Here is a 56,390-nt window from a genome sequence, read left to right on the forward strand (position 1 = left end):
CGTGGTAGGCGGCCTCCGTGTCCGGGCCCCACAGCCCGTCGGCGGTGACGCCGACCTTCTGCTGCAGCCAGCGCACCCCCGCGTCCGTCTTCGGTCCCCAGATCCCGTCCGCCTCCAGCGCCGGGGAGTAGCCGAGTTCGTTGACCGCGCGCTGCTGGGCGGCCACCGACCGCACCGAGGTCATCCCGCCACCCGACCCTCCGCCGGTGCCGTCGGCGACGGGAACGTCGTCGCCGGCCATGCCGCCCTGCACCCAGGCGCGCAGTGAGGATCCCGGGCACGAGGTCGCCTGGCCGGACAGGCCCCCGTGCCAGGTCTTGGCCAGGGTCTTGCCCGTCAGCTTGTTGGCGTGCAGGTAGAGCGCGCGGATGGCCCGTAGGGTGGCGGGGGTGGCCTCGCCGTCGCGTCCGATGAAGCACGCTCCGATGTGCGTGATGTTGTGGCCGGTGGCGTGGGCGCCCTGCACGTTCCAGCCGCGTCCCTCGTAGACGCGGCCGGCCCTGTCGACGAGGAAGTTGTAGCCGATGTCGTCCCAGCCGTTGGAATCCATGTGGTAGTTCTGGATCTGCCGCGGGGTCTGGGTGGGTGGCCCGGCGGAGTAGTGGACGGTGAAGCCGGTCCTGGCGCTCGGCTGCACCGGGGAGACCGCCCGGGCGGGACGCGCGCCCCACTGGGCGCGGGGAACGATCTCGATCTGAGGAGGGGGAGGCGACGGCACCGGACCACCGGGCTCGAGCGAGCCGGACGTGACGTAGCGGTACAGCCGTCCGGGACACTCGGTGGTGGCCACGTCCATGTGTCCTCCGATACCGGGGCCCGCCTTCTCGTACTGTCTGACGTGCGCGATGATCTCGCGGATGCCCTGAAGCATCGCCGATGAAGGTTCGTCGCCCTCCTCGATCATCCCCATGACGGCGAACCAGTTCTGGTTGGCGCCCGTTGTCTCATCGTCGTTGGCGGCCGAGCGTATTTTCCCGCCCCGGCCCTCGAAGACCCAGCCGTGGGTGCACACCAGGTAGTTGTAGGCGATGTCGTCCCACACCCTGCGTTCTATGTGGTCGAGCTGGATCACCCGCACCTGCTCGTAGCACCCCTGGTGGTCCTGATAGGGATAACCGCTGCCCGGCCCCTTGTGGTGGACGATGACACCGCCCTCCCAGGGGGTCCAGGGGTCATCGGTGTGCTTTCTGGGCGCTCGGGCGTTCCAGGCCGAACGCGGGACGATGTAGACCATTGCCAGCTCCTCCGCTGCGGAAACCCGGTCGTACCGGTCTCAGGGCGTCGTGACGCGGCCGCCGTCGAGCCGCCGGAGGGCGACGGTGGCCGAGCGCGGCCGTCCGGACGGGTCGTGGTCGGGCCAGTTGCCGACGGCTCTCGGGTCACCGGGAGTCGGCGCGCCCCACCCCGGGGTGCGCTCTCCGGGGTGCTGGACGTTGACGAACACGGTCCGGCCGTCCGGAGTGCCCGCGACGCCGGTGAGTTCGGCACCGTGCGGCCCGGTGGCCACCCGGGTCACCTCGCCGGTCGCCGGGTCGGCGAGCAGCAGCGCGTTGTTGCCCAGCACCGTGCGGTCCTCCCCGGTGTGGCCGGTGGTGATCCACAGCCGTCCGCCACGGTCGAAGCACAGGCCCTTGGGCGAGCCGAACGCGGCGGACGAGGAACCGGCCACCCGGTGGGGCGTGTACCCGCCCCATGCGAAGAAGCCCCATCCGAACGTGCCGGACCGCGCGTCGTCCCCGGTCTCCTGCCAGCGCAGGATGTGCCCGCACCGGTTGCCCGCCCACGGACTGGCCGGGCGTGGGCCCGGCGGATCCGGCGCGCAGCCCGCCTCGACGGCCCCGGCTCCGGTGCCGTTGGCCAGGGCGATGTAGCGGTGCGCGGTCCGGGGGTGGACGGCGGTCTGCTGGGGCCGGTCCAGGGGGGTGGCCCGCAGTGCGTCGGCGGCCTGCCGGGCGCGCAGCAGCACGTCGGCCTGGTCGCGCCAGCCGTTCCGGGCCGTCAGCGGACCGTTGCCGTGGACGAGTGGGAGCCAGCGGCCGAAGCCGTCGTCCTCGAAACGCGCCACGTACAGCGTTCCGTGGTCCAGCGGGCTGTGTCCCCGGCCGAGCAGGCTCCGCCAGGCGGCGGCGCCGACGAACTTGTACAGGTAGCCGCCGTCCTCGTCGTCCCCGCTGTAGACGACGGCTCTTCCGCGCGACTCGGTGACGGTGGCGCCGGTGTGTCCGAACCGGCCGAGGGCCGTTCGCTTGACCGGCGGCGCGGCGGGGTCCATCGGGTCGATCTCGACGACCCAGCCGTACCGGTTCGCCTCGCCGGGATGAGCCGCCAGGTCGAACCGTTCGTCCGCCCGGTGCCATTGGTGGCCGTACCCGAAGGCGTTCAAGCCGTAGCGTCGCTGGGCCTCGTCGGGCGTCCAACCGGGGTGGTCGGTGCCGAAGAAGCGGTGGAAGTTCTCCTCGCACACCAGCTGGGTTCCCCACGGCGTCGTTCCGCCGAAGCCGGCCGCCAGGACGCCGCGCGGCGGGTGCGGGGTCCGCAGCCGCGGATGGCCTGCGGTGACCGGCCCGGAGAACACGACGGGGGTGGCACCGGTCACCCGCCGGTTGCGGCGCGACAGGACCGTGCGCCAGCCGTCGCCGGTGCGCCGGACCTCGACGACGGTGACGCCCACCGCCGCGAGCGCCTTGGCGTGGCCCGAGGGCGTGGTGCTCGTGCGGCCGCCGTCCGCGAGGAGCAGCGTCTCGTCCGGGTACTCGTGGCCGATCACCAGCAGTCCCCGCTCGGCTCGGCGGCCGGCGGGGGTGAGCGGCCGGTACTGCAGTCCGCTGTGGTGCGTGCCGATCTGCCGCGCCTGCTGCTCCGCTCCGGCGGAGGCCGTGCCGTCCCAGTCGGGCACACCGCTCTCCAGCGGGCTGCCCCATGGTGCCAGCACGTCGGCGGTGTGGGGACGGCCGGTCCTGAAGGCGTCGGTCGCGCCCGCCGGGACCGGCGTGTCCCGCAGCGGCCGTGCTGCCGCCGGGGTCGTGGTGGTGCACAGGGCCACCGCCGACACGACGGCGCCGGCGACGACGCCGCGGCGGCTCGGCTCGGACAGGGACTGTGGACCGGGTCGTTCGGGCATGGGGGTCACCTCGTGATCGGCGGGTGGATCACCCGGGGGCGGGCCGTCCGGGAGCTTCGCCGAGGCCGGACGGGGAGGGTGCCGTCACCGCTCCGCCGTACGGTCCGGCCGTGGGGAACCGTGGGCCGGTGCCACCGGGACGGAGGGCGGACGGCCGCCGGGACGGGGACGGGACGACTCGGCGGACGCCGGTGGCGCGGCAGGGTGTTCGCGCGCCCGACCGGAATCGCACGGCCCCCGTCGGGGTCACCGGGACAGCCGGCGGGAGCGGTTCCGCCCGCCCGTGGCGTTTCGTCGGCTCACCAGGAGAAGCCGGTGGTGTCGTACAACAGGACGCAGCGGTCCGTGCTGGTCAGAGGCGCGGTGGTGCCCAGGCACACATAGGCGGCGGCATAGTCGACATAGCCGGACCACGCCCACGAAGTGGCCCCGGAGGTGCTGACCGTGTCCGTGGCACGCAGGATCTGACGGTTGACGCTCTCACCGGGGTACTCGTAGACCACCCACATCCGGGCGGCCACGCCGTCACCGTTGACCAGGTCCTTGACCCAGTTCTGTCCCGTGTTGGTCTCGAAGTAGCCGGTGGCGTCGTCGTAGCAGAAGCTGGCCCGCCCGGACGCGCCGTTCGCGCCCGAGGAGTTCTGCACGTAGTCGACCTCGTCGTAGCAGATCGTCCTGGCGCTGGCCTGTGGTGCCGTCAGCATCAGAGAAGCGCCGGCCATCAGTACGGCGGCGGACGCCGCCACCTTCGTCCGCCGGCGTATTGCGAGTTTCCTCATCGGTTTCTCCCCTTCTCTCCCTCAGCAACGGTTTTCGCTGTCGTGTCGCTGTGCCGGACGCCCTCCCCCACGGCGCCCGACGTCTTCCCCTCGCCGCCCTCCACGCCCGGTCAGGTCCGCACGACGGTCCACTCGGAACAGGTGTCCGGGGATATCACGTTGGACGGGTACGACCCGGAGCAGGCCCTGAAGTGGAGCGTCCTGCGCAGTACGCCCGGCTGGTCCTCCGGGAAGGACTTGTTCATGTGAAGCCAGCCGGCCGCCTCTCCGGACGTGTTCCAGATCGTCCCTTCGCGCGCGGGGTACGCGAGGCTCACGGCGTCGTCGTAGAAGTCCCACTGGATGACGACGGGAAGGCTGTCGACCCGGGTGTCCCTGATCCTGAACCACTCGCCCAGCGGAGCGAAGCACGCCTGGGCGTTCGCGCTCCCGTACGTGCAGGTCCACGAGACGGATCCGCTCGGGCCGGCGGGGTCGGTCGCCCGTTGTTTCCCGTCGGCGGCGTTCGCCGTGCCGGAACTCATCAGTGCCAGCAGTCCGGCGGCGGCGACGGCCAGAACCTTGGAGCGGTGCGACACTCCTCGATCACGCATTCTCTCCTCAGCCTCCCATTCGGTACGGGTCCACTTTCCTGTCCGAGGACGTGCTGCTCACGGTGCCGGGGCCGCCGTCGGCAAACCTTCGGAAAAGCTTGAATCCGCCTAGGACCGCAGGTCGGTGGCGCCCAGAGTGGGGCGTAGGGACAGGCGGGGGACGCAGGGGGTGTGATGGCCACGTGTTTCGGGATCCTGGGGACCGTCGAGGTGTGGCGGGACGGGGTCGCGGTCGATGTGGGGCACGGGATGCAGCGGCGCGTGCTGGGGGCGTTGCTCGTCGACGCGGACCGGGCGGTGTCGGCCGACGCGCTGGTGGACCGGGTGTGGGGGGACGCCGAACCGGCGTACGGCCGACGGAAGTTGTACGGATACATCTCCCGGCTGCGGCACGTGCTCGCGGCCGACGGCACGGCCCTCACACGGGAGCGGGGCGGCGGTTACCGGCTGGTGGTCGAACCCTCGGCGGTGGACGCGCACCGCTTCCGCGATCTGTCGGGACGGGCCCGGAAGGCGGGCGGTGACGAGCAGGCGGAGGCACTGTGGCGGGAGGCCCTGGCGCTGTGGCGGGGCAGCGCGTTCGCCGGGGTGGACACCCCCTGGTTCAACGCGCGGCGCCACCTCCTCGACAGCGAGCGGCTGGCCGCCCGGCTGGAACTGGTCGATGTGCGGCTGCGCCTGGCGCAGCACGAGGGGTTGGTGAGCGAACTGGCCGCCCGGGCCGAGGAGTATCCGCTCGACGAACGGGTGATCGGGCAACTGGTCCTGGCCCTGTACCGGTGCGGACGGCAGGCCGAGGCGCTGGGGGCGTACGAGCGCGCCCGGCGGCGACTCGCCGACGAGCTGGGCGTCGACCCCGGCCCGGCGCTGCGGCGGCTGTACGAACGGATCCTCGCCGGTGCGGTGGAGCCGGCCGCGCCCCGCTCCGCCGCACCGGCCGACAGGAGCGGCACGGTGGTGAACCCGCCGATGGCACGCCAGCTCGTCCCCCGGCTCCTTCCGGCGGACCGGTCACTCTTCGTCGGCCGGAAGGACGAGGTGGACGAGGCCCGCCGACTGCTCGGCGAGGAACGGCCCGGTCCGGTGACGCTGCTGATCACCGGACCCGCCGGAGTGGGCAAGACCGCCCTGGCCGTACGTACGGGGCACCTGCTCGCCCCCCGCTTCCCGGACGGTCAACTCCATGCGGACCTAAGGGGCTTCGACGACGAGCCGGCCGAACCGTTCACGGTCCTCGGCACCTTCCTCCGTGCGCTCGGCGTCCCCGGCGGTACCGTGCCCGCGGAGCTGACCGGCCGTGTCCATCTCTACCGCACCCTGCTGGCGGGACGGCAGATGCTCGTCGTCCTGGACAACGCCGCCAGTACCCGGCAGGTGAGTGACCTCCTGCCCAGCGGCGTGCGCTGCGCCACCGTCATCACCAGCCGGACCACCATGGCGGACCTGAGCGGCCGCCGGCTCCCCCTGGACGTCCTGGACCCCGCCACGGGGCTCGACCTGCTGCGCGGGATGCTGGGCCGGGACCGGACGGACGCGGAGTCCGGATCGGCCCGCTCCATCGTGGAGACCTGCGGCGGCCTTCCCCTGGCGGTATGGGTCGCCGGCGCGCGGCTGGCCGCCCGACCGCACTGGACCCTGGCCAAGGTGGCGCGCGCCCTCGCCGACGAGCAGCGCAAGCTCGACGAGTTGGCCGTCGGCCACATCGCCGTACGGGCCAGCCTCGAACTGACCTATCAGCAGATGGCCACGGCGACGCGGCACGCTCTGCACATGATCGCCCTGCTGCCCGGAACGGGCTTCGCCGCCTGGGCGTTGGCCGCGCTGCTGGACGCGGACCTGTCCGAGGCGGAGGCGGTCCTCGACGACCTGGTCGAGGTGCACCTGGTGCAGATCGGTTCGGCGGACACCACCGGAATCCGTTATCAACTGCACGACCTGGTACTGCTGTTCGCCAGGGAACGCGCGGAGCAGGGCGTCCCGGAACGGGAGCGCGCGGCCGCGCTCACCCGGTTGCTCGGGGCGAGCCTGCACCTCGCCGACCTCGCCGCGGACACCCTCAAGGTCGACTTCCAGGGCATCCCCCAGCGGGACCTGGCCTCCTGGCGGCTGTCCGAGGCCGAGGCCGGTCACCTGCTCACCGATCCGCTGGCCTGGTTCAACGACGAACGCCAGTTCCTCATCGATGTGGCGGAGCAGGCGCTGGACGGAGCGGAGGGCGTCGCCCCCGCCGCCGGGCTGGCCACCGCCCTCACAGCCCTCTTCCAGGTCGGCAGCCACTTCGACGACTGGGAGAGGCTCCAGAACCGGGCGCTCAAGGCAGCCCTGAGCAACGGCGACCGGCACAGCGCCGCGAAGGTCCACCGTTGTCTCGGCGAACTCACCACCGTCCTCGACCGCTATCCGGAAGCACTGGACCACTTCGAGCAGGCCCTGCTGCACTCCGAGGGGCAGGGACCCGCGTACCGGGCCGGTGCCACGGCCGGGCTGGCCTATGTGCACCGGCTCCTCGGCCAGTACTCCTCCGCCGTGCTCCACTTCGAAGAGGCCGCCGAACTCGCCGAATCGGCAGGCAACGTCAACTGTCTCGTCTACGCGACCAACGGCCTCGGTGTCATCGACCTCGAGCAGGGCCGTGTCGAGGCCGCCGTCACGCGGTTCACGAAGTGCCTGCGGGTCAGCCGGGCCGCGGGCTACCGGCCGGGGGAGGCCCAGGCCCTGCGATGTCTGGGCCAGAGCCACCGCGCACTCGGCGCCTACCCGGCCGCCGCCGACGCCTATCGGCAGGCCGTCACAATCAGTGAGGAGCTCGGCGACCGCCTCAGCGCCACACACGCCACCTGCTGGCTCGGGGACGTCCTGGTCCGGCACGGCGAACATCGGGAGGGGCGCCGCCTGCTGGCCCGGAGCCTGTGGACCTACAGGGAGTTCGGCAACCTCTGGGGCGAGGCGGCGACACTGTACGCGCTCGCCGAGGCCCAGCTCGCGGTGGGCCGCCCGGCACCCGCCCGCAGACGCGCCGAAGCCGCCGTCAGGCTCTGGAGACAGATCGGCTCCAGCAGATGGCTGGCCATCGGCCTCGACACCCTGGCCGAGGCACACACCCTGGCCGGCGACCACACGGCCGCGGCTCTCACCCGCGCCGAGGCCGAAGAGGTCCGGACGGTTTGACCACGCGTCCGCCCCCGCTGCTCACGGGACGAGCGGCCGGCCACGGCGATCCCCTCGTGCGCGTGTGATCGGCGATCGGTTTCAGCACACGAGGAACCGTCTCGCGCTCTCAGTGGACCGCGCCGCACGCGCATGCCCCGTGGAGGGTGGTGGGAAGACGAACCGGCGGTGAAGGCGCCGCCGTTGCCGATCGCCCCGAACCTCTTGGATCCCGTCACCATGATCCGGTGTTGAACTCGCGCTCGCCGGCGAAGGAACCGCCGCCCCGGATGCTGCCGCTGATCCGCTCGACGAGGTCGAGGGCGTGCGCCAGAGCGCGCCGCTCCTCCTCGTCCAGCGCTTCCTCCAGCGCGTCGGCGAGGACGCCGACGCGCTGACGGCGGTCCGCGTCAAGCGTCTTCTTCCCCTCCCCCGTCAGAGTGAGGACCTTCCTGCGGGCATCACTCGGGTCGGGGCGTACGGCCAGGAAGCCGGCGTCGGTCAGTTCTCTGACGGTCGCGGCCATCGTCTGGTGGCGCACTCCCCGGGTCGCCGCCAGGTCGGCCGTGGTCATCGGCCCACCCGTGTCGAGGAGGCCGAGCACCGCCGCCGGGACGGACGCGAGCCGATCGACGGTACGGGCACTGCGGACCAGGGTGCCGACAACCGCCCTGAGGCGGGCGGCCAACTCGTCCGGAAGGGGAGCCGGTTCGTTCGAGGTCGCGTTGTTCACATCCGTCAGCCTAGCAAGGTCATACAGGGCGCCCTGTATGACAGGGCACCCTGTATATATTGTGCAGTGAACCCTGCACATCAAGCCGACAGGAGCCGGCAGTGAAGCTGATCAAGCACGCCCACGCATGTGTGTCGCTGGTCAAGGACGGTGGGCGGATCGCCGTCGACCCGGGCACGTTCACCCCCGACGCGAAGGAGGTGGTGGCCGCCGCCGACGCCGTCCTGATCACGCACGAACACTTCGACCACTTCGACGAGGACCTGATCGCCCGGGCCCTGGACGCCCGCCCCGACCTGCGGGTCTACGGACCGGCCGGTGTGGTCGAACGCTGGTCGGACCGACGCGCCCAGGTCACCGCGGTCGCCGCCGGTGACCGTGTCGATGTCGCCGGCTTCGACATAGCGGTCTCCGGCGACCTGCACGCCACGATCCACCGCGACATCCCCCGCGTCGCCAACGTCGGCTACCTCGTCGACGGCCGGGTCTTCCACCCCGGCGACGCGTACCAGGTACCGCCCGCACCGGTCGACACGCTGCTACTGCCCACCAGCGGCCCCTGGACCCACCTCGGCCGGGCGGCGGACTACGTGCGCGAGGTCGAGCCCAGCCGTCTCGTCCAGATCCACGAGATCATGCTCAGCCGGACCGGCCAGGAGTCGACGGCCCGTTTCCTGAGCCCCGCGGCACTGACCGAGGTGCCCCTGACCATCGTCCCGGAGGGGGACGCGATCACCGTGTGACCCCCGGCCGCCGCACATCACGGTCACCGTGGACCTGGAAGGTCAGCGCTGCAGGGTGAGGACACCCGGCCGCCACGGCAGCGCGTTGTAGTCCCCGCCCGCGTTCGGGGACTTGCCCTGGTAGAGGAACTGCAGGTTGCAGGGGTCGATGGTCATGGTCTGGTCGGGGTTGTCGCGGACCAGGTCACCGTGGCTGATGTCGTTGGTCCAGGTGGCGCCGCTGTTGGCCTTGCCCGCGAAGGGGTTGCCCTCACTGGCGGCCTGCGGGGTCCACGCCCCGTTCAGGCCGGCGGCAGTGAAGGAGCGGAAGTAGCGCCCGTTCGCACCCATCGCCTCGACGATCATGAGGTACTGGTTCCGGCCCTGGACCTTGTAGACCTGTACGCCCTCGAACAGGTTGGCCTTCGTGTCGCTCATGATCGTCGTGTACGAGGAGCCGAAGCTGCCCGGGAAGTTCCCGATCGGCATGCTCGCCCGGTAGATCCTGCCGTTGTCACCGGCGAAGAACAGGTACATGTTCTGACCGTCGGCGATCAGGGTCTGGTCGATCGGACCGGTGTCGGAGCCGGAGATGCTCCCGGTGAACAGCGGCTGCGCGGAGGACCAGCCGTTGGGGTCGGCGGGGTCGCTCGACGTGCGGTACATGAAGGCCGCCGAACCCCACTGGTAGGCCAGCACCCAGATGTTCTTGGGCGCGAAGTAGAACAGCGTGGGCGCCACCGCGGCCTGGCTCATCGCGTTCTGGCCGGCCGACGCCATGCCCGACCAGTCGGTGAAGGGGCTGAACACCATCGAGCCGTACGACGACCCCGACGAGGTCGACCCGTAGACCAGGCGCCTGCCGTTGTGCGTCACCGCGGTGAAGTCCTTCAGCGCGACCCACCCGCTCCTCGGCTGCGCCAGGACACCCGTCGAGGACCACCGGTACGTCGACGGAAGAGAACACGTGCCGTCCGTCGGCGGCGTCCCGGTCGGACCGGTCCACTTCTGGTTGCTGCCGCCGTTGCACGTCCAGAGCTGCACCGCCGTGCCGTTGGCCGTACCGTTGTCCTTCACGTCCAGGCACAGCCCGGACTCCACGCCGACGACCGTGCCGTCGGAGTTCACCCGCCACTGCTGGTTCGCGGCACCGCTGCAGCCCCAGATCTGCACCCGGGTGCCGGCCGTGGTGGCGTGGCCCGGAACATCCAGGCACTTGTCGCCGTACACGGTCAACTGGTCGGCATCCGTCAGCGTCCACTGCTGGTTGGTCCCGTTCCAGCAGTCGTAGATCTGCAGGTACGTGCCGTCGGCCTGACCGGCGCCCGACACATCGAGACACCGGTTCGAACCGACACCTCGTAAGGAGCCGCTGGCGGCCGCCTGGGCCGGGGTGGCGACGAGCATCGCCGCCAACGCGGCCAGGGCCGCGACCACGGCGGCGAGCACCGCGGACGGATGCCTGCGGCTGAAACTTCGTCTACGCATGGCGACTTCCCCAAACTCGAGTGGACGGGTTGTGGTCGACACCCAGCGATCGCGTTCGACATATCGAACCAGCGTCGCAGTGTCGAGCAGACTGAACGATAGAGAGCCGTCGGGCGGCGTCAATACCCCTCGCATGTATCGCCAGTGGGACCGAAACATTCTCCGGAACACCTGCGCGAAACACCGCACGTCACGCGGGTCGATGGTCGTGCGATCCGGAACGGGGTCATCGATGCGCGATCGAAGTCCGCAGGAAAACTCCGCCAATCACACCATCAACGACGCTTCGAAAATTTCGAACAAGGTGCAGAAACTTTTTTCGTCAGGACTGTTGACGGGGCCTCGTCAACGCCTCGATCATTCCTGTCTGAGAAACCGGCCCCGGCTCGACATTTCGAACAGCGTCGACCTCGGGCAATCCGTGTCGCCCTCCGCTCCGCCCCCTCTGTCCACCTTGGAGGCACAGTCATGGGCTCATACGCCCTCCCCGGACCCGTGATCCGCCGGAAGATCCGCGGCCTACTGCTGGCGCTGGCCGTCGGCACCCTGGGTGCGGCCACGGCACTGGCCGCGCCGCCGCCGGCCGCGCATGCCGCCGAGAGCACGCTCGGTGCCGCGGCGGCGCAGAGCGGCCGCTACTTCGGCGTCGCCATCGCCTCGGGCAAGCTGGGCGACTCGGCCTACACGTCGATCGCGAACCGAGAGTTCAACTCGGTGACGGCCGAGAACGAGATGAAGATCGACGCCACCGAACCGCAGCGGGGCCAGTTCAGCTTCACCGCCGCCGACCGCGTCTACAACTGGGCGGTGCAGAACGGCAAGCAGGTGCGCGGCCACACCCTGGCCTGGCACTCCCAGCAGCCCGGCTGGATGCAGAACCTCAGCGGCAGCGATCTGCGCCAGGCGATGATCGGCCACATCAACGGCGTGATGGCCCACTACAAGGGCAAGATCGCCCAGTGGGACGTCGTGAACGAGGCCTTCGCCGACGGCAGTTCGGGAGCCCGGCGGGACTCCAACCTGCAGCGCACCGGCAACGACTGGATCGAGGTCGCCTTCCGCACCGCGCGCGCCGCCGACCCGTCCGCCAAGCTCTGCTACAACGACTACAACGTCGAGAACTGGACCTGGGCCAAGACCCAGGCCATGTACAACATGGTGCGGGACTTCAAGTCGCGCGGCGTGCCGATCGACTGCGTCGGCTTCCAGTCGCACTTCAACAGCGGCAGCCCCTACAACAGCAACTTCCGCACCACCCTGCAGAACTTCGCCGCCCTCGGCGTCGACGTGGCCGTCACCGAACTCGACATCCAGGGCGCCTCGTCCACGACCTACGCCAACGTGGTCAACGACTGCCTGGCCGTCTCGCGCTGCCTCGGCGTCACCGTCTGGGGCGTGCGGGACAGCGACTCCTGGCGGTCGGGGGACACGCCGCTGCTGTTCAACAACGACGGCAGCAAGAAGCCCGCCTACACCGCCGTCCTCAACGCGCTCAACGGCGGCTCCACCACGCCTCCTCCGACCGACGGCGGACAGATCAAGGGCGTCGGCTCGGGCCGCTGCCTGGACGTGCCCAGCGCCAGTACCACCGACGGCACCCAGCTCCAGCTGTGGGACTGCCACAGCAACAGCAACCAGCAGTGGACGTACACCGACGCCGGTGAACTCCGGGTCTACGGCAACAAGTGCCTGGACGCCGCCGGCACCGGCAACGGCGCCAAGGTCCAGATCTACGGCTGCTGGGGCGGCGACAACCAGAAGTGGCGCCTGAACTCCGACGGATCCGTCGTCGGAGTCCAGTCCGGCCTCTGCCTCGACGCCGCCGGATCCGCCAACGGCACCCCGATCCAGCTCTACTCCTGCTCGAACGGCAGCAACCAACGCTGGACCCGTACCTGACAAGGCCTGCCAAGCGGAGTTCGCCGATGTCCGCGAGGGTCGCCGCCGTGACGGCGGTGACCCTCGCGGTCGGTCACGCCGCCGTCATGACGGACGCGATGCCACGGTGCCGGGCGACACCGTGTGCGAAACCGGGTACGCGTGACGTGCCCTCCCACAGGTCTTCCAGGAACTGCCGGCAGGCGTGGGCGACCGCGTAGGCCGACGCGTCGGCTCGGGGTGCCGGTCGCGGGACGCGAACGGACGACCACCGCCGGCGCGGCACGAGTACGAGCGCCCGCTCGCCCGGTGTACCGGCCTTCGTCGGCGCAGGAGTCTCGTCCATGCCCGGCGGATCCCGTACGGACGTGAGACAAGTCCGGCTCCTGGTGGACGCTTTTCGGACAACTGGGGTGCGGCAGGGTGAGCGGAGCCAACCCGGAGGGTGTCCGGCTCCCTCTCATGGTCCGAACACAGCAGCCCCACAGGTCAGTTGGGGCCGCACTGTTCATCCAGATCCCATGACGCACTCCACAGCCGGAAGCACGAGGACCGATGACCAGACTCCCGCAGGACCGCCCCCGCCGCCTGACCCGCCCCTCCCTCGCCGTCGCCGCGGCCGTCGCCGTGACCGCGGGCGTCGTCGCCGCCGCGCCCGACGCGAAGACCGCGGAGCCGACGCCGAAGCTCAGCCTGATCGCCGCATCCACCTCGGTCACGCTCGACTCGTGGACGGAGGACCCGGGGGTCTACCTCGACCTCGGGACGTACCTCACCTCCGAGAACGGCGCCTTCGAGCTCAAGGTGACCCGCAAGTCCTATAAGGACCCGGTCGTCGCCGAGCAGGTCCTCCGGAACGGGAAGAAGACCCGGACCAAGGCACTCCCCGCCGGGCTCGTGAACGACTTCGCCGGGCTGCCGGACTTCACGCGGATCACCCTCACCGACGCGGCCGGCTCGACGGTGCTGGAGAAGACCGAGGCGTTCTGCCCCAACAACGCCTCCGGGCGGATCCGGCCGGACGCCCCCGCCAACTCGAAGTATCCGGAGAGCTGCCCGACGAACCCCTTCACCCTCGGCTCGGTATGGGGCGTCGAAAACGGCTGGGCGTCCAACACCTACTCGGGGTTCTACACCGAGCCGGTCCAGCTGGCCGCCGGCACCTACACCGCCGAGATCAACGTGACCGAGAAGTACCGCGACCTCTTCGGCATCGCCGACCAGCCGCAGACCGTCAAGGTGGTCGTACGCGAACGCAGCTGGGAGGAGTCCGCGGGCTCCGCCTCCGGCGGCTCGGCGAAGACCACCGCCTCCGGGCACGGTGCGCACGCACAGCACGGGTCCCACGCGGAGCACAGCACGCACGCGGAGCACGGGGCCGGCGCGGACACCCCGGCCCCCGGCGCCGCGACGAGCGGCGCCGGCCCCTCGTACAACGCCGGCCACGGCCCCTACCCGTCGGCTCCGCCCGCCCTGCCGTGGGCGCTGAAGAGGAAGTCCCTGGGGAAGCAGGCCGTCACCGCCGCCGAGACCGGTGACGGTTCCGGGCAGACCGACGGTTCGCGGCAGGCGCCGGGCGACCGGCCCAACGCGAAGCGGCCCAGCGGCAAGGCGTCCGTGCCCGACGTCCCGAAGCCCGACCTGCGCTCGCTGCCCGCGTTCGGCATCACCGTCAACGACGGCTACGAGGAGGCGCCCGGCAAGGACTACCTCGCCTTCAGCGCCAACGTGTGGAACGCGGGCCCGGCCAAGCTGGTGGTGGACGGCTTCCGTTCCCCGGGCAAGGAGGTGATGGACGCCTACCAGTACTTCTACGACGCCGACGGCAACCAGGTCGGGTACACCCCGACCGGCGGCATGGAATGGGATCCGCGTCCCGGCCACGAGCACTGGCACTTCCTGGACTTCGCCAGTTACCGGCTGCTGACGGCCGACCAGAAGGAGACGGTGCGCAGCGGCAAGGAGGCGTTCTGCCTGGCCAACACCGACGCCGTCGACTACACCGTGAAGAACGCCAACTGGCACCCGGACAACACGGACCTGTCCACCGCGTGCGGCTCCGAGAACTCCATCTCCGTCCGCGAGGTGCTCGACGTCGGCTCCGGTGACACCTACACCCAGGACCTGCCCGGCCAGTCCTTCGACATCACGGACCTGCCGAACGGCACGTACTACATCCAGGTCCTCGCCAACCCGGAGAACCGGCTCAAGGAGACCGACCACAGCAACAACAGCGCGCTGCGGGAAGTCGTCCTGGGTGGCGAGAAGGGCGCCCGTACGGTGACGGTCCCCCCGCACCACCTGGTGGACGCCAACTGACCCGCCCGTGAGGGCAGGGGCGGCTCCGGCCCTCGAAACGGACCGGAGCCGCTCCGGCGCGGGACCACCGGCGTCCGCCGCCCGCCTCCCGTACAGATGGACACGCGAGCCGGCAGCGCCCTCACACGCCCGGGGCAGGTGACCGTTCCGCCCGTCGGGCCGACCGAGGAAAGTCGGCCCGACCCGCCCGCAGCCCGAGGAATCAGAGAAACAGCGGGTCAGGCACCCTTGCCAGCCGGCTCCAGGATCGCCACGCACTCCACGTGATGCGTCATCGGAAAGATGTCGACCTGAGCGCGTCGCAGAAAGGCCAGGTCAGAGGCGCTTTCGGTTGCGTCCAGGGAAGTGGTTTACGGGTTCGACCTGATCCGGGGGTTTGCTCCGGCATCGGGGTGGTGCCCGCATAGATGAACGGCCACCGGCTGATCTTCGAGATGTCGAAGCTCGAAGGAGATCAGCACGATGACCGCACCAGACAGTCTGCCCCTGCACGCCCTCGCCGAGGACGGCCGCCGGGGCGGGGCCGTCCTCCCTCCGTCGCAGCGTTGCGTCTACGCGTCGGCGTCTTCCACGATGAGGACTCGCGGAAGTGAAGCACCGCCTGGTACTGCTCGCTGTGGCACCAGGCGAGGCTGTCTCCCTGGTAGGGAAAGCGCTTGATCGGCACTCCCTCGACCGAGGTCCTTCGATCATGTCGATCCGGCCGTAGGCGGCGAGCGAGGTGATGCCGTGTCCGGCGCGCGGCGCGGGTTCCCGTTGTGCAGAGCCTCAGTCCCGCGGCGTGATCGTCCTGACCCGCGCGGCAACGACGCGGGGCGGAGAACGGCTCATGTCGCGGGAGCCGCCACCTGCCGCCTGCCGCGATCTCACAGGCCCTTGACAGGAACAGCTTACGAAGAAATAAGAAGCTTCGGCGAGTGTCACACCCATGCAAGCACACCGACCCCGTACCCCCGCCACCGAGCGCACCCGCCGCTGGTTCATGAACCGCTCCCTGCTGCTCGGCGGTGCCGCAGCCGTGGCGACCATGACCGGCTGTTCCGCCGGATCGTCCGACACCACCGGCTCCGCGTCCAGCAGCACCCGGAACGGGATGCCGTCCGGTGGGCCCGGTGGCGCCGGAGGCATGGGTCCCGGCGCCACCGAGGTGAAGTACGCCGACTTCAAGGGGGTCACCACTGACGGGAAGGTCGTCGACGACCTGTTCTCGATCCACTCCACCGGTGTCTCGACGGACGCCGTGGTGAAGGCCGCCCAGGCGTTCCTGGACGGGCTCAGCGCCAAGGTACGCCGGGCGTCCGTGTTCGACGTGGACGACGACGAGTGGCTGGCCTGGAGCAACGTCGACGGCTACGAGCGCGAGGGCGCCCGCATGGGCGACCTGACCGACAAGCAGCGCGACCTCGGCTACGTGCTGCTCGGCAAGGCCCTGTCGGCCGACGGGCTGACCCAGACGCGCAACATCATGAAGCTCAACGCGTTCCTGGGCGACTACAGCGGCGGCGGCAGGGAGACGCTGACCGAGGGGCACTACTACTTCACCTTCATGGGCACCCCGTCGACGACCAAGCCCTGGGGCTTCCAGTACGAGGGCCACCACGTGGCCATCAACTACTTCGTCCTGGGCGACCAGGTCGTCATGTCCCCCACCTTCATGGGCTCGGAACCGACCTCGGCCACGTACAACGGTGAGAAGATCACCCTTTTCAAGCCGGAGACCAAGGCCGGTCTGGCGCTGCTGCGGTCCTTGACCTCGGCGCAGCGCAAGAAGGTGATCTCCGCCGACGAGAAGGCCGGCACCGACATGGTGGCCGGGGCCGGCCAGGACAACCTGGAACTGGCGTACCGGGGCCTCGCCGCCAGGGAGTTCACCTCCGCCCAGCGCCAGAAGCTGCTCGACCTGGTCGGCGTCTACGTCGGCTACATGGACGACGGTCACGCCGCGGTGAAGATGAAGGAGGTGGAGGACCACCTCGACGACACGTATTTCTACTGGATCGGCGCGACCAAGGACTCCTCCGCGTTCTACTACCGGGTGCACAGCCCCGTCGTACTCATCGAGTACGACGCCCAGTCCCCGCTGGCCTACGGCGAGAACGCCCAGATGGGCGGTGGTGCCCCCAGCGGCCAGGCGTCCGGCATGCCGAGCGGGCAGCCCACCGGCATGCCCAGCGGCGGCCCGGGCGGTGGCGGCATGGGCGGTGGAACCCCCACCCAGCAGCACATCCACACCATCATCCGCACGCCCAACGGGGGAGACTACGGCGTCGACCTCCTCAAACTCCACCTGGAGACCGACCACTGACACGCGGCGCCCCCCGCCTCTGCATACTTGAGATCACACCCTCACTGCCTCTTGGGTGACGTGCGCTTGTCACGCATCCGGACGGTCCTCGACGGAATCGTGCGAAACGGAAGAGGAACAGCATGACGAGGAACGACGACGACCCGGTACTCGACGACCCGGTAGGTCAGTCGCTCGGCGGCCGGCACGCGCATCTCGCCCGAAGGCTCGGCCGGGCCGCCACCTATCTCACCGAAGTGGCGACCTTCTCCTCCGTGTCCGCCGACCCGGACGCGGAGGACTGGAGCGACCTGGCCCGGCTGCTCGGTCCGGGCGCCTTCGCCGACATGTTCAGCTGTCCGGCCGTTCCGCCGTCGAGTTGGGAGCCGGTCTTCAGCCTTGAGGGCCGTCAGATGATCTGGCCCGGTGACGGTGACGGCCGCCCCGGCCGACCGGGCTCCGAGTCCGACACCGATGTGGTCGAGCTGGGCGCGGACAGCGTGCCCGAGATGCTGGATCTCGCCGCGCGGACCGAGCCGGGGCCGTTCTGGCCCCGTACCCATGAACTCGGCACCTACCTGGGTGTCCGGGTCGACGGCACCCTGGTGGCGATGGCCGGTGAACGCCTGCGTCCTCCGGGCTGGACCGAGATCAGCGCCGTCTGCACCGCTCCCGGGGCGCGCGGGCAGGGCCATGCCGCCCGCCTCGTCCGCGCTCTCACCGAGCGCATCGTGGCGCGCGGTGATCGTCCCTTCCTGCATGTGGCCGAGGCGAACACCGGTGCGGTCACCCTGTATGAACGGCTCGGCTTCAAGACCCGCAGGCCGGTCACCTTCCGGGGTTTCCGGACGCCGTGACGTTCCGCGTCCGCGGTCCGCCCGAAACGGCCGGCCGACGGAGATGCGTCACCGGCTCCGGGGCCGCTCCTGCCGGCGCCGGAGCGGGTGCCAGGGAGCGTCGGGGCTGGTGGCGCGCGCGCCGGCGGTGAGCCTCAGGGCGTACACCGGTCGTTCGCCGGGGACGGGACCGAGGTAGGTGTGGCCGGTCATGTGGCACCAGGCGGGCAGGTCGAGCGGTGCCGCGGGGTCGGTGGCGATGACGTGGACGACGGTGCCCGGCGGCGCGTCGGCGATCCGATCGCGCAGGCGGAGCAGGAGGGTGACGCAGAGCAGGCCGGTGCCGTCGACGGTCAGGTCGGGTTCGGCGGGCGGGGGCGTGGTCATCGGACGGTGGATGTCGATGCGACCGCGGGCGCTGCGGTCCCGTCCGGCGGCAGGTCCAGACCCCGGGAGGCGACCGTCCGGACACTGCCCTCGGCCAGGCGGTAGGTCAGGCCGACGACCGCGGTACGTCCGGAGGCGACCCGGTCTGCCAGTTCCTGTGAGCGGTCCATGAGCAGGTCGACGGTGTGGCGGACGTGCGTGGCGATGAAGCCGTCGTCCTCGCTCACGCCGGCGGCCTGGGCGGCCAGCACACTGGGAGTCACCCGCTCCATGACATCCCGCAGGTACCCGCGTGCGGTCGTACCGTCCTGCACGGCGGCCCGGGTCGCCGCGACGGCGCCGCAGGAGTCGTGCCCGAGGACCACGACGAGCGGACAGCCCAGCACGCTCACCCCGTACTCGATGCTGCCGAGGACCTCCGCCCCCACGGCGTGGCCGGCGGTGCGCACGACGAACAGGTCCCCCAGCCCCTGGTCGAAGATGATCTCCGCGGCCAACCGGGAGTCGGAGCATCCGAGCACCACGGCGTAGGGGTGCTGGGCGACCGCCGTGCCGGCGCGGCGGGCGGCGTCCTGGTTGGGGTGGCGGGGTGCACCGGCGGCGAAACGCAGGTTGCCGGTGGTGAGCAGGTCGAAGGCTTCGCGTGGGGTGGCGGGGATGTCCCGGGTGGCGTCACTCATGGGCCGCAGGTTACGTCCGCAGCCGCCTCGTCATGGTGCGGGGGTGTACTGACCTGGCTGAACGGATCGTGCTCATGCGCGGTGAACAGGTGGCGCCCCGCCCTCCCGCGAGGGTCGCTCGGGCAGGGGCCGTGGGTGGACCGCGTGTTTCATCACGATGGTCGAGTTGAGGCTGCGCACCCCCGGCAAGTGGATGAGCACGGACTCGTAGAGCTGCTGGTACGACGGCAGGTCGGCCGTGACCACGCGGATCAAGTAGTCCGGTTCGCCGAAAAGACGCTGGGCCTCGATCACCTCGGGGACGTCAGCGAGTGCCAGGTCGAATTCGGTGACCGCGTCGGGGCGACTGAGCGTGGCGAAGACCAGGACCTCGAACCCGAATCCCACAGCCGCGGCATCGACGACCGCGCGGTAGCCGCGGATGACTCCGGCCGCCTCCAGCTCGCGGACACGTCGCTGGCACCGGGAGACGCTGAGCCGGACCTTATCGGCCAGATCAGTGAGCGTCATCCGCCCCTCAGCTTGGAGAAGGGCAAGTATTTTGCGGTCTGTCACGTCCATGCGCGAGATTCTAGCTCGCGAACGCAGCTACCTGGCAAAGTTCACGAACACTTTGCTCGCTGTCATGACTAGCATCCAGCCATGGCAACCGACCCCCTCTGCGCCGACCGGATACGACAGGCCGCCCCCGCCGGAACCACCGGATCAGCCTTCGACACCGTCATCGACCGCAAGAACAGCAACTCGATGAAATGGGCCTCCGCCCAGCAGTTCCTCACCGCCGACGAGGTCGCGGCCGACCCGCTGCCGATGTGGGTCGCCGACACCGACTTCAAGGCTCCCCAGGTCGTCATCGACGCCCTCCACCAGGCCGTGGAGCACGGTGTCTTCGGATACCCCGGCGGCGCGACGGACAGTTACGTCGACGCCGTGACCGGCTGGCAGGCCAGGCGGTTCGGCTGGGAGGTCCCCAATGAGTGGGTGATGCAGACCGCCGGCATCATCACCACGCTCAAGACGGCCGTTCAGGCGTTCTCCGCGCCGGGTGACTCGGTCCTGATCCAGCCGCCGGTCTACGCCCACTTCCACGACGACGTCCTGCTCAACGGCCGCCACCTCGCGTTGGCGCCGCTCGTGCGGACCGACGACGGCTACCGGTTCGACGCCCGGACGTTCGAGGCCGCCATCCGCCCCGACACCAAGCTGTTCATCCTCAGCCATCCCCACAACCCCACCGGGAATGTCTGGACCGAGGACGAGCTGCGGACCATGGGCGAGATCTGCGCCCGCCACGGCGTCCTGGTCGTCTCCGACGAGATCCACCAGGACCTCGTCATCAACCCGAACCGCAAGCACATCCCGTTCGCCTCGCTCGGCGAGGAGTTCGCCCGCAACAGCATCACCTGCACCGCCCCCAGCAAGACGTTCAACCTGCCAGGACTGCAGAGCGCCAACGTCTTCGTTCCCGACCCGCGGCTGCGGGCGGAACTGGCCCGCCAGTACGACCGCAACATGTTCCCGCTGGTCAACGTGCTCGGCATGGTCGCCGCCGAGGCCGCCTACGCGTACGGCGAGCCGTGGCTGGAGGAGATGCTCACCTACCTGCGCGGCAACCACGCCCACTTCGCCCAGTCGGTCAACTCCGCCACCTCCAAGGTGCGGGTCCTGCCTGCCGACTCCCTCTACCTGGCGTGGATGGACTGCCGGGAACTGGGGATGGACGCCGCGTCGCTCGACAAGTTCATGCTCACCAAGGCACGGCTGTGGCTGGACAAGGGCCAGAAGTTCGGCGTCGAGGGCCACGGCTACATGCGGGTGAACCTGGGCTGTCCCCGCTCCACGGTCGACGAGGCCATCGACCGGCTGCTCACGGCCGTCGAGAACCTCTGAACAGCGCACGGACAACAAGCACGGCACCTACCGGAGGACACCCATGACATCCGCCGTCGAAACCCGCCTGGCCGAACTCGGCGTGCCACTGCCGGAGCCGGCCCGGTCCGTCGCCAACTACCTGCCCTGGACCCGGTCGGGCAACCTGCTGCGCACCTCCGGTCAGCTCCCGCTTCGGGACGGTGCCCTGGTCGCCACCGGACTGCTCGGACGGAACCTGGACGTCGCCACCGGACAGCTCGCCGCCCGCTGGTGCGCGGCGAACGTCCTGGCCCAGGCCAAGGCCGCCCTGGGCGACCTCGGCCAGATCCGCCGGTTGCTGAAGATCACCGTGTTCGTCGCGGGCGTTCCCGAGTTCGCCGAACACCACCTGGTCGCCAATGGTGCCTCCGACTTGTTCGTCGAGGCGTTGGGTGAGGCGGGCAAGCACGCCCGCTCCGCCGTCGGAGTCGCCGCCCTGCCGATGCGGGCCCCGGTCGAGATCGAAGCGGTCATCGCCACCGTCTGACACCGCCTCTGCGCACCCGCGTTCCTTACGCGCCCGTGGCCGGCCACGGGCGCGCGCCGCAGCGCCCTCGCTGCGGCTTTCGCGTACCTGCACGTCCCTTCGTCAGAGCACCACCCTCTTCGTCCAGGGAGCAGTGACATGACCGCAAGAGCCGCGAAGGACTACGAAAAAGAAGACCTCAAACGGGACCTCAAGAGCCGGCACATCCAGATGATCGCCATCGGCGGTGCCATCGGAACCGGCCTGTTCTACGGTTCCGGATCGGCGGTCGCCACCGCCGGCCCCGCCATCATCATCACCTACGTGGTCGCCTCCGTGGCGATCTATTTCGTGATGCGGGCCCTGGGCGAGATGTCGGTGGCCGAACCGGTGTCCGGGGCCTACATCTCCTACGCCAACCGCTACATCCACCGGTTCGCCGGCTTCCTGAACGGGTGGAACGCGTTCATCTTCCTCCTCGCCACCACCGCGGCCGAACTCAACGCCCTCGGACGCTACGTTCAGTACTGGTTCCCCGCTGTGCCGATCTGGGCGACGGCGGCGGTGGCGGTCACCGTGATGTTCGTCGTCAACGTCGTCGGGGTGAAGTTCTACGGTGAGGCGGAGTTCTGGTTCGCGATCATCAAAGTGGTGGCGATCATCGCGCTGATCCTCTTCGGCTTCGCCATGGTCGTCTTCGGTGTCGGCAACGGGGGACACGCCATCGGCCTCGGCCATCTCCACGAGCACGGAGGCTTCTTCCCCAACGGCGTCAGCGGCGCGTTCCTCGCCATCGTCATGGTCGCCTTCTCCTTCGGCGGCGTGGAGAACCTGGGCATCGCGGCAGGTGAGACCAAGGACGTCGCCACGACCATGCCGAAGGCCGTCAACGCGACCTTCTGGCGACTGATGATCTTTTACGTCGGTGCCATCACCGTCCTGGTCACCGTCTTCCCCTGGACCTCGCTGAACGGCTCGGGCAGCCCTTTCGTCACCGTCTTCGCCAAGATCGGCGTACCGGCCGCGGCAACGGTCATGAACGTCGTCGTCGTCACCGCCGTCCTCTCCGCCGTGAACTCGGCCGTCTTCACCAACAGCCGCACCTTCTACAACCTCTCGCTCCAGGGCAACGCGCCGAAGTTCCTCGGCACCGTCAACGACAGGAACGTTCCGTCGAAGGCGGTCACGGCGGTGTTCGTGACGATGGCCGCCGGTGTGCTGCTCAACCTGCTGATGCCCGATCAGGTCTTCACGGTCTTCTCGTCCGTCACCGTCTTCGGCCTGATCTGCGCCTGGGGATCGATCGTGATCAGCCACCTCAGGTTCCGCAAGATCAAGGTCCAGAGCGGTCAGGTGGACAGCATCCGGTACAGGATGCCGCTCTACCCGTACAGCAACTACCTCGCCCTGGCGTTCATCGCGGTCGTCCTCGCCTGCGTCGCGATCCTCCCGGACACCCGTGTGTCGCTGATCGTCTCCGGCGTCTGGGTCCTGGTGGTACTCGCCGCTTATACCTTCTACACCAAGGGCCAGAAGCGGCACTCGGCCGGTGATCAGCCGGTTCAAGAGCCCAGCTCGCCGGGGCCGGCGGAGCCGCTCCACCGCGCCGTGCCCGGCGTGGGCCATACAGAGCAGTGATGAGGGCATTCGGCTTCGTCTCCTACCGGCTCGTGCTGCGGCTCTCTACAGTGGCGGCGGTCCGCCGCCACCAGCCGCGCCGTCCGAAGAGCGCGGAGCCCTCGCTCGTGACCTGGGCCCACAGACCGGACCGGACATCTGAAGGAGAGCCGTGCACGAACTGCAGGCGCTGTTGAGCGAGTACGACCGTGCCCGCCGGTACACCGACGAGCTGTGGCGGGACCTCGCGCCCGACGAGGTGATATGGCGACCGCGCGAGGACTTCAGCGCCATCGGCTGGCACCTGGGGCACCAGGCACACGTCGCCCACTTCATGATCCGCAATCTCACGGCCGCCGAGCCCAGCCCGGACCCGGAACTGGACGCACTCATGGACTCGGCCAACCCGGAGAAGTTCCGCGGTGCCCTCCCCACGGTGGAGCGGCTCGCGGCCTTCCGGGAGACCGTCGCCGAGCGGGTGCATGCCCGCATCGGTGACATCGCGGCCGGGAAGGTCGGCGCGCCCACCCAGATGACCATCGTCGCGACGCATCTGCTGACCGCTCTCGTCAACCACGAGTACCAGCACGACCAGTGGATCGGCGAGGTCCGCGCCGAGCACCTCGGGCACGCACTGCCCGCCGACCCGGACTCCGACCATGTGCGCCGTATCGACGGCTATCTGTGCCTGCACCCCTATGCGTGACACGCGCGGTGCGACCGGTCCTGCACATTCCGGACGTGACGTGAGGTGATGTCAGTTCTTCCCCGGCTCCGTGCGGTGACCGCGGTGACGAGCTCCGCGCGAGCGCGGAGCGGTCTCCTCGTCCTGCTGTCGCTGCTCGTTGTGCTGAGTGCGTGGGCATGCGGAACACGCGCTCTCGACGTCGGCGCCGGGTTGTCGACTCCCGGGACCGTGACCGCCTCGGCGGATACGGCGGCCCAGGGACCGGACGATGCCACCGATGCGGTGCGGCCGGGCTCCTCCCAGTGCGATGCACCCAGCACACCGGCCCCGTGCAGGAAAGCGCTCATCGCTCAGCCGGACGTACGCCTCCTGGAGACGACGGAGCCGGTGGCCCGGACGGCCGCCGTGGCTGCAACCGGGCTCGACACGGTCTCGGCCCACGTGTGCCGAGACGTGGTGACGTCGGGACTCTCCCCGCCGACGGGGCGGGCCGTACCCGACCGGATGCGGATCTAGGCCGGACGCTCGCGCGTTCTCACGCGCCACGCGCCGACCAGCCGTCATTCGGTCACGGCCCGGCGCACGGCCACAGCGCTGTGCGCCCACCGCCGTCCGTCACTCGCACACCGAGCACGAGGTTGTCTCCCGTCATGCCGTCTTCTTCCTCCCCCGCCGCATCCCGCGTCCGCCGGCGCAACCGCACACTCGCCGCCATCGCTGCCGGGCTGGCAGCCGTCGTCACAGCGGTTCTCGCCCTCACCCTCGACGACGGGCCGTCCGGCACCGCGTCACAGGACTCCGCCGTCGCCGACACCAGTACGCCCGACGCCCAGACGAGCGCCTTGCTCGCACTGGCCCGTCGGGACACCGACGACCCGCTGGCCGTGGGGGACGCCGACGCCCCTGTCGTCATGATCGAGTACTCCGACTTCCAGTGCCCGTACTGCGGGAAGTTCGCCCGCGACACCGAACCGGAGCTGATCCGCTCCTACGTCGACAAGGGAGTGCTGCGCATCGAGTGGCGCAACTTCCCGATCTTCGGCGAGGAATCCGAGCAGGCAGCCCGTGCCGCCTGGGCGGCCGGCCGACAGGGCAAGTTCTGGGAGTTCCACGACCAGGCGTACAGCACGACGCACAAGAAGAACACCGGCGCCTTCTCCACCGACAAGCTGACCGCCATGGCCGAGGCCGCCGGGGTGACCGACCTCGCCCAGTGGCGCGCGGACATGGACTCCGACGCGGCGGACACGGCAATCCAACGGGACCAGAACGAGGGCTACTCCCTCGGCGTGACCAGCACCCCCGCCTTCCTGGTCAACGACGTTCCCGTCCTCGGCGCACAGCCGGCCGACACGTTCGAGCAGACCATCGAGGCAGCCGAGGCAGCCGCGAAGGCCGCCCGGTGAACGGCGACGCGAGCCTGCTGGCCGCCTTCCTCGGCGGCCTGCTGGCCCTGCTCAGCCCCTGCAGCGCGCTGCTGCTGCCGGCCTTCTTCGCCTACTCCTTCACCAGCCCGGCCAAGCTGCTGCTGCGCACCGGCCTGTTCTATCTCGGTCTGTGCACCACCCTGGTGCCGCTCGGCGTCGCCGGCTCCTTCGCCAGCCGTCTCTTCTACGGCCACCGGGACCTGCTGGTCACCATCGGCGGCTGGACCGTGATCGCGCTGGGAGCGGCACAGATCCTCGGGATCGGATTCGGAGTGCGCCGATTTCAGGAAGCCGCGGGCGCCCGCCGTTCCGGATCGGCCGTCTCCGTCTTCGCCCTCGGCACCGTCTACGGCCTGGCGGGCTTCTGCGCCGGCCCCATCCTCGGCTCCATCCTCACCCTCGCCGCCCTCGGCGGCCGGCCCGCCCACGGGGGCCTGCTGCTCGCGGTCTACGCACTCGGCATGGCGGTCCCCCTGTTCGCCCTGGCCCTGCTCTGGGACCGCTTCGACCTCGGACACAAACGCTGGCTACGAGGCCGCACCCTGCGGCTGGGACGCTTCTCCTGGCACACCACCTCCCTCGTCGGCGGCATCCTCTTCATCCTGCTCGGCGTGGTCTTCCTGCTGTTCGACGGCACGGCGGCCCTCCCCTCCCCGGTCGGCGTCGAGACCCAGGCAGGGCTGGAAGAACACCTCGCACGCCTCGGCAGCGCCGTACCGGACCGCGTCCTCCTACTCGTCCTGGCCGCGGCCGCCGCGCTCACCGCCGTCGTCCTGCTGGCACGCCGGGACGGCCCCGGCCGAAATCCCGTTCCGAACCCTCCCGGCACGACCTCTGAACCCGGCCCGTCCACCCCGCACGCCCTTCTCCTTCTCGACACCCCACTCAGCCGACCCGCCAAGGAGCGCCGACACGTGAGTACGCCACAGGACACAGCCCCGACACCGTGGCAGGAGCAGGACGGAGTGCGCGCGGTGCAGAAGCGCACGGTCCGGGTCCTGTCCGCGGCACAGATCGTCGGCGGGGTCGGGGTGGGCGTCTCGGTGTCGGTCGGCCCCCTGCTCGCGGAGTCCGTGGCCCAGAGTGAGGCGTACGCCGGACTGGCGCGCACGGCGACCACAGCGGGCGCCGCCCTGGTCGGCATACCGCTCGCCCTCCTCGCCCAACGGCGCGGTCGCCGGGCCTCTCTCGGGGCAGGATGGCTCGTCGCCGCAGCCGGCGGGGGCCTGCTCATCGCCTCAGCGGTGAACAGGTCGATCCCTCTGCTGATCGTGGGCATGCTGCTCTTCGGCGTCGGCAGCGCCGCCAACCAGCAGAGCCGCTACGCCGCCGCGGACCTGGCCACGCCGCACCGGCGGGCCCACGCGCTGTCCATCGTGCTGTGGTCCACGACGATCGGCTCGGTGATCGGACCCAACCTCGCCGGCCCCGGTGCCGCCGTGGCGTCGGCCCTCCACCTTCCGCGCCTGGCCGGGGCGTTCGTCCTGGCCACCGTCTGCACGGCAGCGGCATCGGCTCTGCTGTGGGGCCTGATGCGTCCCGACCCGCTCACACTGTCCCGCCGCTACCACGACGCCGACGCACCCGTGGAAGAGGACACGACCATCCCGACGGCACGAGCCGAGAGCGCCGTGCAGAAGAATGATCCGCAGAACGGGACAGTGCGCGCGGGCCTGCGGCACCTTCGCCACACCCCGCACGCGGCCTTCGCGTTCGTGACCATCGTCGTGGCCCACACGGTCATGGCGGCGGTCATGACGATGACCCCGGTCAGCATGTCCGAGCACGGCCATGGGCTCACCGTCGTCGGCGTCACCATAAGCGGCCACCTGCTGGGCATGTACGCGTTCTCCCCGCTCGTCGGCCGACTCTCCGACCGGATCGGTCACATGCCGGCCATCGTGGCCGGGCAGGCGGTCTTCCTCGTGTCCGCCGCGCTGTCGGGCATGGGTCACAACTCGGTCGGCATGATGATGGCAGGGCTGTTCCTCCTGGGACTGGGCTGGTCCTTCAGCCTGGTGGCAGGCTCGGCCATGCTCAGCGAGACCACGCCCGTCGCCCTGCTGCCCGGCGTACAGGGCACCACGGACACCGCGATGAACGTCGTCGCGGCCGTGGGCGCCGGCCTCGCCGGGCCGTTGATGGGCTGGGCCGGCTTCGGCGTTCTGAACGCCGTCGCCGCCGTCCTGGTCCTGCCTGTGCTCGCCTTCTGGGCGGTCCTCGTGCGCGCACGCTGACACGAGCGTCGGCGTCCGGATGGCACCGCGTCCGCGGGCGGCCGCGTGCGGCCCGGACGCGGCCGGTCACCTGGTACCAGGAGGCGGTCAGCACTACGGCGAGCGCGGCTTCGACCAGGTCACCGCCGTAGTACATGACGTGGGCGCCGGTGTGCAGGTCTTCGGCCGCGAAGGCGGCGCCGGGCGGCTCGACCGCGTACAGGAACTTGGCGAGGACGGCGTGCGCGGCGCCGGCGGCCAGCAGGGACGTCCCGCGCCCGGTCGGGCGCCAGCGGCGGCGTACCGGGGCGAACTGGCAGACCGCGAAGCCCCGGGCGCCAACGCGTGGGAGAGCCGCCGGTACGTACCCGCGTCGAGGGAACGGAGTCCGGACGCCGGCCGCGTGTTGTCCGGGTCAGCCCAGGGGGAGGCCGTGGGCGGCCGCGGACAGGACGGCACGGGCCGCGCGCTCGCCGGAGTGCAGAGCGCCCTCGATGTGCCCGGCGTGGTCGGTGGCCGTCTCGGTCGAGGCCCAGTGCAGCCGGCCGTCGAGGGACGGCCGCTGGTAGAGGTCGTGGCCGAAGACGGAGTAGTCGCTGAGGGCGTGCACGGAACGCGGGGCCGTCCAGGTCTCGCGGCTCCAATCCTGTACATACACGGCCTCGGGCGAGGCCGCGGCGGGCCCGAAGCACGCGCCGAGTTGTGCGGACACCGCGTCCTCGAAGCCCGGCCGGACGGTCCGGGCGTGTGCGAAGCCGAACAGCGCCGCGGGACGTCCGTCGGCGCCGGACATGTCGTGGATCTCCTGGAGCGGACCGATCCTGCTGAAGGCCGCGCCGGCCAGCCCGTCCACGCGCCAGAAGGCGGTGGAGTAGCGCGCGACGACCTTGGCGACGGCCCCCATCCACACGGGAGTGGAGCGGGCCAGGCGGACGAGGTCGTCGGGCAGCGCGCCGGCGAAGTCGATGCGCTCCAGCGCCAGCGCGGGTGGTACGGCCAGGACGACCTGCGCGGCGCGGAAGGCCCGCTCCGGGAGGTGGACGTCGACCCCGTCCGCACCGGCGGGCCGGATCGCGGTGACGGGCGCGTCCAGCAGTACGGCGTCCGAGGGCAGGCTGGTCGCGAGTGCCGAGGCGAGACGCTGCGCCCCGGCCGCGAAACGGTGGGACGGAACGTCGATCATGTTGCCGGGATACCGGTGGGCCCCCGACCGGTCGTGCAGGACGGCGTCCCCTGCCAGGTGCTGGTCGAAGATCTCGGCCCCGGTCCGGACGGCCAGCGCGGCGACCCGCCGCTCCCCCGGCCAGAACCAGGTGGCCCCCAGGTCCAGAGTGCCGCCGTCGACGGGCTCGCTGAGCAGCCGGCCACCGACCCGTGTCCGTGCTTCCAGGCACAGGACCTTGCGCCCGGCCTCGTGCAGTACGGTCGCGGCGGTCAGCCCGGCCGCGCCGGCGCCGACCACGATGACGTCAAGAGTGCCGCTGCTGAGCATGGCGGGTTCCCTTCGGGACGGTGGAGGACCGCCCGGCACGCTGCCTGCGCGACGGGCGGACGGGAGAGATCCGGCAGTCAGGACACCTGGGACGGGTCCAGCACGATACGGAACCGGGGGGATGCGGAGCGCAGGCGTGCGACGGCCGCGCCGGCCTCCCGCAGCGGCATTCGCTCGATCATGGGCCGGACTCCGTTGGTGACGGCGAAGGCCATGGCCTCCTCCGTTTCCCGCGCGCTGCCGGTCAGGTGCCCGGTCACGCTCGCTCCCTGACCGACCAGCAGGCCCACGGGGAGGCACAGGGAGCCGTCGTCCACGCCCACCAGCGTCAGCCGGCCGTGCGGCCGCAGGCCGGTGACCAGTTCGCCCAGCGCCTCAGTGGTGGAGGCGGTGCAGATGATGTGGTCGGCGCCGCCGAGGGCCGCGAGGGCCGCACCGGGGGCCTCGCGCGTGCTGTCGACGTAGTGCCGGGCGCCGAGTCCGCGGGCCGGTTCCTCGCGGTCGGCGCCGCGGGCGACCGCAACCGTCTCGTACCCGAGCCTCGCCGCGAACTGCACGGCGAGGTGCCCCAGCCCACCCAGTCCGAACACGGCGACCCGGCCCCCGGTCCGCGTACCGGCCTTGCGGACGGCGTTGAAGGTGGTCACGCCCGCGCAGCCGAAGACCGCCGCGTCGAAGAGGTCCAGGCCGTCGGGGACGCGCGCCGGCGCGTCCGCCGGCACGGTGATGCTCTGTGCCCAGCCGCCCGGGTAGGACAGTCCGGGCACCTTCCGCTCGCGGCAGTGCACGACGTCACCGTCACGGCAGAAGGCGCAGTGCCCGCAGCTTCCGCCGAACCAGCCGACGGCCACCCGCTCGCCGACCGTCCAGCCGCGCACCTGGCCGCCCACCTCGGCGATGACGCCGGCGACCTCGTGTCCGGGAGTCACGGGGGCGTCCGGGCCTGCCTTCGGGGCCCTGGCCGTGCCGATGTCGGCGTGGCACACGCCACTGGCCCGGACGGAGATCCGGACCTGCTGACCTTCCAGCGGGGCAGTGTCGACGGCGGACGTGACCAACGGCCCGTCCGGCTCGGTCACGACCATGGCGACGGCGGGATCCGACACAGTGCACTTCCTGAGGGAACGCGGATGAGTGTTATAAGGGTGAATGATGACCAGGTCATCGGCGGCCCACGGTAAACGGGGGTGAGCCGCAGCGGTAGGCGACTCCAGCGAATGAGGCGATAAGCGATGGCTATGACGGAACGACTGAACGTAGAAGCTCTCCGCTACGCGCAGGCGGTCGCCGAGACCCGTTCCTTCAGCGCGGCGGCGCGGGCTTACGGAGTCACTCAGCCGGCCCTGTCCAACGGCATCGCGAAACTGGAAGAACGACTCGGGGGCAAACTCTTCGACCGCTCCCCTCGCGGCGTGACCCGGACCGCCTTCGGCAGCCGCATCCTGCCGCTCATCGAACGCGCCGTCACCGCCCTGGACGCCGTCACCGCGGAAGCCCGGCGGCTCACCGAACCGGACGACCAGAAGATCCGTATGGGCGTCTCCCCGCTCATCGGACCGCACCTGGTGGGCCGCGCCTTCGCCGCCGTCCGCGACCTGCCCACGCCCCGCGATCTCGTCCTGCGTGAGGCCAACATGCAGGATCTGCGCGACGGGCTGCAGGGCGGACAGCTCGACCTGATCCTGATCCCGGCCGTGACCGCGATGCCACGCTTCGAGCACCGGGTCATCGATGTCGAGCCCGTCGTCATCGTCGGCACGGCCGCCGACGACGGCACCTCGCTGGAACTCACCGAGGCCGGGAACCAACAGTTCATCCTCGTGCCGGAAGCCTGCGGGCTGACCACGTTCACCACCCAGCTCTTCCATGCAAACGAGGTACCGCTGCACACCTATCCCGGGGAAGCGGCCAGCTACCGGGTCCTGGAGGAATGGGCCGCTCTCGGTCTGGGCTCTGCCGTGCTTCCCCAGTCCCGGCTCACTTCCCCGGCTGTCCCGCACCGCCCGCTGCTGAACGCGGGCCGGGAGGTGCAGATCTCCTTCGAGGCCGTATGGAACGCGGACTCGGCCCTGCACACGGACCTCAAGCTGCTTGTGCAGCAACTCGGCGCCTCACGGTGACCCATACAGATTGCTTATGGAGGGATTCAATATCCTCCCCTACCGGACGGCATTCCGTCTGCCTAACTTGGCGGTGTGCAGCGAGTACGTCGCAGCGCACTCGTCGAACTGGAAAGACAGACATAACCGTGGCCTATCTTGAAATCACGCTTTCCGTGGACCCCGCCAACCGTCCCGCGGCGGCAGCCGTCTACGAGAAGTACAAGCAGCAGTTCCTGGACGGAGTCTCCGGCGCCACCAGCAAGGAACTCCTGATCCGGGACGAGGACGTCCAGGTGCTCCACGGCTTCCGGTCGGTGGCGGACGCCCGCGCCTACCTGGACAGCGAACTCTTCACACGGGACGTCGTGGGTGAACTCGCACCCCTGCTGTCGACCGACCCGGACGTACGGGTCTACGACACCGTCTGACATACCCGTTCTGCGCAAGGAGCACAGTGTGAGCACCGTTCGAGTCACCCCCTGGCGGGAAGACGATGTTCCGTCTCCCCCGTCCGAACTGCTCGCGGGCATGCGAGGCCGCCGCCCGGGCGGCGAGCTGATCGGTATCGACCGCGTACTGCTGCGGAGCGTTCCGCTCGCCACGGGCTGGAACGGCCTGCTGGGCCGGGTCCGCGCCGAGTTCGACCTCAGCCTGGAGTACCGCGAGCTGATCATGCTCCGGGTGGCCGCCCTGAACAGGGCGGAGTTCGAATGGGGCGTGCACTACCCCGCATACCTGGAGGCGGGCGGGACCGATGAGAAGAGCAAGACCCTTCGGGAAGAGGACGCGGACAGCACGCTCTTCAACGAGGAGGAGCGGGCTCTGATCACCCTCACCGACCAGTCCACACGCCGGGTCGAGGTGGACGCCGACGTCATCGAGCACCTCAAGCGTCTGTTCGGCGAGGCCCAGACGGTGGAGGCGGTCGCCACGGTCGCGGCGTACAACATGGTCTCCCGCTTCCTGGTGGCGCTGGCCATCTGACCCGGGCGATGCCACGGCGACATGTCACGTACCGGCTACCGGCGTCGCGGTGGTCGGTACGGGCGCATGCCTGACCGGTATCGAAGTGGCGCGGTCGACCCCGCGTTCCCTGGTGACGCGGGGTCGAAGATGGTCGCTCGCAGCGCCGGCGGAGGCTTCCGCATCGAGCGTCGTCCGAGCGTCAAGAATCGCCGAACACCCCTCCGAAGCCGTCGCCCATGCAGGCACCTCGCTCACGAACCCGCAGGTCGGCAAGGCGTAGAGACCGATCCGCCCGCTCGAACCGCTGCACGGAGGGGAACAGGTCGAGCAACCCGCCCGGACAGCAAAAGCGCAGGTCAGGACCCCTTGCCCGCAGGCTCAAGAATCGCCACGCACTCCACGTGATGCGTCATCGGGAACAGGTCGAACACCCGCAGCGTCCGCACCCGGTACCCCCCGTCCCGGAAGTACGCCAGGTCCCGTGCCAGCGCCGCCGGGTCGCAGGCGACGTACGCGATGCGACGCGCGCCCAGGGACGACAGGTGTTCCACCGTCTTGCGGCCGGCGCCGGCGCGCGGGGGGTCGAGGACGACCAGGTCGACCTCCGTGATGCCCGTGCGGGGCAGGACCGACTCGACCTTGCCCTGTTCGATCCGGACGCGGGGGAAGTCCGCGAGGTTGTGGCGGGCGTCCTCCACCGCGCGCTTGCCGGACTCGATGCCGAGCACCGCGCCCGCCTCGCCGACCCGGTCGGCCAGGGCGCCCGCGAACAGGCCGACGCCGCAGTAGAGGTCGAGGGCCATGTCGCCCTTGCGGGGCAGCAGGCCCTGCATGACGGCGGTGACGAGGGTGTCGGCGGCCTTCGGGTGGACCTGCCAGAAGCCGCCGCCGGCGACGCGGTGGGTGCGGCCGTCGGCGCGTTCGCGGACGAAGGGGCGGCCGTGGACACGGTGGAGCTGGCCGGAGCGCTCGTCGACGCGCATGACCGAGACCGGGCGGTCGAGTTCGACCAGGGGCAGGCGGGCACCGGGCTTGGGGGTGAGGACGACCTGGCGGTCCTGGGAACCGGTGGCCGCGATCGCCTCGACGGAGTCCATGCCCGTCCAGTCCCGCTTCTCGATGCCCAGCTCGCTGACCCCCTCGGCGGCGATCATGCAGTGGTCGATCGGCTCGACCTCGTGCGAGCGGTGCCGGCGCAGTCCCGCGCGGCCGTCGGCGGTGACGGCGTACTGCACGCGCGTGCGCCACGCCGGGACCTGGCCGGCCGGGACCTTGTCGCCCTCGGCCGGCATCACCGTGCCGTCCCAGCCGGCCTCCTCCGGGGTGAGCCCGGCCAGGCGCTGGAGCTGCTCGGCGACGACCTCGCCCTTCAGGCGCCGCTGGGCGCCCGGCTTGGCGTGCTGCCAGTCGCAGCCGCCGCAGCGGCCGGGGCCGGCGAAGGGGCAGGGGGCGTCGATACGGTCCTTGGAGGCGTCCAGCACCCGCACCGCGTCCGCGCGGAGGAAGCGGGCCCCCTCCTCGCCCTCCGTGACCTGCGCGACGACCCGTTCGCCGGGCAGCGCGTGCCGGACGAAGAGGACCTGGCCCTCGGAGGTGCGGGCGATGCAGTGGCCGCCGTGGGCGACGGGGCCGACCTCGACCTCGTACTCCTCCCCCACCAGTGATTTCCTCGGTTCTGCCTGCATGGCGGGGTGACTCCACAACATCGAGAGCGGGAAGGCCCGTGCGGGCCGGGACAACAGCCCACCAGTCTACGTGTGCGAGGAGGAGTCCTTCGCCCGCTCCGCCGGACCGCGGCGCACCGAGCCGGGGGCGACCCATTCCTGCCGCCTGCGGGCGCGCTTCCTGGCCGCCTCGGAGGACTGGAGCTGGTACGGCACCGAGGTCACCATCACACCCGGCGTGAACAGCAGCCGGCCCTTGAGCCGCAGCGCGCTCTGGTTGTGCAGCAGGTGCTCGTACCAGTGGCCGACCACGTACTCGGGGATGATCACGGAGACCACGTCGCGCGGGGACTCCTTGCGCAGGCTCTTGACGTACTCGATCACCGGACGGGTGACCTCGCGGTACGGGGAGTCGAGCACCTTGAGGGGTACGTCGATGCCGCGCCGTTCCCACTCCTCGCGGAGCGCCTTGGTCTCGGCCGGTTCCACGTTGACGCTGAGCGCCTCGAGGGTGTCGGAGCGCATCAGCCTGGCGTAGGCGAGCGCGCGCAGCGTGGGGCGGTGGATCTTGGAGATCAGGACGACCGAGTGGACGCGGGAGGGCCGCACCATGTCGTCGTTCGGGACCTCGGGGGCGGCGATCTCCTCGGCGACACGGTCGTAGTGCCCGCGGATCGCCGTCATCGTCGCGTAGAAGATGCACATGCCGAGCAGCGCGACCCAGGCGCCGTGGGTGAACTTGGTGACGAGGACGACGACCAGGACCAGGCCGGTGAAGAAGGCGCCGAAGGTGTTGATGGCGCGGGAGCGGAGCATGTGGCGGCGCTTGGCCTGGTCCCCCTCGGTGGCCAGCAGCCGGTTCCAGTGGCGGACCATGCCGATCTGGCTGAGCGTGAAGGACACGAACACGCCGACGATGTAGAGCTGGATCAGCCGCGTGGAGTCGGCGCCGTAGATCCACACCAGCAGCACGGCGGCGCCGGCGAGCAGCACGATGCCGTTGGAGAAGGCGAGGCGGTCGCCGCGCGTGTGCAGCTGGCGGGGGAGGTAGCGGTCCTGGGCGAGGATCGAGCCGAGCAGCGGGAAGCCGTTGTAGGCGGTGTTCGCGGCGAGGAACAGCACCAGCGCGGTGGCGGCGGCGAGGATCATGAACAGGAAGCTGCCGTGGCCGAAGACGGCCTCGGCGACCTGGGAGATCACCGGGTCCTGGACGTAGCCCGCGCCGAGCGGGGCGCCGTCGTGGATCAGGTCCTTGGCGGGGTTCTCGGCCATGCGGACGTCGGTGGCGGCGGCCAGCGCGATGATGCCGCAGAACATGGTGACGGCGAGTAGGCCCATCATGGCGAGCGTGGTCGCGGCGTTGCGCGACTTGGGCTTGCGGAAGGCCGGTACGCCGTTGGAGATCGCCTCGACACCGGTGAGCGCGGCGCAGCCGGAGGAGAAGGCGCGCAGGAGGAGGAAGACCAGGGCGAAACCGGCGAGGCCCGGGTGTTCGGGTTTGATCTCGTAGTCCGCGGTCGGCGCCCGCATGTCGTCGCCGAGCACGACCCCGCGGAACGCGCCCCAGGCGATCATGGTGAAGACGCCCGCGACGAAGACGTAGGTGGGGATCGCGAAGAGCGTGCCCGACTCCTTCACCCCGCGCAGGTTCATCAGCGTCAGCAGCACGATCACGCCGATCGCGCAGGCCACCTTGTTCTCGACGACGAACGGGACCGCCGAGCCCAGGTTCTCGATCCCGGAGGAGATCGACACGGCGACGGTGAGGACGTAGTCGACGAGCAGGGCGCTGGCGACGGTCAGTCCGGCCTTGGGGCCGAGGTTGGTGGTGGCCACCTCGTAGTCGCCGCCGCCACTGGGGTACGCGTGCACGTTCTGGCGGTAGGAGGCGACCACGGTGAACATCAGCACGACGACCGCGACGGCGATCCAGGGGCTGAAGTGGTACGCCGACAGACCCGCGATCGACAGGACCAGCAGCACCTCACCGGGGGCGTACGCCACGGAGGAGAGCGGGTCGGAGGCGAAGACGGGCAGGGCGACACGCTTCGGCAGGAGCGTTTCACCCAGTCGGTCACTGCGCAGTGCGCGCCCGATCAGAATCCGTTTGGGCACGTCGGTCAATTTGGACACAGCAGTGGATCGTAAGCCTTCGGACATGGGGCGGCCCAACCACCACCCCACATCCATACGGCTTCCATACGGCCTCTGCTCTCCGGGTGAAATCACCGGGTGACCGGACCGGGGATTCGGCAGGTCGGGGCAGTTCCATGCCTATATGACCAGTCCGGCCGTAGTCGCCACGCCCCGTGGAGGTTCCCATGCACCCGACCGCAGAACTGATCGGCGCCGCGGCCGCCCTCGTCGGCCTCGGGATCCTCACGCTGGCGAGCGTGCGCAGTATCACGCGCCGCTGACCGCCCCGGGGACCCGCCCGGCGACTCCGGCGAGCAGGGCCTCCGGTCCGATCGCGGCCACCCGTGTCGACGGCACCGTGCAGGCGTACGCCCCCGCCACCGCCCCGAGCCGGGCGCAGTGGAGGGCGCCTTCGCCGCCGAGCCGGCCGTACAGGAAGGCGGCCGCGAAGGCGTCACCGGCCCCGTTGGAGTCGACGACCGGTGCCGGGGGCTCGGCCGCGGGGACGTGGGTCAGCTCGTCGTCGGCCAGCAGGTACGCGCCCTCGGCGCCCGCGGTGGCGACGACGATCCGGGCCCGGCCCCGCGCGGCGATCCGGCGCATGGTGGTCTCCGGGTCGGTCAGGGCGGCGGCGGAGAGGAAGACGAGGTCCGCGGCGAGGGCGAACGTCTCGTGGTACGGATCGGCGCCGTCCCAGTCGTGCAGGTCGGTCGAGATCGTCACGCCCGCCTCGCGCAGCAGGGGCAGGGCGTCGGCGCACGGCTGGGTGATGACGACGTGGGCGTGCCGGCTGACGGCGGCCAGCTCGCGCACCGTCTCCTCGGGCAGCCGGTCCGTCTCGGCCCAGCGGGTCGCGTCGTACAGGGAGAGCCTCCGGCCGTCGGGACCGACCAGGTTGACGGCGCGCTTGGTGCCGCACGGCTGCGGTACGGCGGTGAGCGCGATGCCGTGGTCGCGGTGCAGGGCGCGGACGAGGTCGCCCTCGTGGTCGTCGCCGATCAGGTCGAGGTGGTGGGTGCGCAGGCCGAGGGCGTTGGTGCCGAGGGCGACGAAGTCGCCGCTCTGTCCCGCGCGGGTGACGATGCCCGGCTGGATCATGTGGCTGTCGGCGAGCGGCACGGGCAGCTCGGGCACGTGCACGATCGTGTCCACGCCCGCGCCGCCCAGGACGAGGACGTCGATCTCGGCAGTCATGGCCGGCTCTCTCCTTGCTCCGGGCATCGGTCGTGCCCGGGTGGTGCGGATGCGTCGGACCCGGCACGCGCACACGACGACCGGGCCCCGGAGGGCGTCGGGACCGCGATCCCCCGGCATGATGTTGCCTGGCGGCCCGCACTCAGGCCGCGATGTTTGCCTGGCGAGCCGAAAGAGAGACATGAGCACGAAGGTCATGAAGGTCGAACGGCCTGCAGGAAGCGCGGTGTGACGCGATGCATATTGTCATCATGGGCTGCGGAAGGGTGGGTTCCGACCTGGCCCAGACCCTGGAGGAACAGGGACACACGGTCGCCGTGATCGACCAGGACCCCACCGCCTTCCGCCGGCTGGGCTCCTCGTTCGGCGGTCGCCGGGTCACCGGGGTCGGTTTCGACCAGGACACCCTGCGCGAGGCGGGCATCGAGGAGGCGGGCGCCTTCGCCGCCGTCTCCAGCGGCGACAACTCCAACATCATCGCCGCGCGGGTGGCCCGCGAGATGTTCGGCATCGAGAACGTCGCCGCCCGCATCTACGACCCCCGCCGCGCGGAGGTCTACCAGCGCCTGGGCATCCCCACGGTGGCGACCGTGCGCTGGACGGCCGACCAGATGCTGCGTCGGCTGCTCCCCTCGGGCGCCGAGCCGCTGTGGCGCGACCCCACCGGCGGGGTCCAGCTCGCCGAGGTGCACACCTCCACGGCCTGGGTGGGGCACAGGATCAGCAGGCTGCAGGACGAGACCGGTGTGCGCGTGGCCTTCCTGACCCGGCTCGGCGAGGCGATCCTGCCCAGCTCGCAGACGGTGCTGCAGGAGGGGGACCTGGTGCATGTGATGATGCGCACCGACGAGATCGACCGCGTCGAGGCGGCGTTCGCCAAGGGTCCCGAAGAGGAGGGCGGTCACTGATGAGGGTCGCCATTGCCGGAGCCGGCGCCGTCGGCCGCTCGATCGCGGGCGAGCTGCTGGAGAACGGCCACGAGATCCTGCTGATCGACAAGGCGCCGACCGCCATCTCGGTGGAGCGCGTGCCGCAGGCGGAGTGGCTGCTCGCCGACGCCTGCGAGATCACCTCCCTGGACGAAGCGGCGCTCCAGCGCTGCAACGTCGTCATCGCCGCGACCGGCGACGACAAGGTCAACCTGGTCGTCTCGCTGCTCGCCAAGACCGAGTACGGCGTTCCGCGCGTCGTCGCCCGGGTGAACAACCCGAAGAACGAGTGGCTGTTCAACGAGTCCTGGGGCGTGGACGTCGCCGTCTCCACCCCGCGTCTGATGTCGGCCCTGGTGGAGGAGGCGGTGAGCGTCGGCGACCTGGTCCGGCTGCTGCGCTTCAGCCACGGCGACGCCAACCTGGTCGAGCTGACCCTGCCGGAGGAGTCGGCGCTGGCCGGCACGCAGGTCGGGGACGTCCAGTGGCCGCAGGACACCACGCTGGTCACCATCATCCGCGGCACCCGCGTCCTGACGCCGACCCGGGAGGACTCCCTGGAGGCCGGCGACGAACTCCTCTTCGTGGCCGCCCAGGCGCGTGAGGAGCAGTTGGAGGACCTGCTCTCGGTGCGCAAGGAGTCGTGAAAAGAGGGGCGCCCAGAAAACTCTGGGCGCCCCGATCCAGCCCGTCCGGCGTTTGAGGACGAGGCCGTTCAGGCCGAAGGGGGTCCGGGGGCACAGCCCCCGGAGAGCGAGGCGCGCCTACTCGGAGGCAGCGGCCTTGCGTTCCTCCTCCGCCTCTATCTCGGCGAACACGTCGATGGGCGGCGGCGCCTTCGCCAGGAAGACCCACGTCAGATACACCGCCAGCAGGAACGGCGGGATCTTCAACGCGATCAGGACCCAGCCCAGCTGGGTCGTGTCCGCCCACCAGTACAGCGGGAACAGGATCGCGCTCTTGCCGAGCAGGATCAGCCCCCACGCCCAGCTGGCCTTGGTGTACGCCTTCTTCCGGCCGGGGTTGCGGGTGCGCCAGGAGAGGTTCTCCTTGAAGACGGGGCCCAGCATCAGACCGATCAGCGGGACGCCCGCCATCGCCGTGACGATGTACGCCAGGGCCAGGCCCAGCGTGTACAGCATGCCCGGCAGGTAGAAGTCCTTGGCGTTGCCGGTCATCATCGCGAAGACCACACCGAAGGCCACGCCGAAGACGCCGCTGAAGGCGTGCTTGACGGTGTCCCTGCGCGCCAGCCGGACCACGACCATCACCAGCGACACGGCGAGCGCCGCGATCGCCGACATGTGCAGGTCCTTGTTGACCGTGTAGATGCTGACGAAGAGCAGACCGGGGAGCACCGTCTCGACCATGCCCCGCACCCCGCCGAACGCCTCGAAGAGGGCGGCTTCGGTCACCGCCCGGGCGTCGTCCGCGGATGTGTCTTCGGTTGTCGGCTTGTCGAGTGACGTCACCGGCTACTCCCGTCCGAGGGGTCTCAGTTCGTATTTCGGATTGAACAGCACCCGGCGGCCCCGGCTCATCGAGATCCGGCCCGATGCGATCAGCTTGCGCCCCGGCTCTATCCCCACGATGGAGCGCCTGCCGAGCCACACCACGTCGAGCGCGGCGGAGCCGTCGAACAGCTCGGCCTCCAGGGCCGGAACCCCCGCGCGCGGCCGCAGCGTGACCGTGCGCAAGGTACCAGTAACCGTGACGATCTGCCGGTCACGGCAGTCGCCTATCCGCGTACAGCCGGCCGTCTCGGCGTCCTCACGCAGCTCCTCGGACTCCAGGTCCTCCTGAGACGAGGAGAGCCGGTCGAGCATGCGCCGGAACCGGCCTGCCGGCTTCTCGGATCGAGGAACAGCACTCATATCTGAAGCGTACCGGGGTGCACTGACGGTCACGTACCCCCTGCCGCCCCGCTCCGAACGGGCCTCTCCCGGCCACCCCGCGCGGGGCGCTCCTGACCTTCACTTCTCGAAGCGGTACCCCATGCCCGGCTCCGTGATCAGGTGCTTCGGGTGTGACGGATCCGTCTCCAGCTTCCGCCGCAGCTGCGCCATGTACACGCGCAGGTAGTTCGTCTCCGTGCCGTACGACGGCCCCCACACCTCCCGCAGCAGCTGCTTCTGCGCCACCAGCCGGCCGCCGGCCCGCACCAGCACCTCCAGCAGATGCCATTCGGTGGGGGTCAGCCGTACGTCCCTGCCGCCGCGATTGACCTTCTTCGCGGCCAGGTCGACGGTGAACCCGGCGGTCTCCACCACCACGTCCCCCCCGTCGCCGGCGGGCTCCGCGCGGCGTACGGCGGCCCGCAGCCGGGCCAGCAGTTCGTCCATGCCGAAGGGCTTGGTGACGTAGTCGTCGGCACCGGCGTCCAGCGCCTGGACCTTCTCGCCGGAGGCGTGCCGGGCGGACAGCACCAGGACCGGCACCCGGCTCCAGCTCCGCAGTTCCCTGAGCACGTCGACTCCGTCCATGTCGGGCAGGCCGAGGTCGAGGACGACGACGTCGGGATGGCGGGCGGCGGCCGTACGGAGGGCGCCGGCACCGTCGTGGGCGGAGTCGACCTCGTACGAGCGTGCCCTGAGGTTGATCACGAGGGCGCGCACGATGGCCGGGTCGTCGTCGACCACCAGGACACGGGTCATGAGGGCTGCCTTTCGGGTTCCGCGGTTTCTTCCGCGACCGCCGGTGCCCCGGCGGCGCGCAGGGTGAGCGCCATGGTGAGGCCGCCACCGGGGGTGTCCTCGGCGTTCAGGGTGCCGCCCATGGCCTCGGCGAAGCCCCGGGCGACCGCCAGGCCGAGACCGACCCCGGCCCCGCGCGGGGCGTCACCGTGCCGCTGGAAGGGTTCGAAGATGTGGTCCTTGGCCTCGTCGGGGACGCCGGGACCGCGGTCCACCACCCGCACCTCGACCCGGTCGGCGAGGGCGCTGGCGGCGACCAGTACGGGCTGGCCGGGGGGACTGTACTTGACGGCGTTCTCGATCACGTTGGCCATCGCCCGCTCCAGCAGCCCCGGGTCGACGGCGACCATGGGCAGGGCCTCGGGGACGTCCAGGGCGACGCTGCCCTCGGGCACCCCGCCGAGCGCCATCGGCACCACCTCGTCCAGGTCGATCTCACGGATCAGGGGGGTGACCGTGCCGGTGTGCAGCCGGGACATGTCCAGCAGGTTGCCCACCAGGTGGTCCAGGCGGTCGGCGCCGTCCTCGATGCCCTCCAGCAGCTCGGCCCGGTCCTCGGGCGACCACTCGACGTCCTCGGAGCGCAGCGAGGAGACGGCGGCCTTGATCCCGGCCAGCGGGGTGCGCAGGTCGTGGCTGACGGCGGCCAGCAGGGCGGTGCGGATGCGGTTGCCCTCGGCGAGGGCGTGGGCCCGGCCGGCCTGCTCACGCAGCCGGCGGCGGTCCAGGACGACGGCGGCCTGCGCGGCGAAGGCGGCCAGCACCCTGCGGTCCTCGGCGGGCGGCACCCGGCCGGTCAGCGCCAGCGCCATGTGGTCGCCGACCGGCACCTCCACGTCCGCGTCCTCGGGCCGTTCGACCGGGCGACCGCGCCCCGCCCGGCCGGCGCAGGTCCACGGCTCGACGTCGCCCGCGCGTTCGAGGAGGGCGGCGGACTCCATGCCGAAGGTCTCCCGGACCCGCTCCAGCAGGTCCTCCAGGCCCGTCTCGCCGCGCAGCACGTTGCCGGCGAGGAAGGACAGGATCTCCGACTCGGCGCGCAGCCGGGCCGCCTGGTGGGTGCGCCGGGCCGCGAGGTCGACCACGGACGCCACCGCCGCGCCGACCGCGACGAAGATCATGATGGCGATGATGTTCTTGGGGTCGGAGACGGTCCAGCGGTGCAGGGGCGGGGTGTAGAAGTAGTTCAGCAGCAGTGAGCCGACCGCCGCGGAGGCCAGGGCCGGCCAGAGCCCGCCGAGCAGGGCCGCCGCCACCGTCAGGGCCAGGAACAGCAGCATGTCGTTGGCGAGTCCCAGGTCCACGGCGCTGAGCAGCACCGCCACCGCCGCCGGCCCCGCCACGCCGACCGCCCAGCCCCAGGCCAGCCGGGAGCGCCCGAGCCGCGCGCCGCGGGCGCCGGGCAGCCCGCGGCCCTTGGCGACCTCCTCGTGGGTGACGATGTGCACGTCCAGGTCGGGTCCCGAGTCCCGGGCGACGGTCGCGCCGACGCCGGGCCCGAAGACGTACTGCCAGGCCGGGCGGCGCGAGGAGCCGAGCACGATCTGGGTGGCGTTGGCCCCGCGCGCGAAGGCGAGCAGGTCGGCCGGGATGTCGTCGCCGACGACGTGGTGGAAGGTGCCGCCGAGGTCCTCCACCAGGGTGCGCTGCTCGACCAGTTCCCCGGGCGATGCCGCGGTGAGCCCGTCGCTGCGGGAGATGTAGACGGCGAGCAGCTCGCCGCCGGCGCCCTTCTCCGCCAGCCGCGCGGCCCGCCGGAGCAGGGTGCGGCCCTCGGGGCCGCCGGTCAGGCCGACGACGATCCGCTCGCGGGAGCCCCATATCGCCGAGACCTCGTGCTCGCTGCGGTAGCGCTGGAGGTGGGCGTCGACCCGGTCGGCCACCCACAGCAGCGCCAGCTCCCTCAGCGCGGTGAGGTTGCCGGGGCGGAAGTAGTTGGACAGGGCGGCGTCGACCTTGTCCGGCTGGTAGATGTTGCCGTGCGCCATGCGGCGGCGCAGCGCCTCGGGCGTCATGTCGACCAGCTCGACCTGGTCCGCCCGCCGCACCACCTCGTCCGGTACGGTCTCCCGCTCCCGTACGCCGGTGATCGACTCCACGACGTCGCCCAGCGACTCCAGGTGCTGGATGTTGACCGTGGCCAGGACGTCGATCCCGGCCGTGAGCAGCTCCTCCACGTCCTGCCAGCGCTTGGCGTTGCGCGAGCCGGGGGCGTTGGTGTGGGCGAGTTCGTCGACGAGGGCCACCCGGGGGCGGCGGGCGAGGACGGCGTCGAGGTCCATCTCCGTCAGGACGGCCCCGCGGTGCTCGACGTCCCGGTGCGGGATCCGCTCCAGTCCGTGCAGCAGCGCCTCGGTGCGGGGCCTGCCGTGCGGTTCGGCGAAGGCGACCACGCAGTCGGTGCCGCGTCCGGCACGGCGGTGCGCCTCGGAGAGCATCGCGTACGTCTTGCCGACGCCCGGTGCCGCACCGAGGTGGATCCGAAGGTTGCCGCGTCCCATGGACTCATTGTCTTCCCCCGTCACGCCCTGCCGGGCGGGGGGCCCCGGCAGGGGTCAGTGCTCGGTGATCTCGCCGTCGCTCAGCTCCAGGACGCGGTCGGCGAGGTCGAGGAGGGTGGTGTCGTGGGTGGCGACGAGCACGGTGACCTGCTCGCTGCGGACGACCGCGCGCAGCAGTTCCATCACGGCGTGCCCGGTCTCCGCGTCGAGCTGGCCGGTCGGCTCGTCGGCGATGAGGAGGGAGGGGCTGTTGGCGAGGGCGCGGGCGATGGCGACCCGCTGCTGCTGGCCGCCGGAGAGTTCGCCGGGCCGCTGGGCGGCGTGGTCGGCGAGGCCGACGAGGGACAGCAGCAGTCCGACGCGCTCCTCGCGCTCGCGCGGGTCGGCGCGGCGCAGCCGCAGCGGGACGCCGACGTTCTCGGCGGCGGTGAGGACGGGGATGAGGCCGAAGGACTGGAAGACGAAGCCGACGTGGTCCCGGCGCAGGGCGAGCAGCCCGTTCTCGTCGAGGCCGGCGAGGTCGCGTCCGTCGACGTGGACCCGCCCCCGGTCGGGGGTGTCGAGGCCGCCGACGATGTTCAGGAGTGTGGTCTTGCCGGATCCGGAGCGGCCCTTGAGGGCGACCAGTTCACCGCGTGGGACGTCGAAGGAGACACCGCGCAGCGCGTGGACGGCGGCGGCTCCGGTGCCGTACGACTTGTGCACGTCCTCGACGCGCACCATGGTCTCGGTGACCACCTGACTCATCCTGACCGCCCTCCCCCGTGGACCGGGCGCCAGTATCCCCGGCCGGCGCCCGGTCGATCAACGCCTCGGGCCGGGTCGTCCCCGTGGGTGAGGGGCTCCCGGGCGACGAAGAGGTCGTTGCTGCCGGACGGGCGGGTGCGCTCGGTGAGCGCCTGGGTGTTGGTCATGAGGGGCGCGCACGGAAAAGGGCCGCACCCCCTGACGTCAAAGGGCGCGCACGGAAAACGGCCGCACCCCCTGACGGGGTGCGGCCCTTCGACCGGTCGGCTAGCGGACCTCGGTGATCTCCGGTCCGCGCTGGAGCTGGCCCATACCGCCGGCGAAGCGGGAGCCGCCCTCCTCCTGCTGCACGTTCTCCGGCACCATCTGCGCGTCGTTCGGCAGCTTCAGGACGATCGGGTCGCGCGGGGCCATCGGGCCCTCACCGCGCACCACGACCGTGTCCCGGAAGATCTGCTCGAGGAGCCCGGCGGCCCCCGGCTGCACCGCGCCCTGGCCCGAGATCACCCCGCGCAGGAACCAGCGGGGGCCGTCCACGCCGACGAACCGCACGACCTGGAAGCCACCGGTGCCGTCCGGCAGCTGCACCGGCACCTGGGCCCGCAGCTCCCAGCCCAGCGGGCCCTCGACCTCGTCGATGATGCCGCCCTGCTGGGTGATGCCGGACGCGATCTCCTCGCGCACCTCGCCCCAGATGCCCTCCCGCTTGGGCGCGGCGAAGCCCTGGAGCTGGATGGCGCTGTCCCGCAGCACGACGGTGGCCGCGACGATCGCGTCACCCGCGACCTCCACCCGCAGCTCCATGCCGTCGACCCCGGGCACGAACAGACCGCCCAGGTCGACCCGGCCCTCACCGGGCTCACTGACCTCGCTGCTGTCCCAGGGCCCGTCGGGCCTCGGCGCCGGCTCGAGCCTCAGCCGCCCGGCCTCCTCGCCCGCCTCAGCGTCGACACCGTCGACGACCTGCTCGGCCTCGCCGGCCGCACCGTCGGCGGCATCCTTCTTCTTGCGACGTCCGAACACGTCACTGTCCTTCCCGGTCGGATACGACCGAAGCGTATCGATTCCCACCCGCTGTACCGCCCGTGGCGGCCTGAACGCTTGTGCCGCTCTTACCTTCTTCCACCGCGGCATGGCCGCCGGTGGACCCGAAGCCCCCCTCGGCCCGGGCCGAGGGGGGAAGCTCCGCGACCGACACGAAGCGGACCCTCTCGACCTGCTGGACGACCAGTTGGGCAATCCGGTCGAAGCGCTCGAACCGCACGGTCTCGCGCGGGTCGAGATTCACCACGATCACCTTGATCTCCCCACGGTACCCGGCATCAACCGTCCCCGGGGCATTCACCAGGGCGACGCCGCAGCGGGCGGCAAGACCGGATCGCGGGTGCACGAAGGCCGCGTACCCCTCGGGCAGCGCCACAGACACCCCCGTGGGCAGTACGGCCCGCTCACCGGGAGCCAGTTCGCGGGCCTCGGTGGTCCGCAGATCGGCTCCCGCGTCCCCCGGGTGCTCGTACGCCGGAAGCGGTACGTCGGGATCGACGCGCCGGATCAGCACCTCGAGTGCGCCGGGGCGGGGCCCGCTCACGGGTTCACCTCGAAGGCGCGGACGCGGCGGACCTGGTCGGGGTCCTCCATGGCGGCCCGGATCTCCTCCGGGCGGCCGTGGTCCACGAAGTGGTCGACCTTGACCTCGATGAACAGGGCGTCGGCGCGGACCGCGACCGGCCCGTCGGGGCCGCCGACTCGTCCGGTGGCGGTGCAGTAGATCTTCCGTCCGGCCACCGCCGTCACCTCGGCATCGAGGTGCAGCACGGTGCCGACCGGCACGGGCCGGACGAAGTCGGTCTCCAGCCTGCCGGTCACCGCGATCGTGCGCAGCAGCCAGTTGAGCGAGCCGAGCGCCTCGTCCAGGGCGGTGGCGAGGACCCCGCCGTGCGCGAGTCCCGGGGCGCCCTGGTGGGCGGGCCGCACGGTGAACTCGGCGGTGATCGACACGCCTTCGCCGGCGCGGGCCGCCAGGTGCAGCCCGTGGGGCTGCTCGTCGCCACAGCCGAAACACTGGCCGTAGTGCGCGCCGAGGAGCTCGCCGGGGGCGGGAGCGTCGGGGTGACGCACCGGTTTCACGGCGTCGGCCGGGGGCTGAAGAGCTGCGGAAGTACCACTCACAGGCGCAGACCTTACCCGCGCGTGAGTCCTGGCCCGACACCGTGCCAAGCTTGGATTCATGCAGCTCTCCGCCTCCCCGTACGAAGAACGCCTCACCGCCCCCCGCTCCTGGTGGCTGATCTCCTTCCTGGTGGGGGTCTCCCTGGCGCTGATCCTGCTGCCGTTCGGCACGCTGCCGATGCTCGGCGGCCTGGCCGGCGGCACCGCCGCGGCGGCCGTCGTGGCGAGTTCGTACGGCTCGGTGCGCATCCGGGTCGTGGGCGGCCATCTGATCGCGGGCGAGGCGAAGATCCCGGTGTCGGCGCTGGGCGAGGCGGAGATCCTGGACGCCGAGGAGGCCCGCGCCTGGCGCTCCTACAAGGCCGACCCGCGCTGCTTCATGCTGCTGCGGGCGTACATCCCCGGCGCGCTCCGCGTGGACGTCACGGACCCGGCGGATCCGACCCCCTACGTCTTCCTGTCGACCCGCGAGCCGGAACGGCTGGCGCAGGCACTGCGGGCGGCGAAGGACGCAGCGGAGGCCGCGTAGCGGCGGTACGGGGAACACGCGGGCGGGGGCGCCCCCGGAGGGCTCAGGGGGCCTGGTGCCCGTCGTCCTTCCCCCGGTGGCCGCCGAGTTCCTTGAGGGCGTCCTCGGGGAGGGCGTCCTCGGGGCGCTCCAGGGCGGGAAGGGCCGGCAGCGCGTCCCAGGGCACCTGGATCCTGCGCAGGTCGCCCCGGATGCGTGCGGCGAGCTTTCTGGTGTCTCTGCGGTTCATGGCGGCGCCCACGGCGGCTCCCACCAGGAACGGCATCAGGTTCGGCAGGTTGCGGACCGTGCGCTTCATGATCCGCTGGCGCAGTTCGCGCTTCATGCGGCTGTTCAGCGCCGCGCTCACGGTCGAGGGCTTGGTGGCCTCGATGCCGCGCTCCTCCGACCAGGAGTTGAGGTACACGGTGCTGCGCTGGGCGAGGGTGCCGGCCGGCCGTACGCCGTAGACCTCGTGGAGTTCGGCGATCAGCTTCAGCTCGATCGCGGCGACGCCGGTGATCTCGGCGGCCAGCTCCGTCGGCATCGCGGGCGGTACGGGCATCATGGCCGCCGCGCCGACTCCGGCCCCGACCGTCGCCGTGGCCTTCGCGGCGCCCGCCACGAGCTTGTCCGCGAGCTCCTCGGGGCCGAGGCCGGGGAACTGCCGGCGCAGCGTCCCGAGGTCGCGTACGGGCACACGCGGGGCGATCTCGATGATCCGGTCCGCGAGATGCGCCAGTCCCGCGCGGGCGCGGGCACCGCCCTTGCGGGCGCCTTCCAGGGCCTTCTCCCGGATCACGGCGGCCCGCCGGTGCGCCACGGGGGCGGTGACCTCCAGGGGTGCCGGGAGGTCACCCCGGCCGGCTGCCGCTTCGAGCGAGGCCGCCCCGGTACCGGTTGAGCCCCGCTCTTGGTCACGCGTGTCGTGCTGCGGGCCCTCCTGGGGCCCTTGGTCCGCTCCCCTCGTGAAGAAGCGGCGCTTCCTCGGAGGGGTCGAGCCAGTCACGGCCGACCCCGCCTCAGTCGCAGTCGCGGCAGATCGGCTGGCCGTTCTTCTCGCGGGCCAGCTGGCTGCGGTGGTGGACCAGGAAGCAGCTCATGCAGGTGAACTCGTCCTGCTGCTTCGGCAGGACCCGGACGGCCAGCTCCTCGTTCGAGAGGTCCGCTCCGGGCAGTTCCAGGCCCTCGGCGGCCTCGAACTCGTCGACGTCCACGGCCGAGGCCGACTTGTCGTTCCGCCGGGCCTTCAGCTCTTCCAGGCTGTCCGAGTCGACGTCGTCGTCGGTCTTGCGTGGTGTGTCGTAGTCGGTTGCCATTGTCGCTCTCCCCCTCTGGGTGTATGCGGTGTCTCCAGCGCACGTAACGCGTGAGAGGCCGGACTTGTGCCCGACCTGAGGCGGAGATTTTGCCTCACATCAAGGTCTGTTACTCAATCGACACCCAACCGAACTCCTCATGAGTGATCGGCTTGGATGGCGATGGGGACCGTACACGGTCCGGATGCCGCACTCCAAAGGCGCCTCACCGTGTACTTCCCGTGATCAGGCCCCCTGAAAACCGGGATTTTCCCGACTTTCCCGGGGATGCATGATCACGGAGAGTGGGCGGCCGGGGAATCGCTCCTGTGATCGATCACACATGGGGATACCGGAGAGGCGCCCCGGAAATTCCGCCCAAAGCGAACACCCCGTTGTGTCGGCGGCATCATCTCAGATCGGCAGGGTGACACGCATCACGAGCCCGCCCCCTTCGCGCGGTTGTGCGTAAATGTGGCCGCCGTGCGCCCGGGCGACCGACCGCACGATGGACAGACCGAGCCCGACACCCTTGTCGCTGCCCGTGCGCTCGGTGCGCAGCCGCCGGAACGGCTCGAAGAGATTGTCGATCTCGTACGCCGGTACCACCGGGCCCGTGTTCGACACCACCAGGACCGCCTGCCCGTGCTCCACGTCGGTGGTGACCTCGACCCAGCCCTCCTCCGGCACGTTGTACCGCACGGCGTTCTGCACCAGGTTCAGCGCGATCCGCTCCAGCAGCACGCCGTTGCCCTGGACGACCGCCGGCCGGCGTGCGCCGCGGATCTCCACGTCCTTGGCCTCCGCCTCGCCGTGCACCTGGTCGATCGCCTGGGTGGCGACCTCGGCAAGGTCCACGGGCTTGCGCTCGACGATCTGGTTGTCGCTGCGGGCGAGCAGCAGCAGGCCCTCCACGAGCTGTTCGCTGCGCTCGTTGGTGGACAGCAGCGTCTTGCCGAGCTGCTGGAGCTCCACCGGCGCGCCGGGGTCGGAGAGGTGCACCTCCAGGAGCGTGCGGTTGATCGCCAGCGGGGTGCGCAGCTCGTGCGAGGCGTTGCCCACGAAACGCTGCTGGGCGGTGAACGCCCGCTGGAGCCGCTCCAGCATGTCGTCGAAGGTGTCGGCCAGCTCCTTCAGCTCGTCGTCCGGGCCGTCCAGCTCGATCCGGCGGGACAGATCCGAACCGGCCACCGCGCGGGCGGTGCGGGTGATCCGGCCCAGCGGCGACAGGACCCGGCCGGCCATGGCGTAACCGAAGGCGAAGGCGATGATCGCGAGACCGAGCAGGGCCCCCAGGGAGCGGCTGAGCAGATCGTCCAGCGCGTGCTGCCGCTGGACGGCGTTGCACTGCTTGAGCATGTCGTTCAGCTGGCCGTTGGTGGTCGCGCTGTCCAGCTGCGGACAGGTCTCGCTGGTGATGTCGATGTTGCTGCCGGTCACCTGGAAGGACTGGCCGCTGCCGCCGTCATGGAGCGCCTGGGCGGCCAGCAGATAGATGATCGACAGCAGCAGGATCCCGGCGATCAGGAACATGCCGCCGTACAGCAGCGTGAGGCGTATGCGGATGGTGGGACGCAACCACGGGAAGGGCGGGTCGCCCTTCCTCGGGTCCCAGGTGGGCTTGGGGGGCGCCGTGGGGGGCGCGGGTGTGGCGGCCATCGGTCATCAGATCCGGTATCCGGAGCCGGGCACGGTCACGATGACCGGCGGCTCCCCCAGCTTGCGGCGCAGGGTCATCACGGTCACCCGCACCACGTTGGTGAACGGGTCCGTGTTCTCGTCCCAGGCCTTCTCCAGCAGCTGCTCCGCGGAGACGACCGCGCCCTCGCTGCGCATGAGCACCTCCAGGACGGCGAACTCCTTCGGCGCGAGCTGCACCTCCTTGCCGTCGCGGAAGACCTCGCGGCGGTTGGGGTCGAGCTTGATCCCGGCACGCTCCAGAACGGGCGGCAGCGGCACGCTCGTACGCCGCCCGAGGGCGCGCACGCGGGCGATGAGCTCGCTGAACGCGAAGGGCTTGGGCAGATAGTCGTCGGCGCCGATCTCCAGGCCCTCGACACGGTCGCTGACGTCGCCGGAGGCCGTGAGCATCAGCACGCGCGTGGGCATGCCGAGCTCGACGATCCTGCGGCAGACGTCGTCGCCGTGCACGAGCGGGAGGTCGCGGTCGAGGACGACCACGTCGTAGTCGTTGACGCCGATGCGCTCCAGGGCGGCCGCACCGTCGTACACGACGTCGACGGCCATGGCCTCCCGGCGCAGTCCGGTGGCCACCGCATCGGCGAGCAGCTGCTCGTCCTCGACGACGAGTACGCGCACGTCGCTTGTCCTTCCTCAGGGCCCGCCCTTGATCGGACAGCGCTCCAGGGCGCACTCGGGCAGGGGTACGGGTGGGTGTGTTGCCTCCATCCTGCCCTTTTCGGCCGTAAGTCGGCTGTAAGGCGGGGGAACGGGCGGTGGCCGACGGGTGCGGGACCGGGGAACGTCCGGGCGAACGGGGCGGGAATACGAGAATTTCTCGCGCGGTTAGGTTTCCCCGGAAGAGAGCTTGGGGAGGACGGGTTTTACATCCCGCGATCACGCTCTGCACGTACCGCGCCACCATGCGGTACGTAACAGTCCGCTTCCGCAGAGCGGGCGTGGATGTCCGGCACCGTCGCCGCCCGGCCGAGCGGCGCTGGGCATCCGCTCCGGACGTGATCATCCCTTCCGAACGGCACACCCCCGTGCCACCGACCCACCGACCCAGGACGAGGGGGCGCAGCATGGACGCATTCACCGCAGGACTTCTGCAGCGCATAAAGGCGACCGAGTCCGACCTGTCGCGGGCCCGCGACGACGGCGACGAGTTCCTCGTCGACGTGGAACAGGGCGAACTCGACGACCTGCGCCGCCTCGCCGCCGAACACGGCGTGGAGGTCGGCGCGTACAGCGTCTGATCGGCTCGCACCGGAACGGGCCCCGGCGAATCCAGCGCCGGGGCCCGTTCGCGTTCTCGCGATCCGCTCAGTCGTGCCAGGCGCCGTAGTCCTCCAGAAGCCGCTGGAGCGGCTCGAAGACGCCCGGGGTGGCCGCGACCGCGAGGTCCCAGGACGGGCGGTCTCCGGGGCGGCCGCCGGTCAGGGCGCCCGCCTCGCGGGCGATCAGGTCACCGGCCGCCAGGTCCCAGGGGTGCAGCCCGCGCTCGTAGTAGCCGTCCAGACGCCCCGCGGCGAGGTCGCACAGGTCGATCGCGGCCGAGCCGCCGCGCCGGATGTCCCGGAGCCTGGGGATCAGCCGCTGTGCCACGTCGGCCTGGTGGGTGCGGACCTCGGTGACGTAGTTGAAGCCGGTCGACACCAGGGCCTGGTCCAGCGGCGGCGAGGGACGGCAGGTCAGCCGCCGCTCGCCCGCCCAGGCACCGGTCGCCCAGGCGCCGCGCCCGCGCACCGCGTGGTACGCCTCACCGCGCATGGGGGCCGCCACCGCCCCGGCCACGGTCTCGCCGTCCTGCTCGGCGGCGATGGAGACGGCCCAGGTGGGCAGGCCGTACAGGTAGTTGACCGTGCCGTCGAGCGGGTCGATCACCCAGCGGATGCCGCTGCTGCCCTCGGTGGAGGCGCCCTCCTCACCGAGGAAGCCGTCCTCCGGGCGGCGCTCGGCGATCAGCGTGGTGATCAGCTTCTCGGCCGCGATGTCCATCTCGGTGACGACGTCGATCGGGCTGGACTTGGTCGCGGCGACCGCGAGGTCGGCCGGGCGGCCGTCCCGCAGCAGCTCGCCCGCGCGGCGGGCGGCCTCCTGGGCGAGCTCCAGCAGTTCCGTGTGCAGGGGGTCGGTCACGGCGCTCCTCATGCGTAGGGGCTGTCGGCGCCCGCGGCGGCGGGGCGCGGGGCGCGGGCCGGGCAGCAGCCCACCGGGCAGAGGTCGTGGCTCGCGCCGAGCGCGCCCAGGGCGCACGGCGTGACGTCCTGCCCTCGTTCGGCGACCGCGCGCTCCACGATCAGCTCACGGATCGCGGCGGCGAACCGCGGGTCGGCGCCGACGGTAGCCGAGCGGCGCACCGGCAGGCCCAGCTCCCCCGCCTTGGCGGTGGCCTCGGTGTCGAGGTCGTAGATGACCTCCATGTGGTCGGAGACGAAGCCGATGGGGGCCATGACCACGGCCGGCGCCCCGGCCGCGTGCCGCTCCTCGAGGTGGTCGCAGATGTCGGGCTCCAGCCAGGGGATGTGCGGGGCGCCGGAGCGGGACTGGTAGACGAGCTGCCAGGGGCGGTCGACGCCGGTGCGCTCGCGGACGGCGTCGGCGATCACCTGGGCCACGTCCAGGTGCTGCCGGACGTACGCGCCGCCGTCGCCGTGGTCCTCGACGGGGCCGGAGGTGTCGGCGGCGGAGGTGGGGATGGAGTGGGTACAGAAGGCGATGTGCGCGCCGTCCCGGACGTCCTCGGGGAGGTCGGCGAGGGACCGCACGACCCCGTCGACCATGGGCTCGACGAAACCGGGGTGGTTGAAGTAGTGCCGCAGTTTGTCGATCCTCGGCAGCTCCAGCCCCTCCTGCTCCAGGGTCGCGAGGGCGTCCGCGAGGTTCTCGCGGTACTGGCGGCAGCCCGAGTACGAGGCGTAGGCGCTGGTGGCCAGGACGAGGATGCGGCGGCGGCCGTCCCGGACCATCTCGCGCAGGGTGTCGGTGAGGTAGGGCGCCCAGTTGCGGTTGCCCCAGTAGACCGGCAGGTCCAGGCCGTGGTCGGCGAAGTCCCCCCGCAGCGCGTCCAGCAGGGCGCGGTTCTGCTCGTTGATGGGGCTGACCCCGCCGAAGAGGAAGTAGTGCTGCCCGACCTCCTTGAGGCGTTCCTTGGGGATGCCGCGCCCGCGCGTCACGTTCTCCAGGAACGGGACCACGTCGTCCGGGCCTTCGGGACCGCCGAAAGAGAGCAGGAGCAGGGCGTCATAGGGGCTGGCATCGAGCACGTCAGGCATGTCCCGATCCTGCCACTCGGCACTGACGGCCGGGACGGGGGGCGGGAGGTGTCACCGGCCACGACGCGGAATTCCGGGTGTATTAGGGTGACCTAACCCGTAAGCTGTATCGACTGCGGTCGCACCTTACCGAGACCTTCCGGAGATCCCTTGCCCAGCCCCTATCGCGCCCTGTTCGCCGCCCCCGGCAGCAGGGCCTTCTCCGCCGCGGGGTTCCTCGGCCGGATGCCGCTGTCCATGATGGGCATCGGCGTGGTGACGATGGTCTCCCAGCTCACCGGGCGGTACGGGCTGGCCGGCGCGCTGTCGGCGACCATCGCGCTGGCCGCCGCCGTGGCGGGCCCGCAGGTCTCGCGCCTGGTGGACCAGTACGGGCAGCGGCGGGTGCTGCGCCCCGCCACGCTGGTCTCGCTCACCGCGGCGGCGGTGCTGCTGTGCGCGGCGCACTACGGCTGGCCGGAGTGGGTGCTGTTCGTCGCGTGCGTCGGCATCGGCTGCGTGCCGAGCGTCGGCTCGATGATCCGGGCCCGCTGGGCCGCCCTGTACCGGGGCACCCCGAAGCTGCACACCGCGTACTCGTTCGAGTCCGTGGTGGACGAGATGTGCTTCGTCTTCGGGCCGATCATCTCCATCGGGCTGTCCACTGCCTGGTTCCCGGAGGCCGGCCCGCTGCTCGCGGCCTGCTTCCTGGCGGCCGGTGTCTTCTGGCTGACCGCCCAGCGCGCCACCGAGCCCGAGCCGCACCCGCGCGAGCACGAGGGCGGCGGCGGCACGGCGCTGCGCGCCCCGGGCCTCCAGGTGCTGGTCGCGACGTTCGTGGCGACGGGGGCGATCTTCGGTGCCGTGGACGTGGTCACCGTGGCGTTCGCCGAGGAGGAGGGGCACAAGGCTGCCGCGAGCCTGGTGCTCGCCGTGTACGCGCTGGGCTCCTGTGTGGCGGGCGCCGTGTTCGGGCTGCTGCACTTCGCGGGAGCGCCGGAACGTCGTTGGCTGCTGGGCGTCTGCGCCATGGCCGTGAGTATGATCCCACTCCTACTGGTCGGGAACCTGCCGTTTCTGGCCGTGGCGCTGTTCGTTGCGGGTCTGTCCATCGCTCCGACGATGATCACGACGATGTCCCTCATCGAAGAGCACGTACCACGCGCGCAGCTCACCGAGGGCATGACCTGGGTGAGCACCGGGCTCGCGGTCGGGGTCGCGCTCGGCTCCTCCGCGGCCGGCTGGGTGATCGACGCGGCCGGGGCGCGTGCCGGGTACGGGGTTCCGGCGGTGGCCGGGGCCGTCGCGGTCGCGGTCGGTTTCCTCGGGTACCGCCGGCTCGAGCGGCCGGCTCCGGGTCGGGGAGGCTCCGTTGGGCAGCACAGCGAGCACGGGGAACGGCACATGGCGTAACTGGGGCGGCAATGTCTCCGTCCGTCCCGCGCGGGAGACCTCGCCCGCCTCCGTCGACGAGCTGGCCGCCGCCGTGCGCCGGGCCGCCGAGGACGGCATGCCGGTGAAGGCGGTCGGCACCGGCCACTCCTTCACCTCCATAGCCGCCACCGACGGCCTGCTGATCCGCCCTCAGCTGCTGACGGGCATACGTCACATCGACCGCGCGGCCGGTACGGTCACGGTGGAGGCCGGCACCCCGCTCAAGCGGCTGAACATGGCCCTCGCGCGGGAGGGTCTGTCGCTGACCAACATGGGCGACATCATGGAGCAGACGGTCTCCGGGGCCACCAGCACGGGCACCCACGGCACGGGCCGCGACTCCGCCTCCATCGCCGCCCAGATCCGGGGCCTGGAGCTGGTCACCGCCGACGGTGCGGTGCTCACCTGCTCCGAGAAGGAGAACCCGGACGTCTTCGCCGCCGCCCGGATCGGGCTCGGTGCCCTCGGCATCGTCACCGCGATCACCTTCGCCGTGGAGCCGGTCTTCCTGCTCACGGCCCGCGAGGAGCCGATGCCCTTCGACCGGGTCTGCGCCGAGTTCGACCAGCTGCACGCCGAGAACGAACATTTCGAGTTCTACTGGTTCCCGCACACCGGCAACACCAACACCAAGCGCAACAACCGCAGCGCGGGCCCGGAGCGGCCGGTGCCGCGGCTCAAGGGCTGGTTCGAGGACGAGTTCCTCTCCAACGGGGTCTTCCAGGCGGCCAACTGGGTCGGCCGCGCGGTGCCCGCGAGCATTCCGGCCATCGCGCGGATCTCCAGCAGGGCGCTCTCCGCGCGGACGTACACCGACATCCCGTACAAGGTCTTCACCTCGCCGCGCCGGGTGCGCTTCGTGGAGATGGAGTACGCCGTCCCGCGCGCGGCCCTGGTGGAGACGCTGCGGGAGCTGAAGGCGATGGTCGACCGCTCTCCGCTGCGGGTCAGCTTCCCCGTCGAGGTGCGCACCGCGCCGGCCGACGACATCGCGCTGTCCACCGCGTCCGGCCGGGACAGCGCCTACATCGCCGTCCACATGTTCAAAGGCACCCCTTATCAGGGGTATTTCACCGCGGCCGAACGCATCTTCACCGCCCATGAGGGGCGGCCCCACTGGGGGAAGATCCACACGCGCGACGCCGATTACCTCTCACGGGTGTATCCGCGCTTCGGGGAATTCACGGCGCTACGGGACCGGCTCGACCCGGAACGCCGCTTCCGGAACGACCACTTGCGGAGGGTCCTGGGGTCGTAGAGGATGCGTTGCGCGGCGCGCCAATCCACGCAGGTGGCCCAAATGGAGTACTCTTGCGAGCCTTGGGCCCGGTCTCCCGTCAGGGTGCCCGGAACCGTGAAGGACCGCCGGGAGGGGGCTAGTTGCGCAGGGTGACGCAGTTGGTCACTTATCGTTGCGAATAGGTAACCGTGCCATAACGGCGATCCGGGGCCCGCGCCCGACACGCCGGGCAAAGAGGCAAGGTTGTGGCAGGCTGCACCCGGGCAGGCCACACTCGACTAGCGGAAGCAGCGACGCACGTGACGTCGGCAGGCACCACCCGGGAGGTCCCCATGCCGGAACTGCGTGTCGTGGCCGTCTCGAATGACGGCACACGGCTGGTGCTGAAGGCTGCGGACAGCACGGAGTACACGCTTCCGATCGATGAGCGGCTCCGGGCCGCCGTGCGCGGCGACCGTCCCCGCCTCGGCCAGATCGAGATCGAGGTGGAGAGCCATCTCCGCCCCCGCGACATCCAGGCGCGTATAAGAGCGGGCGCGACCGCGGAAGAGGTCGCGCAGATGGCCGGCATCCCCGTGGACCGCGTACGCCGCTTCGAGGGCCCCGTCCTCGCCGAGCGCGCGTTCATGGCCGAGCGCGCCCGCAAGACCCCTGTCCGCCGCCCCGGCGAGAACTCCGGTCCCCCGCTGGGCGAGGCGGTGCAGGAGCGGCTGCTGCTGCGCGGCGCCGAGAAGGACACCGTCCAGTGGGACTCCTGGCGCCGCGACGACGGCACCTGGGAGGTGCTGCTGGTCTACCGGGTCGCGGGTGAGCCGCACTCGGCGAGCTGGACGTACGACCCGCCCCGGCGGCTCGTCCAGGCCGTCGACGACGAGGCGCGCTCGCTGATCGGCGAGTCCGACGACCTCGCCGCGCCCGAGCCCAGCTTCCCCTTCGTGCCGCGCATCGCCCGGCTGCCGCGGGACCGCCCGCTCGACCGTCCCGGCGACCGCGAGCGCCCGAGTCTGCCCGCGCAGGCGTCCGAGCCCGAGGAGGAGTCCCTGACGGCCACGGCATCGGGCGAACGGGACTCGCTGACCAGCCTGCTG

At 71.0% G+C, this 56,390-nt stretch carries 51 protein-coding genes and 2 pseudogenes (1 of these 53 running past the window's edge); 23 read left to right on the top strand and 30 right to left on the bottom strand.

Annotated elements, in window-relative coordinates; translation table 11 throughout:
• The 4 genes from ACFV5H_RS09710 to ACFV5H_RS09725 form a co-directional block, all read right to left on the bottom strand.
• On the bottom strand, window positions 1-1,234 hold a 1,234-nt coding region (locus tag ACFV5H_RS09710), incomplete at its 3' end, for an N-acetylmuramoyl-L-alanine amidase (protein ID WP_385193839.1).
• A gap of 39 nt (window positions 1,235-1,273) precedes the next feature.
• Window positions 1,274-3,121: a PhoX family protein gene (locus ACFV5H_RS09715; protein ID WP_385051624.1), complete on the bottom strand. Its 1,848-nt coding sequence runs from the start codon at window positions 3,119-3,121 to the stop codon at window positions 1,274-1,276.
• 299 nt (window positions 3,122-3,420) lie between these two features.
• Entirely contained in the window at window positions 3,421-3,900 is a 480-nt protein-coding gene (locus ACFV5H_RS09720) for a hypothetical protein (RefSeq protein ID WP_385051622.1), read from the bottom strand.
• A 110-nt stretch (window positions 3,901-4,010) separates the two neighbouring features.
• Window positions 4,011-4,493, bottom strand: a complete 483-nt coding sequence (locus ACFV5H_RS09725) for a hypothetical protein (protein ID WP_385051620.1) — start codon at window positions 4,491-4,493, stop codon at window positions 4,011-4,013.
• Between the two features lie 174 nt (window positions 4,494-4,667).
• Here ACFV5H_RS09725 and ACFV5H_RS09730 point away from each other — a divergent pair, with 174 nt between their 5' ends.
• Complete coding sequence (locus tag ACFV5H_RS09730) at window positions 4,668-7,661, top strand: BTAD domain-containing putative transcriptional regulator (protein ID WP_385193842.1); 2,994 nt, start codon at window positions 4,668-4,670, stop codon at window positions 7,659-7,661.
• Window positions 7,662-7,875: 214 nt separating this feature from the next.
• Here ACFV5H_RS09730 and ACFV5H_RS09735 read toward each other — a convergent pair whose 3' ends face one another.
• Entirely contained in the window at window positions 7,876-8,373 is a 498-nt protein-coding gene (locus tag ACFV5H_RS09735; RefSeq protein ID WP_385051616.1) for a MarR family winged helix-turn-helix transcriptional regulator, read from the bottom strand.
• Window positions 8,374-8,474: 101 nt separating this feature from the next.
• Here ACFV5H_RS09735 and ACFV5H_RS09740 point away from each other — a divergent pair, with 101 nt between their 5' ends.
• Window positions 8,475-9,116: an MBL fold metallo-hydrolase gene (locus tag ACFV5H_RS09740; protein ID WP_385051614.1), complete on the top strand. Its 642-nt coding sequence runs from the start codon at window positions 8,475-8,477 to the stop codon at window positions 9,114-9,116.
• Between the two features lie 42 nt (window positions 9,117-9,158).
• Here ACFV5H_RS09740 and ACFV5H_RS09745 read toward each other — a convergent pair whose 3' ends face one another.
• Entirely contained in the window at window positions 9,159-10,583 is a 1,425-nt protein-coding gene (locus ACFV5H_RS09745) for a non-reducing end alpha-L-arabinofuranosidase family hydrolase (RefSeq protein WP_385193844.1), read from the bottom strand.
• A gap of 468 nt (window positions 10,584-11,051) precedes the next feature.
• Here ACFV5H_RS09745 and ACFV5H_RS09750 point away from each other — a divergent pair, with 468 nt between their 5' ends.
• Window positions 11,052-12,482 carry an endo-1,4-beta-xylanase gene (locus tag ACFV5H_RS09750; protein WP_385051611.1) on the top strand — a complete coding sequence of 477 codons (1,431 nt, stop codon included), beginning with the start codon at window positions 11,052-11,054 and terminating at the stop codon, window positions 12,480-12,482.
• A gap of 73 nt (window positions 12,483-12,555) precedes the next feature.
• Here the strand turns inward: ACFV5H_RS09750 and ACFV5H_RS09755 are convergent, their stop codons facing one another.
• Window positions 12,556-12,807 (bottom strand): hypothetical protein, encoded by a 252-nt coding sequence (locus ACFV5H_RS09755; protein ID WP_385193846.1) that lies wholly within the window; start codon window positions 12,805-12,807, stop codon window positions 12,556-12,558.
• 209 nt (window positions 12,808-13,016) lie between these two features.
• Here ACFV5H_RS09755 and ACFV5H_RS09760 point away from each other — a divergent pair, with 209 nt between their 5' ends.
• The 3 genes from ACFV5H_RS09760 to ACFV5H_RS09770 all read left to right on the top strand — a co-directional run bounded on the left by ACFV5H_RS09760 (window position 13,017) and on the right by ACFV5H_RS09770 (window position 17,921).
• A complete protein-coding gene (locus ACFV5H_RS09760) occupies window positions 13,017-14,780 on the top strand; it encodes a lysyl oxidase family protein (protein ID WP_385193848.1) in 1,764 nt (587 codons plus the stop codon).
• A gap of 928 nt (window positions 14,781-15,708) precedes the next feature.
• On the top strand, window positions 15,709-17,085 hold the full coding sequence (locus ACFV5H_RS09765; RefSeq protein ID WP_385193850.1) for a DUF3500 domain-containing protein: 1,377 nt from the start codon (window positions 15,709-15,711) through the stop codon (window positions 17,083-17,085).
• 122 nt (window positions 17,086-17,207) lie between these two features.
• Entirely contained in the window at window positions 17,208-17,921 is a 714-nt protein-coding gene (locus ACFV5H_RS09770) for a GNAT family N-acetyltransferase (RefSeq protein WP_385193853.1), read from the top strand.
• Window positions 17,922-17,969: 48 nt separating this feature from the next.
• Here the strand turns inward: ACFV5H_RS09770 and ACFV5H_RS09775 are convergent, their stop codons facing one another.
• From ACFV5H_RS09775 to ACFV5H_RS09785, 3 genes are all read right to left on the bottom strand, one after another.
• Window positions 17,970-18,287, bottom strand: coding sequence for a sulfurtransferase TusA family protein (locus ACFV5H_RS09775; protein ID WP_385051603.1), 318 nt, complete (start codon window positions 18,285-18,287; stop codon window positions 17,970-17,972).
• Entirely contained in the window at window positions 18,284-18,967 is a 684-nt protein-coding gene (locus tag ACFV5H_RS09780; protein ID WP_385193855.1) for a carbonic anhydrase, read from the bottom strand. The genes ACFV5H_RS09775 and ACFV5H_RS09780 overlap by 4 nt, the downstream gene beginning before the upstream one ends.
• Window positions 18,968-19,039: 72 nt before the next feature.
• Complete coding sequence (locus ACFV5H_RS09785) at window positions 19,040-19,528, bottom strand: Lrp/AsnC family transcriptional regulator (RefSeq protein ID WP_385051599.1); 489 nt, start codon at window positions 19,526-19,528, stop codon at window positions 19,040-19,042.
• 81 nt (window positions 19,529-19,609) lie between these two features.
• Between ACFV5H_RS09785 and ACFV5H_RS09790 the strand changes: the two genes are divergently transcribed.
• The 7 genes and pseudogenes from ACFV5H_RS09790 (at window position 19,610) to ACFV5H_RS09820 (ending at window position 27,313) form a co-directional block, all read left to right on the top strand.
• Entirely contained in the window at window positions 19,610-20,857 is a 1,248-nt protein-coding gene (locus tag ACFV5H_RS09790; protein WP_385051597.1) for a MalY/PatB family protein, read from the top strand.
• Window positions 20,858-20,900: 43 nt separating this feature from the next.
• Entirely contained in the window at window positions 20,901-21,365 is a 465-nt protein-coding gene (locus ACFV5H_RS09795; RefSeq protein ID WP_385193858.1) for a RidA family protein, read from the top strand.
• Window positions 21,366-21,503: 138 nt separating this feature from the next.
• Complete coding sequence (locus ACFV5H_RS09800; protein ID WP_385193861.1) at window positions 21,504-22,982, top strand: amino acid permease; 1,479 nt, start codon at window positions 21,504-21,506, stop codon at window positions 22,980-22,982.
• A 151-nt stretch (window positions 22,983-23,133) separates the two neighbouring features.
• Window positions 23,134-23,667, top strand: coding sequence for a DinB family protein (locus tag ACFV5H_RS09805; protein ID WP_385051591.1), 534 nt, complete (start codon window positions 23,134-23,136; stop codon window positions 23,665-23,667).
• A 632-nt stretch (window positions 23,668-24,299) separates the two neighbouring features.
• Window positions 24,300-25,055: a DsbA family protein gene (locus ACFV5H_RS09810; protein ID WP_385193864.1), complete on the top strand. Its 756-nt coding sequence runs from the start codon at window positions 24,300-24,302 to the stop codon at window positions 25,053-25,055.
• A pseudogene (locus ACFV5H_RS09815) lies at window positions 25,052-25,927 on the top strand (cytochrome c biogenesis CcdA family protein); the annotation flags it as partial. The gene ACFV5H_RS09810 and the pseudogene ACFV5H_RS09815, both read left to right, overlap by 4 nt.
• A gap of 123 nt (window positions 25,928-26,050) precedes the next feature.
• Window positions 26,051-27,313 (top strand): MFS transporter, encoded by a 1,263-nt coding sequence (locus tag ACFV5H_RS09820; protein ID WP_385194016.1) that lies wholly within the window; start codon window positions 26,051-26,053, stop codon window positions 27,311-27,313.
• A gap of 82 nt (window positions 27,314-27,395) precedes the next feature.
• On the opposite strand, the pseudogene ACFV5H_RS09825 reads toward ACFV5H_RS09820, so the two are convergent.
• From ACFV5H_RS09825 to ACFV5H_RS09835, 3 genes and pseudogenes are all read right to left on the bottom strand, one after another.
• Window positions 27,396-27,602 (bottom strand): annotated as a pseudogene (locus ACFV5H_RS09825) (cytochrome c oxidase assembly protein); the annotation flags it as partial.
• Between the two features lie 105 nt (window positions 27,603-27,707).
• Window positions 27,708-28,784, bottom strand: a complete 1,077-nt coding sequence (locus tag ACFV5H_RS09830) for a flavin monoamine oxidase family protein (RefSeq protein ID WP_385193867.1) — start codon at window positions 28,782-28,784, stop codon at window positions 27,708-27,710.
• A 77-nt stretch (window positions 28,785-28,861) separates the two neighbouring features.
• Window positions 28,862-29,890, bottom strand: coding sequence for an alcohol dehydrogenase catalytic domain-containing protein (locus tag ACFV5H_RS09835; RefSeq protein ID WP_385193869.1), 1,029 nt, complete (start codon window positions 29,888-29,890; stop codon window positions 28,862-28,864).
• A gap of 126 nt (window positions 29,891-30,016) precedes the next feature.
• Between ACFV5H_RS09835 and ACFV5H_RS09840 the strand changes: the two genes are divergently transcribed.
• From ACFV5H_RS09840 to ACFV5H_RS09850, 3 genes are all read left to right on the top strand, one after another.
• On the top strand, window positions 30,017-30,904 hold the full coding sequence (locus ACFV5H_RS09840; protein WP_385193871.1) for a LysR family transcriptional regulator: 888 nt from the start codon (window positions 30,017-30,019) through the stop codon (window positions 30,902-30,904).
• 128 nt (window positions 30,905-31,032) lie between these two features.
• Window positions 31,033-31,314: a hypothetical protein gene (locus ACFV5H_RS09845; protein WP_385193873.1), complete on the top strand. Its 282-nt coding sequence runs from the start codon at window positions 31,033-31,035 to the stop codon at window positions 31,312-31,314.
• Window positions 31,315-31,342: 28 nt separating this feature from the next.
• Window positions 31,343-31,870: a carboxymuconolactone decarboxylase family protein gene (locus ACFV5H_RS09850; RefSeq protein WP_385193876.1), complete on the top strand. Its 528-nt coding sequence runs from the start codon at window positions 31,343-31,345 to the stop codon at window positions 31,868-31,870.
• 338 nt (window positions 31,871-32,208) lie between these two features.
• Here ACFV5H_RS09850 and ACFV5H_RS09855 read toward each other — a convergent pair whose 3' ends face one another.
• The 3 genes from ACFV5H_RS09855 to ACFV5H_RS09865 form a co-directional block, all read right to left on the bottom strand.
• Window positions 32,209-33,537, bottom strand: coding sequence for a class I SAM-dependent RNA methyltransferase (locus ACFV5H_RS09855; RefSeq protein WP_385193878.1), 1,329 nt, complete (start codon window positions 33,535-33,537; stop codon window positions 32,209-32,211).
• 66 nt (window positions 33,538-33,603) lie between these two features.
• Window positions 33,604-35,649: an APC family permease gene (locus tag ACFV5H_RS09860; RefSeq protein ID WP_385051548.1), complete on the bottom strand. Its 2,046-nt coding sequence runs from the start codon at window positions 35,647-35,649 to the stop codon at window positions 33,604-33,606.
• 270 nt (window positions 35,650-35,919) lie between these two features.
• Complete coding sequence (locus ACFV5H_RS09865) at window positions 35,920-36,846, bottom strand: PfkB family carbohydrate kinase (protein ID WP_385051546.1); 927 nt, start codon at window positions 36,844-36,846, stop codon at window positions 35,920-35,922.
• 236 nt (window positions 36,847-37,082) lie between these two features.
• Here ACFV5H_RS09865 and ACFV5H_RS09870 point away from each other — a divergent pair, with 236 nt between their 5' ends.
• Together ACFV5H_RS09870 and ACFV5H_RS09875 are read left to right on the top strand one after the other, a co-directional pair.
• Window positions 37,083-37,754, top strand: coding sequence for a TrkA family potassium uptake protein (locus ACFV5H_RS09870; RefSeq protein ID WP_085572081.1), 672 nt, complete (start codon window positions 37,083-37,085; stop codon window positions 37,752-37,754).
• Window positions 37,754-38,422 (top strand): potassium channel family protein, encoded by a 669-nt coding sequence (locus ACFV5H_RS09875; RefSeq protein ID WP_385193881.1) that lies wholly within the window; start codon window positions 37,754-37,756, stop codon window positions 38,420-38,422. The genes ACFV5H_RS09870 and ACFV5H_RS09875 overlap by 1 nt, the downstream gene beginning before the upstream one ends.
• 117 nt (window positions 38,423-38,539) lie before the next feature.
• Here the strand turns inward: ACFV5H_RS09875 and ACFV5H_RS09880 are convergent, their stop codons facing one another.
• From ACFV5H_RS09880 to ACFV5H_RS09915, 8 genes are all read right to left on the bottom strand, one after another.
• Window positions 38,540-39,247, bottom strand: a complete 708-nt coding sequence (locus ACFV5H_RS09880) for a DUF3159 domain-containing protein (protein ID WP_385193883.1) — start codon at window positions 39,245-39,247, stop codon at window positions 38,540-38,542.
• Window positions 39,248-39,250: 3 nt separating this feature from the next.
• Entirely contained in the window at window positions 39,251-39,649 is a 399-nt protein-coding gene (locus ACFV5H_RS09885; protein WP_073930701.1) for an OB-fold nucleic acid binding domain-containing protein, read from the bottom strand.
• Window positions 39,650-39,748: 99 nt separating this feature from the next.
• Window positions 39,749-40,429 carry a response regulator gene (locus ACFV5H_RS09890; RefSeq protein ID WP_385193885.1) on the bottom strand — a complete coding sequence of 227 codons (681 nt, stop codon included), beginning with the start codon at window positions 40,427-40,429 and terminating at the stop codon, window positions 39,749-39,751.
• The gene (locus ACFV5H_RS09895; protein ID WP_385045719.1) at window positions 40,426-42,969 is read right to left on the bottom strand and encodes an ATP-binding protein; all 2,544 of its coding nucleotides are present in this window, start codon (window positions 42,967-42,969) and stop codon (window positions 40,426-40,428) included. Before ACFV5H_RS09895 ends, ACFV5H_RS09890 begins: the two co-directional genes overlap by 4 nt.
• A 54-nt stretch (window positions 42,970-43,023) precedes the next feature.
• Complete coding sequence (locus ACFV5H_RS09900) at window positions 43,024-43,716, bottom strand: ABC transporter ATP-binding protein (protein WP_385193887.1); 693 nt, start codon at window positions 43,714-43,716, stop codon at window positions 43,024-43,026.
• Between the two features lie 267 nt (window positions 43,717-43,983).
• Window positions 43,984-44,739 (bottom strand): DUF3710 domain-containing protein, encoded by a 756-nt coding sequence (locus ACFV5H_RS09905; RefSeq protein WP_385045724.1) that lies wholly within the window; start codon window positions 44,737-44,739, stop codon window positions 43,984-43,986.
• Between the two features lies 1 nt (window position 44,740).
• On the bottom strand, window positions 44,741-45,304 hold the full coding sequence (dut, locus tag ACFV5H_RS09910) for a dUTP diphosphatase (RefSeq protein ID WP_385045727.1): 564 nt from the start codon (window positions 45,302-45,304) through the stop codon (window positions 44,741-44,743).
• Window positions 45,301-45,885, bottom strand: a complete 585-nt coding sequence (locus ACFV5H_RS09915; RefSeq protein ID WP_385045730.1) for a PaaI family thioesterase — start codon at window positions 45,883-45,885, stop codon at window positions 45,301-45,303. The genes dut and ACFV5H_RS09915 overlap by 4 nt, the downstream gene beginning before the upstream one ends.
• A 58-nt stretch (window positions 45,886-45,943) precedes the next feature.
• Between ACFV5H_RS09915 and ACFV5H_RS09920 the strand changes: the two genes are divergently transcribed.
• Window positions 45,944-46,414 carry a DUF3093 domain-containing protein gene (locus ACFV5H_RS09920; protein ID WP_385045732.1) on the top strand — a complete coding sequence of 157 codons (471 nt, stop codon included), beginning with the start codon at window positions 45,944-45,946 and terminating at the stop codon, window positions 46,412-46,414.
• Window positions 46,415-46,457: 43 nt separating this feature from the next.
• Here ACFV5H_RS09920 and ACFV5H_RS09925 read toward each other — a convergent pair whose 3' ends face one another.
• The 4 genes from ACFV5H_RS09925 to ACFV5H_RS09940 all read right to left on the bottom strand — a co-directional run bounded on the left by ACFV5H_RS09925 (window position 46,458) and on the right by ACFV5H_RS09940 (window position 50,010).
• The gene (locus ACFV5H_RS09925; protein ID WP_385045735.1) at window positions 46,458-47,402 is read right to left on the bottom strand and encodes a hypothetical protein; all 945 of its coding nucleotides are present in this window, start codon (window positions 47,400-47,402) and stop codon (window positions 46,458-46,460) included.
• A 13-nt stretch (window positions 47,403-47,415) separates the two neighbouring features.
• A complete protein-coding gene (locus tag ACFV5H_RS09930) occupies window positions 47,416-47,712 on the bottom strand; it encodes a DUF4193 domain-containing protein (RefSeq protein ID WP_003993510.1) in 297 nt (98 codons plus the stop codon).
• Window positions 47,713-48,105: 393 nt separating this feature from the next.
• Entirely contained in the window at window positions 48,106-49,350 is a 1,245-nt protein-coding gene (locus ACFV5H_RS09935) for a sensor histidine kinase (RefSeq protein ID WP_385045739.1), read from the bottom strand.
• A 6-nt stretch (window positions 49,351-49,356) separates the two neighbouring features.
• Entirely contained in the window at window positions 49,357-50,010 is a 654-nt protein-coding gene (locus tag ACFV5H_RS09940; protein WP_007387794.1) for a response regulator transcription factor, read from the bottom strand.
• Between the two features lie 446 nt (window positions 50,011-50,456).
• Between ACFV5H_RS09940 and ACFV5H_RS09945 the strand changes: the two genes are divergently transcribed.
• Window positions 50,457-50,630 carry a hypothetical protein gene (locus tag ACFV5H_RS09945; protein WP_385045741.1) on the top strand — a complete coding sequence of 58 codons (174 nt, stop codon included), beginning with the start codon at window positions 50,457-50,459 and terminating at the stop codon, window positions 50,628-50,630.
• 67 nt (window positions 50,631-50,697) lie between these two features.
• Here the strand turns inward: ACFV5H_RS09945 and ACFV5H_RS09950 are convergent, their stop codons facing one another.
• Both ACFV5H_RS09950 and ACFV5H_RS09955 read right to left on the bottom strand, forming a co-directional pair.
• Complete coding sequence (locus tag ACFV5H_RS09950) at window positions 50,698-51,513, bottom strand: inositol monophosphatase family protein (RefSeq protein WP_385193889.1); 816 nt, start codon at window positions 51,511-51,513, stop codon at window positions 50,698-50,700.
• Window positions 51,514-51,521: 8 nt separating this feature from the next.
• The gene (locus tag ACFV5H_RS09955; protein ID WP_385045746.1) at window positions 51,522-52,649 is read right to left on the bottom strand and encodes a ferrochelatase; all 1,128 of its coding nucleotides are present in this window, start codon (window positions 52,647-52,649) and stop codon (window positions 51,522-51,524) included.
• Window positions 52,650-52,799: 150 nt separating this feature from the next.
• Here ACFV5H_RS09955 and ACFV5H_RS09960 point away from each other — a divergent pair, with 150 nt between their 5' ends.
• From ACFV5H_RS09960 to sepH, 3 genes are all read left to right on the top strand, one after another.
• Window positions 52,800-54,041, top strand: coding sequence for an MFS transporter (locus ACFV5H_RS09960; RefSeq protein WP_385045748.1), 1,242 nt, complete (start codon window positions 52,800-52,802; stop codon window positions 54,039-54,041).
• Complete coding sequence (locus ACFV5H_RS09965; protein ID WP_385193891.1) at window positions 54,001-55,320, top strand: D-arabinono-1,4-lactone oxidase; 1,320 nt, start codon at window positions 54,001-54,003, stop codon at window positions 55,318-55,320. The genes ACFV5H_RS09960 and ACFV5H_RS09965 overlap by 41 nt, the downstream gene beginning before the upstream one ends.
• 314 nt (window positions 55,321-55,634) lie before the next feature.
• Window positions 55,635-56,390, top strand: the 5' portion of a protein-coding gene (gene sepH, locus ACFV5H_RS09970) for a septation protein SepH (protein ID WP_385045754.1). Its footprint extends 294 nt past the window's final position; only the first 756 of its 1,050 coding nucleotides appear in the window; it begins with the start codon at window positions 55,635-55,637; the stop codon falls past the right edge of the window.

It is taken from the genome of Streptomyces sp. NPDC059787 (assembly GCF_042732315.1).
Classification (GTDB): Bacteria; Actinomycetota; Actinomycetes; order Streptomycetales; family Streptomycetaceae; genus Streptomyces; species Streptomyces atrovirens.

What these genes read in the sequence shown, in the direction of transcription:
- ACFV5H_RS09715 (WP_385051624.1), bottom strand. Translation starts at nt 3,121, where the DNA reads ATGCCCGAACGACCCGGTCCACAGTCCCTGTCCGAGCCGAGCCGCCGC.
- ACFV5H_RS09720 (WP_385051622.1), bottom strand. Translation starts at nt 3,900, where the DNA reads ATGAGGAAACTCGCAATACGCCGGCGGACGAAGGTGGCGGCGTCCGCC.
- ACFV5H_RS09725 (WP_385051620.1), bottom strand. Translation starts at nt 4,493, where the DNA reads ATGCGTGATCGAGGAGTGTCGCACCGCTCCAAGGTTCTGGCCGTCGCC.
- ACFV5H_RS09730 (WP_385193842.1), top strand. Translation starts at nt 4,668, where the DNA reads ATGGCCACGTGTTTCGGGATCCTGGGGACCGTCGAGGTGTGGCGGGAC.
- ACFV5H_RS09745 (WP_385193844.1), bottom strand. Translation starts at nt 10,583, where the DNA reads ATGCGTAGACGAAGTTTCAGCCGCAGGCATCCGTCCGCGGTGCTCGCC.
- ACFV5H_RS09750 (WP_385051611.1), top strand. Translation starts at nt 11,052, where the DNA reads ATGGGCTCATACGCCCTCCCCGGACCCGTGATCCGCCGGAAGATCCGC.
- ACFV5H_RS09755 (WP_385193846.1), bottom strand. Translation starts at nt 12,807, where the DNA reads ATGGACGAGACTCCTGCGCCGACGAAGGCCGGTACACCGGGCGAGCGG.
- ACFV5H_RS09760 (WP_385193848.1), top strand. Translation starts at nt 13,017, where the DNA reads ATGACCAGACTCCCGCAGGACCGCCCCCGCCGCCTGACCCGCCCCTCC.
- ACFV5H_RS09765 (WP_385193850.1), top strand. Translation starts at nt 15,709, where the DNA reads ATGCAAGCACACCGACCCCGTACCCCCGCCACCGAGCGCACCCGCCGC.
- ACFV5H_RS09770 (WP_385193853.1), top strand. Translation starts at nt 17,208, where the DNA reads ATGACGAGGAACGACGACGACCCGGTACTCGACGACCCGGTAGGTCAG.
- ACFV5H_RS09775 (WP_385051603.1), bottom strand. Translation starts at nt 18,287, where the DNA reads ATGACCACGCCCCCGCCCGCCGAACCCGACCTGACCGTCGACGGCACC.
- ACFV5H_RS09780 (WP_385193855.1), bottom strand. Translation starts at nt 18,967, where the DNA reads ATGAGTGACGCCACCCGGGACATCCCCGCCACCCCACGCGAAGCCTTC.
- ACFV5H_RS09785 (WP_385051599.1), bottom strand. Translation starts at nt 19,528, where the DNA reads ATGGACGTGACAGACCGCAAAATACTTGCCCTTCTCCAAGCTGAGGGG.
- ACFV5H_RS09790 (WP_385051597.1), top strand. Translation starts at nt 19,610, where the DNA reads ATGGCAACCGACCCCCTCTGCGCCGACCGGATACGACAGGCCGCCCCC.
- ACFV5H_RS09795 (WP_385193858.1), top strand. Translation starts at nt 20,901, where the DNA reads ATGACATCCGCCGTCGAAACCCGCCTGGCCGAACTCGGCGTGCCACTG.
- ACFV5H_RS09800 (WP_385193861.1), top strand. Translation starts at nt 21,504, where the DNA reads ATGACCGCAAGAGCCGCGAAGGACTACGAAAAAGAAGACCTCAAACGG.
- ACFV5H_RS09810 (WP_385193864.1), top strand. Translation starts at nt 24,300, where the DNA reads ATGCCGTCTTCTTCCTCCCCCGCCGCATCCCGCGTCCGCCGGCGCAAC.
- ACFV5H_RS09830 (WP_385193867.1), bottom strand. Translation starts at nt 28,784, where the DNA reads ATGCTCAGCAGCGGCACTCTTGACGTCATCGTGGTCGGCGCCGGCGCG.
- ACFV5H_RS09840 (WP_385193871.1), top strand. Translation starts at nt 30,017, where the DNA reads ATGGCTATGACGGAACGACTGAACGTAGAAGCTCTCCGCTACGCGCAG.
- ACFV5H_RS09855 (WP_385193878.1), bottom strand. Translation starts at nt 33,537, where the DNA reads ATGCAGGCAGAACCGAGGAAATCACTGGTGGGGGAGGAGTACGAGGTC.
- ACFV5H_RS09865 (WP_385051546.1), bottom strand. Translation starts at nt 36,846, where the DNA reads ATGACTGCCGAGATCGACGTCCTCGTCCTGGGCGGCGCGGGCGTGGAC.
- ACFV5H_RS09870 (WP_085572081.1), top strand. Translation starts at nt 37,083, where the DNA reads ATGCATATTGTCATCATGGGCTGCGGAAGGGTGGGTTCCGACCTGGCC.
- ACFV5H_RS09875 (WP_385193881.1), top strand. Translation starts at nt 37,754, where the DNA reads ATGAGGGTCGCCATTGCCGGAGCCGGCGCCGTCGGCCGCTCGATCGCG.
- ACFV5H_RS09885 (WP_073930701.1), bottom strand. Translation starts at nt 39,649, where the DNA reads ATGAGTGCTGTTCCTCGATCCGAGAAGCCGGCAGGCCGGTTCCGGCGC.
- ACFV5H_RS09890 (WP_385193885.1), bottom strand. Translation starts at nt 40,429, where the DNA reads ATGACCCGTGTCCTGGTGGTCGACGACGACCCGGCCATCGTGCGCGCC.
- ACFV5H_RS09895 (WP_385045719.1), bottom strand. Translation starts at nt 42,969, where the DNA reads ATGGGACGCGGCAACCTTCGGATCCACCTCGGTGCGGCACCGGGCGTC.
- ACFV5H_RS09900 (WP_385193887.1), bottom strand. Translation starts at nt 43,716, where the DNA reads ATGAGTCAGGTGGTCACCGAGACCATGGTGCGCGTCGAGGACGTGCAC.
- ACFV5H_RS09920 (WP_385045732.1), top strand. Translation starts at nt 45,944, where the DNA reads ATGCAGCTCTCCGCCTCCCCGTACGAAGAACGCCTCACCGCCCCCCGC.
- ACFV5H_RS09930 (WP_003993510.1), bottom strand. Translation starts at nt 47,712, where the DNA reads ATGGCAACCGACTACGACACACCACGCAAGACCGACGACGACGTCGAC.
- ACFV5H_RS09935 (WP_385045739.1), bottom strand. Translation starts at nt 49,350, where the DNA reads ATGGCCGCCACACCCGCGCCCCCCACGGCGCCCCCCAAGCCCACCTGG.
- ACFV5H_RS09945 (WP_385045741.1), top strand. Translation starts at nt 50,457, where the DNA reads ATGGACGCATTCACCGCAGGACTTCTGCAGCGCATAAAGGCGACCGAG.
- ACFV5H_RS09955 (WP_385045746.1), bottom strand. Translation starts at nt 52,649, where the DNA reads ATGCCTGACGTGCTCGATGCCAGCCCCTATGACGCCCTGCTCCTGCTC.